50 protein-coding genes, 1 pseudogene and 1 riboswitch (1 of these 52 running past the window's edge) are annotated in these 57671 nt (G+C 45.9%); of the genes and pseudogenes, 29 read left to right on the top strand and 22 right to left on the bottom strand.

Annotated elements, in window-relative coordinates; all coding sequences use genetic code 11:
* The 5 genes from cobA to cysC form a co-directional block, all read left to right on the top strand.
* On the top strand, positions 1-718 hold the 3' portion of the coding sequence (gene cobA, locus COW15_RS05050) for a uroporphyrinogen-III C-methyltransferase (RefSeq protein ID WP_293630590.1). The gene continues 116 nt to the left of window position 1, outside the view; 718 of the gene's 834 nt are visible here — the last part of the coding sequence; the start codon falls outside the window, past its left edge; the stop codon is at positions 716-718.
* A 65-nt stretch (positions 719-783) separates the two neighbouring features.
* Positions 784-1692, top strand: a complete 909-nt coding sequence (cysD, locus tag COW15_RS05045; protein WP_293630588.1) for a sulfate adenylyltransferase subunit CysD — start codon at positions 784-786, stop codon at positions 1690-1692.
* An 83-nt stretch (positions 1693-1775) separates the two neighbouring features.
* Positions 1776-3218 carry a sulfate adenylyltransferase subunit CysN gene (gene cysN / locus COW15_RS05040; protein ID WP_293630587.1) on the top strand — a complete coding sequence of 481 codons (1443 nt, stop codon included), beginning with the start codon at positions 1776-1778 and terminating at the stop codon, positions 3216-3218.
* A 3-nt stretch (positions 3219-3221) separates the two neighbouring features.
* Complete coding sequence (locus tag COW15_RS05035; RefSeq protein WP_293630586.1) at positions 3222-4946, top strand: SLC13 family permease; 1725 nt, start codon at positions 3222-3224, stop codon at positions 4944-4946.
* Positions 4947-5009: 63 nt separating this feature from the next.
* Positions 5010-5627 carry an adenylyl-sulfate kinase gene (cysC, locus tag COW15_RS05030; RefSeq protein WP_293630585.1) on the top strand — a complete coding sequence of 206 codons (618 nt, stop codon included), beginning with the start codon at positions 5010-5012 and terminating at the stop codon, positions 5625-5627.
* Between the two features lie 80 nt (positions 5628-5707).
* Here cysC and COW15_RS05025 read toward each other — a convergent pair whose 3' ends face one another.
* Together COW15_RS05025 and COW15_RS05020 are read right to left on the bottom strand one after the other, a co-directional pair.
* Entirely contained in the window at positions 5708-6547 is an 840-nt protein-coding gene (locus COW15_RS05025; protein WP_293630584.1) for a TIGR03899 family protein, read from the bottom strand.
* Between the two features lie 103 nt (positions 6548-6650).
* A complete protein-coding gene (locus tag COW15_RS05020) occupies positions 6651-7859 on the bottom strand; it encodes an MFS transporter (protein WP_293630885.1) in 1209 nt (402 codons plus the stop codon).
* 333 nt (positions 7860-8192) lie between these two features.
* On the opposite strand from COW15_RS05020, the gene hemG reads away from it, so the two are divergent.
* The 3 genes from hemG (at position 8193) to COW15_RS05005 (ending at position 10605) form a co-directional block, all read left to right on the top strand.
* Positions 8193-8717, top strand: a complete 525-nt coding sequence (hemG, locus tag COW15_RS05015) for a menaquinone-dependent protoporphyrinogen IX dehydrogenase (RefSeq protein WP_293630583.1) — start codon at positions 8193-8195, stop codon at positions 8715-8717.
* A gap of 18 nt (positions 8718-8735) precedes the next feature.
* Complete coding sequence (locus tag COW15_RS05010) at positions 8736-9263, top strand: cytochrome b/b6 domain-containing protein (RefSeq protein ID WP_293630884.1); 528 nt, start codon at positions 8736-8738, stop codon at positions 9261-9263.
* A gap of 334 nt (positions 9264-9597) precedes the next feature.
* Entirely contained in the window at positions 9598-10605 is a 1008-nt protein-coding gene (locus COW15_RS05005) for a DUF4382 domain-containing protein (protein WP_293630582.1), read from the top strand.
* Between the two features lie 91 nt (positions 10606-10696).
* Here the strand turns inward: COW15_RS05005 and COW15_RS05000 are convergent, their stop codons facing one another.
* The 3 genes from COW15_RS05000 to nfsB all read right to left on the bottom strand — a co-directional run bounded on the left by COW15_RS05000 (position 10697) and on the right by nfsB (position 13432).
* A complete protein-coding gene (locus COW15_RS05000; RefSeq protein ID WP_293630581.1) occupies positions 10697-11446 on the bottom strand; it encodes a DsbA family protein in 750 nt (249 codons plus the stop codon).
* Between the two features lie 371 nt (positions 11447-11817).
* A complete protein-coding gene (locus COW15_RS04995) occupies positions 11818-12462 on the bottom strand; it encodes a DNA-J related domain-containing protein (protein WP_293630580.1) in 645 nt (214 codons plus the stop codon).
* Positions 12463-12778: 316 nt separating this feature from the next.
* The gene (nfsB, locus tag COW15_RS04990; protein ID WP_293630579.1) at positions 12779-13432 is read right to left on the bottom strand and encodes an oxygen-insensitive NAD(P)H nitroreductase; all 654 of its coding nucleotides are present in this window, start codon (positions 13430-13432) and stop codon (positions 12779-12781) included.
* A 780-nt stretch (positions 13433-14212) separates the two neighbouring features.
* Between nfsB and COW15_RS04985 the strand changes: the two genes are divergently transcribed.
* Together COW15_RS04985 and COW15_RS04980 are read left to right on the top strand one after the other, a co-directional pair.
* Positions 14213-15316, top strand: a complete 1104-nt coding sequence (locus COW15_RS04985) for a hypothetical protein (protein ID WP_293630578.1) — start codon at positions 14213-14215, stop codon at positions 15314-15316.
* A gap of 73 nt (positions 15317-15389) precedes the next feature.
* Positions 15390-16058: an AbiV family abortive infection protein gene (locus COW15_RS04980; RefSeq protein ID WP_293630577.1), complete on the top strand. Its 669-nt coding sequence runs from the start codon at positions 15390-15392 to the stop codon at positions 16056-16058.
* Positions 16059-17084: 1026 nt separating this feature from the next.
* On the opposite strand, the gene COW15_RS04975 is transcribed toward COW15_RS04980, so the two are convergent.
* Genes COW15_RS04975 through COW15_RS04965 form a run of 3 tightly spaced genes read right to left on the bottom strand, consistent with a single transcriptional unit; the run spans position 17085 to position 19225 of the window.
* Positions 17085-17810, bottom strand: a complete 726-nt coding sequence (locus tag COW15_RS04975) for an amino acid ABC transporter ATP-binding protein (RefSeq protein ID WP_131525581.1) — start codon at positions 17808-17810, stop codon at positions 17085-17087.
* On the bottom strand, positions 17803-18483 hold the full coding sequence (locus COW15_RS04970) for an amino acid ABC transporter permease (protein WP_006082866.1): 681 nt from the start codon (positions 18481-18483) through the stop codon (positions 17803-17805). Before COW15_RS04970 ends, COW15_RS04975 begins: the two co-directional genes overlap by 8 nt.
* Before the next feature lie 7 nt (positions 18484-18490).
* A complete protein-coding gene (locus COW15_RS04965) occupies positions 18491-19225 on the bottom strand; it encodes a basic amino acid ABC transporter substrate-binding protein (protein ID WP_293630574.1) in 735 nt (244 codons plus the stop codon).
* A 420-nt stretch (positions 19226-19645) separates the two neighbouring features.
* On the opposite strand from COW15_RS04965, the gene COW15_RS04960 reads away from it, so the two are divergent.
* A complete protein-coding gene (locus tag COW15_RS04960; protein WP_293630572.1) occupies positions 19646-20470 on the top strand; it encodes a hypothetical protein in 825 nt (274 codons plus the stop codon).
* A gap of 75 nt (positions 20471-20545) precedes the next feature.
* Here the strand turns inward: COW15_RS04960 and COW15_RS04955 are convergent, their stop codons facing one another.
* Entirely contained in the window at positions 20546-21436 is an 891-nt protein-coding gene (locus tag COW15_RS04955) for a LysR family transcriptional regulator (protein WP_293630570.1), read from the bottom strand.
* A 123-nt stretch (positions 21437-21559) separates the two neighbouring features.
* On the opposite strand from COW15_RS04955, the gene COW15_RS04950 reads away from it, so the two are divergent.
* The 4 genes from COW15_RS04950 to COW15_RS04935 all read left to right on the top strand — a co-directional run bounded on the left by COW15_RS04950 (position 21560) and on the right by COW15_RS04935 (position 25486).
* Complete coding sequence (locus COW15_RS04950; protein WP_293630568.1) at positions 21560-21994, top strand: CidA/LrgA family protein; 435 nt, start codon at positions 21560-21562, stop codon at positions 21992-21994.
* Between the two features lies 1 nt (position 21995).
* Positions 21996-22730, top strand: a complete 735-nt coding sequence (locus tag COW15_RS04945) for an LrgB family protein (protein ID WP_293630567.1) — start codon at positions 21996-21998, stop codon at positions 22728-22730.
* Positions 22731-22894: 164 nt separating this feature from the next.
* Positions 22895-23371, top strand: coding sequence for a GNAT family N-acetyltransferase (locus COW15_RS04940; RefSeq protein ID WP_293630566.1), 477 nt, complete (start codon positions 22895-22897; stop codon positions 23369-23371).
* Positions 23372-23803: 432 nt separating this feature from the next.
* Positions 23804-25486: a glucan biosynthesis protein D gene (locus tag COW15_RS04935; protein WP_293630564.1), complete on the top strand. Its 1683-nt coding sequence runs from the start codon at positions 23804-23806 to the stop codon at positions 25484-25486.
* Positions 25487-25548: 62 nt separating this feature from the next.
* Here the strand turns inward: COW15_RS04935 and COW15_RS04930 are convergent, their stop codons facing one another.
* A complete protein-coding gene (locus COW15_RS04930; protein ID WP_293630562.1) occupies positions 25549-26271 on the bottom strand; it encodes a type 1 glutamine amidotransferase in 723 nt (240 codons plus the stop codon).
* An 84-nt stretch (positions 26272-26355) separates the two neighbouring features.
* On the opposite strand from COW15_RS04930, the gene COW15_RS04925 reads away from it, so the two are divergent.
* Together COW15_RS04925 and COW15_RS04920 are read left to right on the top strand one after the other, a co-directional pair.
* Entirely contained in the window at positions 26356-27171 is an 816-nt protein-coding gene (locus COW15_RS04925; protein ID WP_363699894.1) for a helix-turn-helix transcriptional regulator, read from the top strand.
* Between the two features lie 213 nt (positions 27172-27384).
* Positions 27385-27672 carry an inorganic phosphate transporter gene (locus tag COW15_RS04920; RefSeq protein WP_293630883.1) on the top strand — a complete coding sequence of 96 codons (288 nt, stop codon included), beginning with the start codon at positions 27385-27387 and terminating at the stop codon, positions 27670-27672.
* A 130-nt stretch (positions 27673-27802) separates the two neighbouring features.
* On the opposite strand, the gene COW15_RS04915 is transcribed toward COW15_RS04920, so the two are convergent.
* Positions 27803-28699, bottom strand: coding sequence for a DUF72 domain-containing protein (locus COW15_RS04915; protein ID WP_293630882.1), 897 nt, complete (start codon positions 28697-28699; stop codon positions 27803-27805).
* 476 nt (positions 28700-29175) lie between these two features.
* On the opposite strand from COW15_RS04915, the gene COW15_RS04910 reads away from it, so the two are divergent.
* Positions 29176-30603, top strand: coding sequence for a GGDEF domain-containing protein (locus COW15_RS04910; protein ID WP_293630559.1), 1428 nt, complete (start codon positions 29176-29178; stop codon positions 30601-30603).
* Positions 30604-30689: 86 nt separating this feature from the next.
* Here COW15_RS04910 and COW15_RS04905 read toward each other — a convergent pair whose 3' ends face one another.
* The 7 genes from COW15_RS04905 to COW15_RS04875 all read right to left on the bottom strand — a co-directional run bounded on the left by COW15_RS04905 (position 30690) and on the right by COW15_RS04875 (position 39600).
* Positions 30690-32582, bottom strand: a complete 1893-nt coding sequence (locus COW15_RS04905; protein ID WP_293630558.1) for a methyl-accepting chemotaxis protein — start codon at positions 32580-32582, stop codon at positions 30690-30692.
* Between the two features lie 296 nt (positions 32583-32878).
* Complete coding sequence (gene pepN, locus COW15_RS04900; RefSeq protein WP_293630557.1) at positions 32879-35512, bottom strand: aminopeptidase N; 2634 nt, start codon at positions 35510-35512, stop codon at positions 32879-32881.
* Between the two features lie 248 nt (positions 35513-35760).
* Positions 35761-36354 carry a penicillin-binding protein activator LpoB gene (lpoB, locus tag COW15_RS04895; RefSeq protein ID WP_198780871.1) on the bottom strand — a complete coding sequence of 198 codons (594 nt, stop codon included), beginning with the start codon at positions 36352-36354 and terminating at the stop codon, positions 35761-35763.
* Positions 36355-36416: 62 nt separating this feature from the next.
* The gene (locus COW15_RS04890; RefSeq protein WP_293630554.1) at positions 36417-37820 is read right to left on the bottom strand and encodes a hypothetical protein; all 1404 of its coding nucleotides are present in this window, start codon (positions 37818-37820) and stop codon (positions 36417-36419) included.
* Entirely contained in the window at positions 37817-38365 is a 549-nt protein-coding gene (def, locus tag COW15_RS04885; protein WP_293630553.1) for a peptide deformylase, read from the bottom strand. Before def ends, COW15_RS04890 begins: the two co-directional genes overlap by 4 nt.
* 62 nt (positions 38366-38427) lie before the next feature.
* Positions 38428-38640, bottom strand: a complete 213-nt coding sequence (locus tag COW15_RS04880; protein ID WP_293630552.1) for a SlyX family protein — start codon at positions 38638-38640, stop codon at positions 38428-38430.
* A gap of 9 nt (positions 38641-38649) precedes the next feature.
* Positions 38650-39600 carry a hypothetical protein gene (locus COW15_RS04875; protein ID WP_293630551.1) on the bottom strand — a complete coding sequence of 317 codons (951 nt, stop codon included), beginning with the start codon at positions 39598-39600 and terminating at the stop codon, positions 38650-38652.
* A 154-nt stretch (positions 39601-39754) separates the two neighbouring features.
* Between COW15_RS04875 and fkpA the strand changes: the two genes are divergently transcribed.
* From fkpA to katB, 6 genes are all read left to right on the top strand, one after another.
* Positions 39755-40525 (top strand): FKBP-type peptidyl-prolyl cis-trans isomerase, encoded by a 771-nt coding sequence (gene fkpA, locus COW15_RS04870; protein ID WP_293630549.1) that lies wholly within the window; start codon positions 39755-39757, stop codon positions 40523-40525.
* Positions 40526-41094: 569 nt separating this feature from the next.
* The gene (gene exeM, locus COW15_RS04865) at positions 41095-43707 is read left to right on the top strand and encodes an extracellular exonuclease ExeM (protein ID WP_293630547.1); all 2613 of its coding nucleotides are present in this window, start codon (positions 41095-41097) and stop codon (positions 43705-43707) included.
* Between the two features lie 106 nt (positions 43708-43813).
* Positions 43814-44266 (top strand): hypothetical protein, encoded by a 453-nt coding sequence (locus tag COW15_RS04860; protein WP_293630545.1) that lies wholly within the window; start codon positions 43814-43816, stop codon positions 44264-44266.
* Positions 44267-44360: 94 nt separating this feature from the next.
* On the top strand, positions 44361-44798 hold the full coding sequence (locus tag COW15_RS04855) for a PaaI family thioesterase (RefSeq protein WP_293630543.1): 438 nt from the start codon (positions 44361-44363) through the stop codon (positions 44796-44798).
* Between the two features lie 83 nt (positions 44799-44881).
* Entirely contained in the window at positions 44882-45124 is a 243-nt protein-coding gene (locus tag COW15_RS04850) for a YgjV family protein (RefSeq protein WP_006080419.1), read from the top strand.
* Positions 45125-45476: 352 nt separating this feature from the next.
* Positions 45477-46952, top strand: coding sequence for a catalase KatB (gene katB, locus COW15_RS04845; RefSeq protein WP_293630535.1), 1476 nt, complete (start codon positions 45477-45479; stop codon positions 46950-46952).
* 142 nt (positions 46953-47094) lie between these two features.
* Here the strand turns inward: katB and COW15_RS04840 are convergent, their stop codons facing one another.
* Positions 47095-47649: a TMEM165/GDT1 family protein gene (locus COW15_RS04840; RefSeq protein WP_293630534.1), complete on the bottom strand. Its 555-nt coding sequence runs from the start codon at positions 47647-47649 to the stop codon at positions 47095-47097.
* A gap of 411 nt (positions 47650-48060) precedes the next feature.
* Positions 48061-48160, top strand: a riboswitch (cyclic di-GMP riboswitch).
* 122 nt (positions 48161-48282) lie between these two features.
* Between COW15_RS04840 and gbpA the strand changes: the two genes are divergently transcribed.
* The 3 genes from gbpA to COW15_RS04825 all read left to right on the top strand — a co-directional run bounded on the left by gbpA (position 48283) and on the right by COW15_RS04825 (position 53885).
* Positions 48283-49728 carry an N-acetylglucosamine-binding protein GbpA gene (gbpA, locus tag COW15_RS04835; RefSeq protein ID WP_293630533.1) on the top strand — a complete coding sequence of 482 codons (1446 nt, stop codon included), beginning with the start codon at positions 48283-48285 and terminating at the stop codon, positions 49726-49728.
* A gap of 557 nt (positions 49729-50285) precedes the next feature.
* Entirely contained in the window at positions 50286-51461 is a 1176-nt protein-coding gene (locus tag COW15_RS04830) for an aromatic amino acid transport family protein (protein WP_293630881.1), read from the top strand.
* 267 nt (positions 51462-51728) lie between these two features.
* Positions 51729-53885, top strand: a complete 2157-nt coding sequence (locus COW15_RS04825) for a S46 family peptidase (protein WP_293630531.1) — start codon at positions 51729-51731, stop codon at positions 53883-53885.
* Positions 53886-54167: 282 nt separating this feature from the next.
* On the opposite strand, the gene COW15_RS04820 is transcribed toward COW15_RS04825, so the two are convergent.
* From COW15_RS04820 to COW15_RS04810, 3 genes and pseudogenes are all read right to left on the bottom strand, one after another.
* The gene (locus COW15_RS04820) at positions 54168-54455 is read right to left on the bottom strand and encodes a type II toxin-antitoxin system RelE/ParE family toxin (protein ID WP_293630530.1); all 288 of its coding nucleotides are present in this window, start codon (positions 54453-54455) and stop codon (positions 54168-54170) included.
* Positions 54452-54733 carry a type II toxin-antitoxin system Phd/YefM family antitoxin gene (locus COW15_RS04815; RefSeq protein ID WP_293630529.1) on the bottom strand — a complete coding sequence of 94 codons (282 nt, stop codon included), beginning with the start codon at positions 54731-54733 and terminating at the stop codon, positions 54452-54454. The genes COW15_RS04820 and COW15_RS04815 overlap by 4 nt, the downstream gene beginning before the upstream one ends.
* Before the next feature lie 526 nt (positions 54734-55259).
* A pseudogene (locus COW15_RS04810) lies at positions 55260-55648 on the bottom strand (transposase); the annotation flags it as partial.
* A gap of 163 nt (positions 55649-55811) precedes the next feature.
* Here COW15_RS04810 and COW15_RS04805 point away from each other — a divergent pair.
* Together COW15_RS04805 and COW15_RS04800 are read left to right on the top strand one after the other, a co-directional pair.
* Positions 55812-57080 (top strand): pepsin-like aspartic protease, encoded by a 1269-nt coding sequence (locus tag COW15_RS04805; protein WP_293630528.1) that lies wholly within the window; start codon positions 55812-55814, stop codon positions 57078-57080.
* A gap of 8 nt (positions 57081-57088) precedes the next feature.
* The gene (locus COW15_RS04800; RefSeq protein WP_293630527.1) at positions 57089-57598 is read left to right on the top strand and encodes a GNAT family N-acetyltransferase; all 510 of its coding nucleotides are present in this window, start codon (positions 57089-57091) and stop codon (positions 57596-57598) included.
* Positions 57599-57671 lie beyond the last annotated feature (73 nt).

The raw sequence follows: 57671 nt of genomic DNA, 5'->3' as shown, positions 1-57671 counted from the left end.
CGATGCCGTATTATACGATGCCTTAGTCAGTCAAGATATCCTCGCTCTCATCCCTAAAGAGGCTGAAAAGATTGCTGTCGGTAAGCGTGCCGGCAAACACAGTGCCGCCCAAGATGATATTAATCAGCTACTCGTCACTAAAGCCTACACCCGTAAGAATGTGGTGCGTCTTAAGGGTGGCGATCCTTTCATTTTCGGTCGCGGTGGTGAAGAGTTGCAAACCTTAGTCGAAGCGGGGGTTGAGTTTGAAGTCGTTCCCGGCATCACCGCCGCCAGTGGCACATCGGCCTATGCGGGCATTCCCCTAACCCATAGAGATCATGCCCAAGGTGTCACTTTTATCACTGGCCATTGTCAGTTAGAAAGCCGGCCTATGGACTGGCAAGGTTATGCTAATCCCAACAATACCTTAGTCGTGTATATGGGGATTCTGAACGTCGGCATTATTCGCCAAGGTTTAGTCGATGCGGGTCGAAGCCCGCAAACGCCCGTGGCGATTATTTCAAAGGCCACAACGAATGAACAGCGTCGTTTTATCGGCCGTTTAGGTGAGCTTGAACAACTTGCCGCCGATCCCGAATTACAAATGCCAGCCTTGATGATCATAGGTGAAGTGGTCGCGCTTTCTGAGACGCTCAATTGGTTCACACCAGAATCCATCGACAACGCACAATGCCAGCATGAACTGACTCAGACTGCAAAAGTATCGACAAATTAACAAACTATCAGATTAAGTAATCATGCTGTGTCAATGCAGCGAATTTAAGGTAAACGGAGAATAGTATGGCCGGGCGTGAATTAAGCCACTTACAACAACTGGAAGCCGAGAGCATCCAGATCATTCGTGAAGTTGCAGCCGAATTCGACAATCCTGTGATGTTGTATTCCATCGGGAAAGATTCTTCCGTTATGTTGCACTTAGCGCGTAAAGCCTTTTATCCGGGCAAGATCCCATTTCCGTTGCTGCATGTCGACACGGGTTGGAAATTCAAAGAGATGATCGCGTTCCGAGATGCGCAGGCAAAGAAATTTGGCTTCGAGTTACTGACGCACATTAACCCAGAAGGTTTAGCCCAGGGGATTAATCCCTTCGACCATGGCAGTGCGAAACACACTGATATCATGAAGACCCAAGGTTTAAAGCAAGCACTTAACCAATACGGTTTCGATGCGGCTTTTGGTGGTGCTCGCCGCGATGAAGAAAAATCCCGGGCGAAAGAGCGGGTGTATTCCTTCCGCGATCGTCACCACAGATGGGATCCTAAAAACCAACGTCCAGAATTGTGGCGCACCTATAACGGCGCGGTAAATAAGGGAGAAAGCATTCGCGTGTTCCCCTTATCCAACTGGACAGAATTAGATATTTGGCAGTATATCTATCAAGAAAACATTGAGTTAGTGCCTTTGTACTTTGCCGCTAAACGTCAAGTAGTTGAGCGTGGTGGTCAGTTGATCTTAGCCGATGACGAGCGGATGCAATTAGCCGAAGGCGAGCAGATTAAAGAAGAAGTGGTACGTTTTAGGACCTTAGGTTGTTACCCACTCACGGCGGCCATGCATTCCGAGGCCGATAGCCTAGAGAAGATTATCGAAGAAATGCTGTTAACCCGTTCAAGTGAACGTCAGGGCCGATTGATCGACTCAGATCAAAGTGCATCGATGGAGCAGAAGAAGCGCCAAGGCTACTTCTAACCTCGGCAAGGTTAACCCTATTTCGCGAAGGTGGCGCAAGTAAAATGCGACCTTCAGCCAAGCAGATCAAGAGTGAGATAACGATGGATAAAGCAGTCAACAAAACCAATAGTATGGCGGCAGAAATTAGCCTCCATGGGGTGAAAGAATATCTAGTCCAGCAGCAACATAAAGGTCTGCTGCGCTTTTTAACCTGTGGCAGTGTGGACGATGGCAAAAGTACCTTAATCGGCCGGCTGTTACACGACAGCGCCCAGATCTATGAAGATCAATTGGCGAGCCTAAAAAGCGACAGCGCTAAGATGGGCACCACAGGTGAAGCCATTGACTTAGCCTTGCTGGTGGATGGCCTGCAAGCCGAGCGTGAGCAGGGCATCACTATCGATGTGGCTTACCGTTACTTTTCAAGTGATAAGCGTAAGTTCATCATAGCCGATACCCCAGGGCATGAGCAGTACACTCGCAATATGGCAACGGGTGCATCGACCTGTGATTTAGCGGTGATCTTAGTCGATGCCCGCTACGGCGTGCAGACTCAGACTAAGCGCCATGCGTTTATCGCCTCATTGCTGGGGATCCGTCACTTTGTGGTTGCCGTCAACAAGATGGATTTACTGGGGTTTGACGAGCAAGTATTCAACCGAATTCGTGCCGATTTTACGGATTTCGTGAAAGATTTCGGTAACCTCGATATCCACTTTGTGCCCTTATCGGCGCTTAATGGTGACAACGTGGTTGAGCGCAGCACCCAAAGCGACTGGTATCAAGGCGGTACTCTGCTTGAGCTGTTAGAAACCATTGATACGCAACGTGAACTTAGTTCATTGCCCGTGCGTTTCCCGGTGCAATACGTGTCGCGTCCTAATTTAGATTTCCGCGGTTTTGCGGGCACTTTAGCCTCTGGCATCATCAAGGTCGGCGACGAATTGGTGGCCTTACCCTCGGGCAAACGCAGTAAGGTTGACCGTATTGTCACCTTCGATGGTGATCTAGAGGAAGCTGTTGCGGGCCAAGCTGTGACTATCACGCTGGAAGATGAAATTGATATTTCCCGTGGCGATTTACTGGCAAGACCGGATTCTGCACCCGCCGTCGCTAATCTGATCAGCGCCGACATAGTGTGGATGGATGAAAAGCCATTACAACTCGGTCAGTTATACGATATCAAAGTCGCGGGTAAGAAGACCCAAGCCTCTGTGACTGCTATCGATTATGTGGTTGATGTTAATACCTTAGCGCGCAGCGCAACGGATACGCTTGGGCTAAACGCCATTGCCCGCGTGACCTTAGAACTGACCGAAGACATAGTGTTCGATGCCTATTCGCTAGTGCGCGATACGGGCGGGATGATCTTAATCGATCGCCTGAGTAATGCGACGGTTGCCGCAGTGATGGTGGTATCGGGCCAGCATGTTAACAAACAAACCGCATCGCAATTTAGTGCCTTTGAAGTCGAGTTTAATGCCCTAGTGCGTAAACACTTCCCCCATTGGCAAGCGATAGATATCTCTAAGCTTGGAGCCTAATTTGTGAGTGACTTGTGGCTGTTAGCGATAATTTTGTTTGGCTTAGTGGCTGGTTTAATTAGCGGCCGTATTAATCCTGCGGTATTGTTTTTATTTGCATTTTTGCTCTGTTATTTGCTTGGCATGGTTGCGCTCGATACCGCATTAACAAGCTTTACTAATATTGGCTTAGTCACGCTTGTCCTCTTGGTATTGGCCGCGACAGCGTTAGAAAAAACCTCCCTGCTGGGAAAGTTGAGTCAAGTCATAGGCAATAGTTCTTTGTCTATGACAATGACAAAGCTTGGGTTGTCGACCGCCTTGCTGTCGTCCTTTACCAATAACACGGCTGTGGTGGCATCGCTTATCGGTGTGGTGCGCCGCAATCAGGCACATGCGCCCGCTAAGTTGTTATTACCATTGAATTATGCGGCAATTTTAGGCGGTACATTGACCCTGATTGGCACCTCGACCAACCTGATTGTGAACTCCTTTGTGGAAAACGCCGGCCTACCCGCCTTAGGTTTCTTCGAGTTCACGCCGGTCGCGGTGGTGATCGTCGTCGCTGGCATCTTGTTGCTGATCCTACTGGCGAATATTCTGCCCGACAGGCGGGAAGAATCGGATGAAGAGACACTGCCATATTTGCTCGAAGCCCATGTGGCAAAGGGCTCGTCCTTAGTGGGTCGCAGTGTGGTGGATAACAAACTCAGGGCGTTGAAGAAGTTATATCTGGTTGAATTAGAACGCAGTGGTATTTGTATTTGTCCTGTGCCGCCCCAGTTAGTGCTGCAAGCGGACGATGTGCTGCGTTTTAGTGGTGCGGTGGAATCGGTTGAATTATTGCATCAATTCGACGGTTTAGATTGGTTTGGTAAGCACCAAGCCAAGGGGCAAAACTTAGTTGAAGCCGTGCTCGCACCCTCATCCAGTTTAGTCGGCAGTTCGTTGAAAGAGTCGCGTTTTCGTGAGCAGTTCGATGCGGCTGTGATGGCGATCCGTCGCGGCAATCATCCGCTGAAAGGCGGACTCGGTGACATTATTCTGCAACCCGGCGATGTGTTGTTATTAACGCCCGGCGATGGATTCAGCAATAGCGTAAAATTGAGTTCAGAATTTGCGGCGATCAGCGGCTTAGATTTGAATGTGCGCTTAGACAGCCGCCGTGGCCGCTGGGTATTGCTCGGCTTTGCGGTCACGATCGTTTTGAGTGTCACCGATGTATTGCCCTTGGCTAAGGGTTTAGTGCTCTTGCTGCTGAGTTATTTTGCCATCGGCGCCGTTACTTTACTTGAGCTTAAACGCCGTTTTCCCTTGGAATTAGTGGTGATCGTGGGCAGTGCGTTAGGGCTCGCCAACTTGATGATGAGCACCGGCCTTGCGGACAGTTTAGCCCAAGGATTGCTCTCGGTTATCAATGGCTATGGGGTGTTTGGCGCCTTTGTCGGCGTGTATTTGATGACCTTGTTGTTGACTGAATTGGTCACCAACAACGCCGCCGCGGCCCTGGCTTTTCCTATCGCCTATGCGATTGCGCTTAATTACGGAGTCGATGCCAGACCCTTTATTATGGCCGTGGTCTTTGGCGCCAGTGCGAGCTTTATTTCACCCTACGGCTATCAGACTAATTTGATGGTGTTTAATGCGGGTAATTATCGCTTCAGTGACTTCGTCCGCCTAGGATTGCCGTTATCTGTGCTGTATTCCCTGATAGTGATATTTATGGTGCCGATCATCTTTCCATTTTAGTGATTAGCTTGAGTTTATAGCCCTTGTGTTTGCCGTTTAGTGCATGGGGATTGAGGAGTTTTTATGACAAATATCGTGTGGCATCAACATCCTGTAGATCAAGCCGCCAGAGCCGAGCAGAAAGGCCAAAATCCAGTATTACTCTGGTTTACCGGACTGTCTGGTGCGGGCAAGTCGACACTGGCGGGTGCATTAGAGCGGGCGTTATTTGAGGCGGGATTCCACACTTATTTGCTCGATGGCGATAATGTGCGCTATGGCCTGTGTAAAGACTTAGGTTTTACCGTTGAGGACCGTGACGAGAACCTGCGCCGTGTCGGTGAAGTGGCCAAGTTGATGGTGGATGCGGGGCTGGTGGTGTTATCGGCCTTTATTTCCCCGACCCGTGAGGAGCGCGATAGCATTCGTGCCCGCTTTCCGGCGGGGCAGTTTATTGAAGTGCATGTGGCTACGCCATTAAGTGTGTGTGAGCAACGCGATCCTAAGGGGTTGTACGTTAAAGCACGCAGTGGCGAGATCAGCAATTTCACCGGGATTTCATCACCCTATGAGGCGCCATTAGCGGCAGAGTTAACCATAGATACCAGTAAAGGTGATCTGGTGATCCAAGTGCGCGCCTTAATCGATTATCTAACGGCAATCAATGTGATCAATGCCGATAGGGCCAAAGCGTTAGCCTAATTAGTCGTTAAGAGGAGCCTTAGGGCTCCTTTGTTATTTCTGATATTAATAAGCCAATTCTTACTCGCGGCAGATGATAATTATTCTATTTTAAAATCTTTAGCGAACAGGAGTTGTAGGGCCTTGAGGTATTCTTGATCCGCCTTAGGCTGCACGAGTTGGGCAAGTTCATCGCCTATCGGTGTGAAGCGATAATAGCTAAAAAGCAGATTGCCGCTTTTAGGCGTGAGCTTCATGTGTATGCCTGGCATGGCAAATTGAATGGGGGTTTTATTGTTGAGTAAACCGGTTTCGAACTCGCTGCTGTGGAGTATCCCCGCATCGACTAAGGTCAGAATGCTGGAATAGGGCAGGCCAAACTGGGATAAGCCTAAATTGACCGAAGTTGTTTTACGGAAATACTGGCCAATCCCACCCGATAAGCGATAGCCGCTAATGAGTTTTAGCCGTTGTTCATTATTCACCTTGGCCGCCATGCCGAGCGCTTTTTCAAGGATTTGTGCTTCCCTGTGGGTCAGTTGTTTGAGTAGTGCTAAGGTGCGCAGGCTGAAATTCCCTGGATTAACAATCTCGCTCGATAATATCCGTGCCCACAAGTCTTGCATCCTGCGGTTATGGATTTGCTCCGCCATCAGAAAGAATTGATGACTCCAGTCGGGATCGAGGTCGACACCCGTTACATCCGATGGGGTGTAGCTCAACGCAAGGGCAAAGATAGTTTCCACATTGGCCTGGTATTGGCTCGACAGTTTGCGTGCCCTATGTTGGGCTCGTTCGGCGATGGAAGCATTCGCAGGGCGATAATCTTGTTCGCTGGCTAAGCCTAATTGACGGCCGAGCAGTAGGGCTTTTTTACGAGCAGATACCTCGGATGCTGACTCGCCCTCTTCTGCCAACATTAAAATATCTGAATCTTTCATCGCGTTAATAATCCTTAAACCTCTAATTTGGTTTGAGCATTGAGCTAAGTCTTTAATTTGAGCCTCTCGCTTAGCTTATTCCCTATCTAGTTATTTTGCTGCTTTATTCGACAGCTTTGGCGATGGTTTTCGCATTTTTGCTAGGCCAAGACCATAGGGTCTCTTTACCCGGTTCAGGATGGCGCGGCACATTAAGCGCAAGAATTAACGAGCATACGGCAAAACCTGCACCTATATAAAAGACGAGGGCTGGGTCAGTTAACCATAACAGCCCTAGGAGTACTGGAATGATGACCGCGGCGATATGATTAATGGTGAAACTGACCGACATAGTGGCGGCAATATCTTTGCTATCGGCGATTTTTTGAAAATAGGTTTTCATCGCAATCGCCATGGCAAACAACAAATGATCGATAACATACAGCGCTGCAGCCATATGGGGTTGCTCGACTAAGGCGTAACTGATGAAGACTATGATGAGTCCGACATATTCCACTGTAAGCGCATTACGCTCGCCAATCCGGCCAATAAACCGCCCAATCGCAGGTGCAAACAGTAGGTTGACGACATAGTTAATTAAGAACAGCGCGGTAATTTCACTCACGCTGTAACCAAACTTTTCGACCATCATAAAGCCCGCAAATACCATAAAGATTTGCCGTCTCGCCCCCGAGAAAAAGGTCAGCAGGTAATAGAGCCAATAGCGCTTACGCAGAATGATTTTTTTATGTTGTACTTCCGTAGTTTCAAACTTGGGGTAATACCAAGCCATGGTCAGCACCATAACGAGGCCTAATGCGCCAATAATCAGATACATGTGTTGATAGTCTAGTTTCAACCAGGTCATTACCAGCCAAATACTCGCGTAGCCCACTAAGGCCGCCGCCGAGCGCCACGCCAGCGCTTTTCCCATAAAGCCTGCGGTATCTTTTTTATCGACCCACTGCAGTGTGAGCGATTGGTTGATGGTTTCAAAATAGTGAAACCCGACAGACATCAACACCGTCGTCAGATACAGGCCTATGACCTGAGGAAAGAAACCTGTCACCGCCACACCAATACATAGCAGCGCCAGAGAAAGCAGGGCGAAGGCCTGCTCGCGGATCAGTAGCAGCACAAAGATGGCGGTAAAGGCGAGAAAGCCGGGTATTTCCCTCAGGCTTTGTAGCATGCCAATTTCAGCACCAGTAAATTGAGCTTTTTCAATCACAAAGTTATTGAGTAGGGCCTGCCAGACTGCGAACACTAATGACATTACGAAGGTCATCCAAAGCAAGAGTGCTTTAGGATCTTTGGTTTGAGGGTTTTGCATAGGCTTAGGGGACTCAGGCGATAAGTGTTCAAATGCTAATGCTTTTTTCATTCATTAGCCATAACAGGCCATACTGATATATGCCGAATATGTAACAGTTTGAGTCTCGACATCCTTAATATCTATTTTTGTGAGCAAGCTATAACTCCGGCATATCCCTTGGCGAGTTGGCGCTAAGCCCGTGATCTATTTCATGTAAATGACTGGGTAAATCACCTAGTATGCAATAGAGTAATGGGCAGCTTGCCTATTACGAGATAAATCTAAGCCGCCTCCTCCTATTATCTTTCGGGCCGCTTTTTCTTATTGTTGTTGAGATAAATCGAGACTAAAGTGAAAAAAATTCTGATCATTTTCTCCAGTGTCCACGGCCAGACCCGTAAAATTACTAATCAGCTAGCGCAGCAGCTTAGAGATTTAGGCAATTCGGTTGTGATTGCGGACATCAAAGCTGTGCCTGCGATGGAGTCCTTCGATAAAATTATCATAGGTGCCAGTATTCGCCATGGTAAGCATTGTTCTGGTTTATATGAGTTTATTCAGAAACATCAGTCACTATTAACGCAAAAAGTGGGGGGCTTTTTCTCAGTGAGTTTAGTTGCCCGTAAACCGGAGAAAAATACGCCGGAAACAAACCCTTATATGCAGGCTTTTTTAAGTAAAACTACTTGGCGGCCACAGCTGTTACAGGTGTTTGGTGGTAACTTAAACTATCAAGGCTATAACGCGCTAGATAGAAATATTATCCGCTTTATTATGTGGTTAACTAAAGGCCCAACGGACCCTGTGACCAATGTTGAATACACGGATTGGCAGGAAGTGGCCGAGTTTGCTGAGCAAATTCATCAAGCAGAATAAGGAGATTAAATGCCGCGTCTGGTCGCTAAGCTCAATAAAGTATTGGCTATTTTGCTTGCACATCTGCATGTCTGGATTGTGAGCTGCTGTACTTTCTTAGTGTGCACTAGCCCATGGATTTTTATTGGCAGAAGCCTGAGAAGTCACGCCAGTATTTGGGATTACCTCCATGTTTACCTCGGGCTTTTTTGCGCCGTCCTCGGTATGTTATTTCTGGTTCGCAATACCTTGCAGGGTAAGTGGCACTTGTATTTTGGCTGGCTGATGGGTGACTGGGCACAGCTTAAGCAAGATATTGTCGGGATAACACGAGGTAAGCTTCCCGTGGCGGGGGGCAAAGGGTTATTCAGCACAGTGGAAGGGATCGGCATGTTATTGCTCGTCGCAACTGGGTTGACGGGTGGAGCGTGGTTTGTCTACCAAGATACCGCTATGGCAATGGAATGGCGTGCTTATCACCAGATATTTGCCCAAGCTTTTATCATTTTTTTGATTATACATATAGTGCTGGCCGCAACCCATATCATTGATTTTATTCGTCAATAGATCCTCGTATCCTGTATTTTTACTATTTCACTTGTTACACCGTTATTGAGTTCCGCTGACAACGGGGACACCCTATTGGGATCCTTTATGTCGGTTTGTAGCCTAGCATTTATGTCTTGCCTGTCGCCGAGCGTGGTTAAGCGTTCAGCCTATGTTCATCGACAAGATATACATTTGCTCTTAGACTTAATTCTACATGCATCCCTAAGCTTGACTCTTACTGTATCTCTTCAAGATGTTCTACTAAAGATCTGTATCTTTTGACTGGCAGGAATGAGTCTAAACCTATTGAAGCATTGAGAGTTATTTTTGAAATCCTAAATGGAGGTATCCTATGAACATTCAAAAAAGTGCTCTTGCTGTTGTTTTAACTGCTCTACTGTTTGGTTGTGGCGGCTCAGACTCTGATGATCCCGTCCCCCAGATGGGAACCTTTAGTCTAGGTGTTTCCGACAATCCCGCCGATGCCAAATCAGTCACTATTGCATTTAAGCAAGTGGTTTTAAAAAATGAGACAGGTAGCCATTCATTCAATGTTATGCCCAATGGTGAACTCAAATTTGTTGATTTGCTGGAGTTTCAAGGCAGCGCAGTCGAAACCTTAGTCAGTGGCCAATCCATTCCCGTTGGTGAATACCAAATGTGCCTCTATATGAAAAATAGCACAGTGGCGAATGCAGATAGTTCATTTGTGCAGACTATGGATGATGTGATGCACGGGTTAGTGACCAACAGTAATGGTTCCTGTGGTGGCGTGGGGGCGGAAGATAGCGATACGGGAAGACTGTTTTTTAATCAAAAATTCACTATCGCAGCCGGTGTGAATAGCTTTGTGGCAGAGTTCGATTTACATAAAGGAATGCAAGATCCCCATGGAAATAAGGCGTATTGGACTTTAAAACCTACCTCAGTGCAAATGCATAACCAAGCTGATGTAGGCTCAATTAAAGGTGTTGTCGGTGCCACTGTAATGGAAGGATGTGAAGTGGCTGCTGGTGGTTCAGAATTTGCCCCTGCGGTTTATTTATACCCCGCGAATACTGGGTTAGAGCAGATGAAGGATTTTCGTGCCGAGGCCGATACTGCCACTGAAATCGCTCCTATTGCCGCAGCAAGGGTTAATGACATTAACGATGAGAACGGGCAAGTTGTTGGGCATGGCTACGAGTTTGGTTTCGTTGTGACTGGGGATTACAGCCTAGGCTACACTTGTTTGGCACAAAATGATGATCCCGATGTGAGCAATAATGCGGACGATGTGGACGCGCCATTTTTCATTCACGCCGACGAGCAGGGCATTACCGTTACAGCAAAAGCTGTCACTGAGCGTAATTTCCCCTAGGCAAGCTAGCTTTGTGGGTTTTACCCCAGAGTGAATTGAGCTTAATAATAAAAAACCAGCAGTGCTGCTGGTTTTTTTATGGCATCAATATTTAAAGACGCTGTTGACGACCTAGACCCATCACAGCAGCAAAGATGAGGAACAACCAGCCTAAGCTGCCACCTGAACTTGCCGGGGCTTTGGCATCTTTTTCGACGGCAAGATAATTCACTAAGCCAACTAATTCATCTAAAGTTTTGATATTGCTTAAGTTAACAGCGTATTTATCATTCACAATAAAAGCGGGAACGCTCTCAACTCGAAACTGTTCCTGCTGTGCACGCCACAGGGCGAGTTTTTCATCTGTGCCTTTGCTATCGGCAAGTTCATCATACTTGGCAGCATCTATGCCGAATTGGGCGAAGACTTGTTTAATATCGTCGCGGCTGTTGATTTGCGGCTCATGTTGGTGACCTGGTGCGCTGTGATCATGGCCATTTGCGCCAGCTTCACCTTGGATAGCGGTGAACATGGCATGGGTAATTGCCCCTTTATTCTCAACGTTTTGAATGACCGCGAGCGAGCGCATCACCTCAGTGCCGATTGCGCTATTCATAAAATCGACATGCTTGCTATCAAAGCTAATCTGCTTATTTAAATTAGCTTTAATATCAGGTAGATAATTTGTCTCCATATTGAAGCAGTTATGGCAGTAAAAGGAGTAAAACTCAGTGAGTTTGGGCTCGCTGCTCGGGGCCTTATCGGACACTTGGGTGTAATGGGTGCCTTCGACAAAGTTGGCGGCAAACGCGCTTAATGGTGTGACAATTAAGGCTACAGCCAAGGCTAATGGTTTGATCATATGTTCCTCAAAGTCGGTTAGATTGAATTTAGATCATCTGTTAACGGCTCGGCAAAGTAGGCGCTAGACAAACAGAGGATGTTTCTTCTTGGAGTGACGCTTGCCAAAATGCCAGTGTTCACACAGGGTTCCAGAGTAAATTGAAAGGCTTAATTATCGCTGAATTGCCGAGGAAATATTGGAGTAAATCTGTGATCCTTGAAGGTATTCTCCGTGAGATTCACAGGACTGCAAAGGGGATCACATTTCTTTATGGGGTTATTTCGCACCTAACGGCACCGGATGGTAGCGCAGTTGAAGCATGAGCAAGCCTCTGTGCAAGGGCGAGCATCGCTAGCGATATCCTATATAGAGCATGCTTAGGGGGAGTGTTAAGCAATATCTCTTAAGGATTGCCAAGCCTCGCAGACTTCTCGGAAACGCGCGGCATTACCATCTGGCCGATCGGGATGCCATTTTAAGGCTAAACGGCGCCATTGTTTACGAATATCCCGCGCGCTAGCACTTTCATCCAGCTCGAATACCCTTAAGGCATGGCCCTTATGCATTAGATTGACATTTAAGCCAATATAGCTCGTATAGCTGCTCCAGAAGGCTTCCAATAACTCGCGGACGACATTTTCACTGACATCGTAATTATTCCAGTCAAGGTAATAATCACGAAGGTGAGAGTCTTGCATAATCAACTGGTTAACATTGGATGGGACTAAACGAAATATTTGGATCTCCATGGCTTTGACTTGCAGCCATTGTTTAGGTAGCAGCATTTCTTGTAATTCAAACAGGGCATTCATCAGCAGGAAATTGCGCTTAAAAAGATCGTTACCCGGATTGTCATCGAGGGGGTGAATAAGCCCTTTGCTTTGTAACTCTGTCGCAAGATGATGGATTTTCCAACTGTGATTTGAGGCTTGCAATACCGACAGAAGGGGCCAAATCAGAGGGTTGTCACCCTTAGTATTTGCAACTCGAATCGATTGAGGTTCCTCAGTGAGTGAGGGTTTGGCAAATAACATACTGACTGTCCCATCCTATTTGTTTGCAAAGCTTAAGTGGTAAAAAATAGACGTTATCTTATCGAATCAATTGTTGCGGCTAGCCGTGGGTTTTAAAGCCCTACATTCGCCCATAAAACAGTGACGAAAATAGACTATGCCATAGAGCAAAAGTGTAGGCAAAGATGGATTTTAGAGCAATCGTTCCGCGAGTCACTCCATCTTTTTGTTGGTTTTAGGGGGGATTCGGAGCGAGTGACGCGGCATTTTTCTACAAAAAACAAAATGCCCCGATTTAAACATTGTTAAATCAAGGGCATTTTATTTATGGGCCGATTTAGATGTCGGTGAAGATCACTTCTTGTGCTAAACGGGACTTAGGTAACTTAGCATTAAAGTCTTCTTCCGAGCGATAACCGAGGGCGACGACCACAGAAGCACATAGGCCTTTTTCCCGCAGACCTAAAACTTGATTCAGTTTTGTGGCGTCGAAACCTTCAATCGGGCAGGCATCAATATCTAACACGCTCGCGCCAAGCATTAAGGTACCGAGTGCTAAGTAGACCTGCTTCTCCATCCAATGTTGGGCATCTTTCAGCTCATATTTATGCATATTGACGAAGAAAGAGCGGCCATTATGTTGGCCTTGCTTGGCTTCTTCATTGGCAAAGCGGCCATCCTTTGCTTCTTGTTCCAGCACTTGCAGTAAGTGTGCTTCATCGAGTTGAGTACGAGTACAAAGGACGACCACATGGGAGGCATTGAGGATTTTTGGGGTATTAAATGCGAAGTTCTCGGTCGCCTGTGCCACCAAAGCTTTGCCTTCGGCGGTACTGGCTAGCACAAAGTGCCAAGGCTGAGAGTTAGTCGATGACGGACTGTACTGCAATAAGGTTTTGATTTCTGCTATTTTATCCGCAGGAATCGTCTTAGTGGGATCAAACGCCTTAGTGGTGTAACGCTTTTTAGCGAGAAAACTTAAATCACTCATGTAACGGCTCCATATCATCGAGGAATACAAATTTAGTACAGCATTTTAAGCGGGTTTACGTAAAAAACAATGTGATCAAGACAGGTATTAGTTTCAAAAAATTTTTGAAACTGTATGCCGATGCAACGCTGAAAAGGAGTAAAACGCCAAGCCGCTTAATTGAGATTTTGGATAGGGAATCGGTGTATTTACCCTTGAAGCTCGACTTCAATTGTAGGGAAATTATAGATAAATATCAGGGACAGATGCTGGCAGCAAAGATTAGGGCAAAGCTTTAGCTGCCTTAGTTGAATGGCTATTAACCCTCCAAAGCCGAGGTAAAGGAATCTTTAGTAATCCTGAATTTATTGTCACTGTTTTGCCCCAAAGTTTGCTAGAACACTTTTACTCAATTGCAAATTGACGAATGAGTTGCCCTACAAAATCTCATCTATAAACCCTGCTTTTAGTGTTTTATCTGATTATTTGACTGTTCAAAACTGGATAGGCATACAGTCGTATTAAAATCGAATGGGTTTTGAGTGTTTCCAAGCTTATTCGTTTGCGTGTTTTTCCTGCCTTAAATTAACAAATTCTATTAAAATCATTGATATATATTTTTACCAAATTAGTTAATAGGTTTGGAAAACGCGCATGCGCGTTTTTTAGGGTGGCGTATTTGATAGAAAGCTGATAATTTCTTTGCAATACAGATAGTTAATAAAGTGCGTTTTTACTGGTCTAATGAGATAAACAGCGCAGCGCATAAATACTAAGACGTTAGCTTAAGGAGGAGTCGTGATGGAAAACTGGCCAATCTGTGGACGTGAAGTTCACTTGCATGGAGGTCTATTAGCGATCAATGAACCCCAATCAAATATGGTTAGACTTTGGCCAAATACTTTATGTGGTAAATGCTATGGAATAAAAATTCCGACTTATGGGAAAATATATACTGAGATTAAAAGTCTCGGGATTGAAATTGTCGGCATCGAATTTATCACACATGAAACTGAGGCAACAGGAGAGTCACCTACTCAATGGAGAGCCTACTCTGCTCAACAGAAAATTTGGTCAAACTGGGATGCAACACAGTTGTGGTCACAGATCGGTAATGTTTCATATAAGCACAAAGATGGGGTGTGCTACGACTTATCCAATAGAATTTCTTACCAGCTTACATCATTAAACTTAAGGCTAAAAGATTTGTCGCTGTCGTATCGTGACCAGTTGAATGCTTTAAATATTAAGTCAAAACCCAAACATGGCCAGCGTTTTCAAGATGGTTTCACTGACATTGTATATCAGAAATTTCATTCATTCCTGTTTGATGCTTGCATCTTGCGCGATTACTTATCGGAGTTTGTTTACTATTTTTCTAGGGGAGGGGCACTAAGGGAAGGTCAAAATGTTACAACAGCTGGGGGATTATATAGATTACTTAAGAATGATACTGAGCTAAGCTCTTTTGAGAAGCATCTTAAAGAGTGTATGGATGATGGTGGCTGGTTGAAAGAGTTAGGTGCTTATCGAGATTTGGTTATGCACTCAGCACCTATCAACATTGCAAACCATCGGCTCTATTGTATTCAAGAGATTATTCTACTACCTGATTCCAAACAAGCTCAATCAGTAAGATTTCCAATTCCTAGCAATCCAGATGGTCTTTATAAACAACGTAGCAAGAGAGATGATTTTGTTAAATATGTTAATGCACTAGAATTGATAGCAAAGGCTGCTTTAGATGATTATGGGGAATACGATTGTTTAAAATATGCCCAAAATATTTCTACTAAGCTTTCTAACCTCGCTTTAGAAAGTGTACCACTTGCACCTTATCAGCCGATGATTCAACAGTTTATTAGAACTGATAAAGGTATAATATCTGGCTTTCAACATGTATAAGCTAACAAACAAAGGTAGCCGACGCGTACCGCGCAGCTGCTTTGAGCGTTATAACCCTAATTGAGAGGTGTGGATGTCAAAAGGACTTGGGCAGTGGAAAAATAATTTAAAACCTTCTCAAATAGCAGATGGTATGAATGCTGCCAATAAAAATGCAATTCGCTTGTTAGAAGATGCTGAATCACTATTTGCTTTGGATCGCTTTCCATCTGCTTTGTCACTGGCAATTTTATCAATCGAAGAATCAGGAAAAGTAAGCATATTGCGAGAACTTGCATTGGCAAAAAATGGCGATCAGGTTAAAGAAGCTTGGAAAGCATATCGTTCACATACTAAGAAAAATGTAATGTGGATTTTCCCATCGCTTGTGGCGGATGGTGCAAAAAAATTGGAGGATTTTAAGGACGTTTTCAATAACGAGTCTGAACATCCTCAGCTGCTGGATAACTTGAAGCAAATAGGCTTTTATACTGACTGTTTGGGAAAGGCTCATTGGTCTATACCCGTAAAAGTAATAGATAAAGAAAATGCGACTCAAATGATTACAATCGCCAAAACACAATGTAAGGAAGGAAATTTTACAGCGCGTGAAATAGAGTTATGGATTAAACATTTAAAGCCTGTTTGGCGGGGTTCAATGGATGTCATGAAAACCGCACTGAATAATTGGTTTGAAGATATGAAAAAAGAACAACTCATCACTGAACACGAGCTTTCATTTAAAGCATTTGTTGGTGAGTAAGAGGGCTATAACAAACAACTTATGTGGGACTGCTACAGCTTGGCTCAGTTTCGCTTCGCTACACATTTTAGCCAATCTGTATCAGCCCCATAGTTGGGCGTTATCTCCATAGAAATTTTAATCCGAAACTGAAGAGTTAGAGCAAAGGGTCTATGACGCTTTTGTCCAAAAACGAGTCACATATCTGCTTTAAAACAAACAGGCGACACCGATGTTAAACAGGTGAGCCATGGTGATTAGCGAGACGACCGTCCGCCCCATGGACGGGGCGGTCGAGCATCCAGGGAGGGACTTGCTGCGTGTCGGTGAGCGAACATCATGGCAAGCCTACGTGAGTGGATATCAGCCAACGAATATGCGTGGTCAGTGTAAATTAATCTGGTTACCATAACTTTGCTAATGCTATTACTCACCTTTAGTGCATTAAATCTACGCATTTTTGTCTCAAAGCGTACTACCTATGTCTTTAAAATCTACAGATTACGCTCATGTAAAAAAGGTGAGCCATGGTGATTGGCGAGACGACCGTCCGCCCCATGGCCGCTTTTTGGCATCCATGCCATCGCGGCATTTGTGAATCCTTTCACATCAGACGGGGCGGTCGAGCATCCAGGGAGGGACTGGAACAGCGTCCCTGTTTAACTGCCAGTTCGCCGTCCATGGCTCTCGTTCATAAGTGTAGAAACCCTAGGTTTCTATTCACCGTGTCGGTGAGCGAATGCCATGGCACGCCTATAAGTCGGTGCCTGCATACAGAAAGTTCCCAACAGCTTAAGTTATAAGTCACTCAGTCGAACTATATTTTGCACTTTTTCCAACGCACTTTTGTCCAAAAGCTTGCTACGTATTTCTTTAAAACTTACAGGCTACACCGATGTTAAACAGGTGAGCCTTGGTGATTTGCGAGACGACTGGCCGCCCCATGACCGCTTTTGGGCATCCATGCCATCGCGGCATTTGTGAATCCTTTCACATCAGATGGGGCAGACCTGCCTCCAATGATGGATTTAACTGAATCCGCATTAGCTAGCGCAGTACCTTGCTTAAAAACGCTTGGGTACGGGCTTCTTTGGGGTGGCTAAATAGTTCATCGGGTGGGCTAGATTCGACCACATAACCGCCGTCCATAAAGATCACGCGATCGGATACATCCCGTGCGAAGCCCATTTCGTGGGTGACAATCACCATGGTCATGCCCTTGAGCGCTAAGTCTTTCATCACGTCTAGCACATCACCGACCATTTCAGGATCGAGCGCCGATGTTGGCTCATCGAACAGCATCAAGTCTGGTTCCATCGCTAATGCGCGGGCAATGGCGACCCTTTGCTTTTGGCCGCCCGATAGACTAGCGGGGTAGGCATTGGCTTTGTCACTTAAACCAACCTGCGCCAGTAGGTCGAGGGCTTTGGTCTCGGCCTGAGCGGGCGTCATCAGTTTTAGACTAATGGGCGCTAAGGTGATGTTTTGAATGACGGTTTTATGGGGGAACAGGTTAAAATTTTGAAACACCATGCCCACTTTCTGCCGCAGTTTATCTACGCAGGCGTTTGGCGCTGTGATCAATTGACCTTCGATCTCGATATCGCCTTGGCTTGGCTGCTCTAACAGATTGATACAGCGCAAAAAGGTACTCTTGCCACTGCCACTTGGACCGATCACGCTCACCACTTCGCCCTGATGAATATGCTCGCTAATACCCTTGAGCACTTGGTTATCGCCGAAGTTTTTATGTAGGTTGGTTATTTTAATCACTTTGTTTCAACCTCTTTTCAAATTTCGACAGCACAAATGTGAAGCTGTAGGTCAGGAATAGGTAAATAAGGGCGCAGGTAAATAAGGGCACACTGTCCTCGAAGGTACGGCTACGGATGATTTCACCGGCGCGCATTAAATCGACACCACCGATAAAGCCAATGACGGCGGTTTCCTTGAGGAGCACGATAAATTCATTACCGAGTGCGGGCAGAATATTCTTAATCGCTTGGGGCAGAATAATCGACTTCATGGTCATGGCTTGGGACAAGCCAAGCGAACGGGCCGCTTCGGTTTGACCTTTATCGACGGCTTGAATGCCTGCGCGGATTATCTCAGAAATATACGCGCCGCTATTGAGACCAAAGGCGATGATGGCGGCGGTGATTTTATCGACATCTAAGGCTGAAAGCACGATGAAGTAAAGGATCACTAATTGCACAACTACTGGGGTGCCACGGATCACGCCGACATAAAGATTGGCGGGGAAGCGGATATACCACTTAGACGACATCTTCATAAAGGTGGTGCCAATGCCTAACACTGCGCCTAATAACATGGCGAAGAAAGTGACGATTAATGTCACTTTCAAACCATTTAATATCAGCAGTATGCCTATCATGCCGTCTTCGCCAATTGGGCTGAACAGCGAGCTGTTAATTGCGTCTATCATGCTGATATCACTTTATATGGGCAGAAACGAGCGTCTGATATTGGCCGTCAGCTTTCATCTTAGTCAGTGTTTTATTGATGCTCGCCAGCAGTTCAGGCTGCTCTTTCGACACGGCGAAACCATAAAACTCAGCAGGAAAATCCAGTTTAATCATCTTTAATTCAGGATTTTTAGCCAGATAGTTAGCGGCAGGTTCGCTGTCGAATAACACTAAATCCACCTTGGCATTTTTAAGCTCCATAATGGCTTCGAAACCCGTATTAAAGGCGGTGATATTTTGGGTGTATTTCTTCGACATAATGTCAGCGGTTGTGCCTAACTGCACCGCAAAGTGTTTGCCCTTAATATCTTCAAGTGTATGAATACTATCGTTATCTTTGTTAACCAGTACCACTTGAGTCGCTTCGTAATAAGGCTCTGAGAAGTTTACGTTGGCCTGACGTTCGGCGGTAATTGTCATACCTGAGGCGATAAAATCAATCTTGCCTGAGTTGAGTGCGACGATCAGTGAATCGAACTTCATGTTTTCGACTTTGAGCATCTTGCCCGCATCTTTAGCGATTTGCTTGGCCAGATCGATATCAAAGCCTTTGATTTCATCGCCACTTTGGCCGCCAACATATTCAAAAGGAGGGAAGGCGGCATTAGTGCCAACGACTAACACGTCATCGCTTTTTCCGCATCCAGCTAACAACAAGGTGGCAGTTAAGGTCAGGCCGCCTAATAACATGGATTTTTTCATTTAAGACTCTCTTGTCGATTTGATTGTGCTGACGGCGACTATAGGCAGATGAACAGATGGTGTCAATATTTATGCTTTAAAATTGATTATAAATGCATTTTTATGTTTGGGTTTTCGTCGTGGCTTTAAAACCACCTAATGCGATAGCTTCATTTGCTATTGAATTGTTTTTAAATGGTTAGCCTGTTGTGTGTCGATAGGTTTTGACTGTAAATTTCACGCTTATGGCGCAATAATTTAAATCAGTTTCTATTCATTCATTGAGTAAAAAGGTATTTTGCGAGCCATTGACTATAAATACTTGGCCAAATTGATTATTTTATTCTCATCTTAATCATCTCTTTTAGGGGCTATGGTTATTTTAGGTATAAATTAGGCTAAGCTTTAGGCTGGATTGCATGGCAATTATTGGAGCAAAATGTGAGATATCTTAGTTTAGTGTCGCTTGTTTTTTTATTAAATTTATCCACGTCTGTGAGTGCTGAAGAGCAAACTCAATGGCATTACAGCTTAGGTATCCACGATTTTGTGGTGGATGAGGAGAACTCACACACCTTGGGTGCAAACATGAGTTTATTGATTGCACATCGAACCGCATCGAATATTCAGCTTTTGGCTTCGCTCGATGTTTTCCTCGATGTGGATGTGGATGATTTAGATCCTGACCATATTCCTATTTGGTTCAAGTCTGATTATGCGGCGATAGGTGAACTCTATCGTTTCAACCCCGAGTTTTTCTTTGGTTGGCAGGTGGATTTACAGGGCAAACGTAATACGGTTAGCTCGGTAGAAAAGCAACTTAAGTTATTTCCCGCATTAACTGCTAATTACCAAGATCAGCGGATGCAGGCTCAGTTAAAGGCGGGCGCGGGATATTACTTCATGGAGATTGATGATGATGTACCAAGAACCCGTGGTTATGATAGGGGCGATTTTGGTAATGATGGGCTAGCTTACACTGCGATGGGCAGTTTTGGCGTGGATATCACACCTCAATTACATATGAGCGCTGCGGCGCAAACTTGGCATGATGGTGATGCATGGCTTGAGGATCAATATCGATTTGACCTGACCTACCAAACGAATTTCTGGGCTGAGCATAGCCAGTGGGTGTTGAGCGTCGAACATACTCAATACAATCTTGACCACTATGCCAAGGTCGATGTGAATTCACCCGAATATCTGCCCATTTTACCCTGGGATAACGATACTCTAGTGCGTTTGAGTTTAATTGTGCCTTGGTAACCCTGATTGCCTCTAGAGGCTGGAGGCGTTTAAGGCACATTTGCGCGAGCCCGAGAACTAAGCCAAAAATTGAAACTATTTATCGGCTAAGTGTTTCTCAACCAAGGTAATCATGGCCCTGGCCGCGAAGGATAATATTTGATCTCTGCGCCAGAAGAGTGACAACTCCCAACGCAGTTCGTCACTCGCTAATGGAATATTAACCACCCCTGAGACGCTATAACGCCGCGCAATAGAGCGTGGCAGTATCATTACCCCCGTGCCCGCTGCCACTAAGGCGATACCAAAATCGGCTTGACTGACACGGGTGATATTCTGGGGAGTAAATCCCGCAAGCTGGCAGGCCGTGAGCACTAATTGGTAGAGGGTGTACTCGGTTTCGAACATGACCTGAGGCTGCTCCTTCAGATCGATAATCGACAGTATTGCTCTGGAAGCTAAAGTATTTTCCCTTGGTAGTACGACAACCATAGGATCGTTAAATATCCGAATGCCATCGTAACCCTGGTCGAAGTTGATAATCCCTGTGGCGAGTTCAATCTCACCTTTTTGGATCGCCGAGGTTTGTTCTACACCGCCACGGACGAGCAAGTGCATGTCAATTTGCGGATATTGCTGGCGATACTTGGCAATAATCGGAGCAAAAATCTCGGCGCTACCCAGCGGAGCTAACCCGAGCTTGAGTTCACCTGCGGTTAAACTGCGCTGGGCACTGAGTTCGGCCAGCATACGTTGCCGTCCGGTCAGTAATTCCTTGCCATGGCGATAAACGACTTCTCCCGCTTGGGTAAGTTTCACTTGAGTGCCGCGTTTGCCCCGCTCGAGTAGCACTAAATCGAGTTCTTCCTCTAATTGGCGTAGGGCTTTTGAGAGTGTGGGCTGAGTGAGGTGAAGTTTTTCGCTGGCCTTACCAAAACCGCCTGCATCAACGATTTCGATAAAATAGCGCAGCACCTTAAGATCCATGTTTACTCACCTTAAATACATTCTTAAAATTTATGGATTACATTCTTAATATTCATTTTTTTTATTAAATAGGCAAGCTTAAAATAACCCCATAGCAACTTTTAGTGTAAATCGAGGATCCACATGTCCTTCCTACAAGCCACAACACGTCGATGCCGTTATGGGGCTTTATTATTAACCCAAATTGGCCTGTTTTGTTTATTGTCCTTTGCCTGCCACTGGTTTGCTTCTTGGGCACATTTACCCGTGCCAGGCAGTGTATTAGGTTTAGGTATCCTACTGATTTTACTAGCGACTAAGTTGATCCCTGAGAATGCTGTGCAGCTCGGTGCCGCCTGGCTAATCGGTGAGTTATTACTGTTTTTTATTCCGCCTGTGATAACCGTTATCAAATATGAAGGACTGTTTGAGCAATATGGGGTCAATATCCTGTTTACCTTAGTCATGGGCAGCGTGTGTGTGATGGTCGGCACAGGATTTGTAGTAGATAGGGTGTTTCGCTTCGAGCGTCAGCTCAACATTAAAAAGCATGCGCGTCACCATGCTAAGGCCATTTAGGATGTTTAACCTAGATCTCAGCGCTGTGGGTTTATTCTCGTTATTGTTTTCTCAAGCAGGGCTAGCACTGCTTAGCCTATTGCTGACCCTATGCAGTTATTTTGCCGCCAAACGTTTATATCAACGCCATAGAGTCTGGTGGCTAGCACCGATAGTATTCGCCCCTGTGGTGATCACTCTATTGGTATTTAATTTAGAAATTCCCTTACCGACCTATTTTGAATATACCCATTGGTTAATGGCCATGTTGGCTCCGGCGACCATCGCCTTTGCGCTGCCGATTTACCGCGAACGCCAGTTGATCCGTCAGTATCCACTTACTCTCACTTTGGGTGTAGTTGCAGGGCTATTTTTGGGGATGATCTCGAGTTGGTTGTTAGTGAAGTTTGTGCCCCTGCCTATAGAGCTTTCGAAGAGTCTGTTCGTGCGCTCAGTATCGACGCCCTTTGCTATGGAGGCCACAGGTGCCTTTGGTGGCGTGCCAGAACTCACCGCCATGATGGTACTTATCACTGGGATTATCGGTATGTTAGTGTGTGAACCTTTATTTAAACTGATGCACATTCGAACCTCCTTAGGCAAAGGTGTTGCGCTGGGTGCCTCTGCCCACGGTGCGGGTGCTGCCAAGGCCAGTGAGTTAGGTCAGCAGGAAGGCGTGATTGCGAGCTTAACTATGATTTTTATTGGTATTGCTATGGTGCTGGGCGCACCGGTTTTTGCAGTGATTTTTAGCTAGCTTGAGTTAGCCATCTTAACGTTAGTTTGATTTTATTACCTTGAAATGATTTTGTTTTGCCTCTTAGGGCGCTAACCTCTGCTTGGGTTATGCGCCCATTTTTTTATCTAGCCATTTATTCGCTAGTAGCACTGTAACGCAATTTAATCGAGTAGAGACCTATGATGGACAAGAAGGCAAGCAAGTTGAATGTGAGTTTACGACCGATAACCCAAAGCGATCTCGAGGTGATCTTTACTCATCAAATAGATCCCGTTGCTTGCCAATTAGCGCAATTTCCACCACGGGATCGGGAGTCATTTTACCGTCATTGGCAGCAAAATATTCTCGGGCAGGAGGCCGTGCTTGCAAGGGGAATAGAAGTCGATGGTCAGCTTGTTGGCAATATTGGCCATTGGCATGCGGATGGGCAGGCACTCATTGGCTACTGGATTGACCGTGCATTCTGGGGGCGCGGTGTTGCAACCCTGACCTTGTACGCATTTTTGCCTTTAGTCGAATCAAGACCACTTTTTGCCCATGTAGCTCAGCATAATTTGGCTTCTCAGCGGGTGTTGCTGCGCCATGGATTTGCAAAGACGGGCGTGTTAATTCAAGAAGAGGGGGATACTGCTCCACTAATTGAATTTAGGTTGAAATAAAGCTTATAAAATGAAAGGCAGCCAAACACGGGCAGGACTGGTGGTTATCAAGCGGATTGAACCTGATTTTAAAGCTAATTCTTACCCTTATTACTCTCTTGCCATTCGCTGGGATGAATTAACTCGTGTGAGCTTAATATACAAGCCATAAACAGCCTATATACAATCCATTAGCTATTGTTAGTGAGCCCATCGCAAATAGCCGTTTTGGGCCGAGAATGTTAATACTATTTTCATAAACTGGCGTCAGTATTGAATATTGTCATCGAGCCATATTCCATTGTATCGAAATTATGTTAGATTCTGGCGAACTGATGGAGATAGAGGTATGTTTATCACTGTCATCAACAGTTCTCCACAGGGCAGTTACTGCAATTAAAGCTAAAATTTGCAGAGAAGTGTCAGGAAGTTACACCAATTCAGAGTCTGCTTATGCAACCCAATTTATTTCCCGAACAAAGAAATGTTAACCGTGGAACTAGGCTGATACCCTCGTCGGTTGAAGCCAAATCTTACCGCGGTCGCCTACAACGTATGGTTGGCAGTGTGTTGCTGACCTGCAGCGTATTACTGAGTCTCTCTGCCTGTGCGGCTAGCAAGGCTAACACGCCGCAAGAGGGTGAAGCATTTAGCTACGCTTGGTTAAAAGGCTATGCCCATACGCTGGCGTCAGAGTCCTATGTCAGCCATAAAGGCGAATTGCCAAAGAGCTTACAGGGCATGAGCTGGGATGATTACCAGCAATTCCATTATAAGAAAAAGGCCGCCATGTGGCGTGAGGATGATTCGGAGTTTCGCGCCGAGCTGTTTCACTTAGGCCTTTATTTTGATACACCAGTTCACATCTATGAGCTTGATGGGGGAAAGGCGGAGCTTATCGAATATTCCCCCTCGATGTTTGATTATGGCAAATCTAAAGTGAAGGGCAGTCAGATGCCAAAGGACCTAGGTTTTGCTGGCTTTAGAATGCAGTTTAATACTGACTGGCAACGCGACGTAGTCGCCTTTTTAGGGGCGAGCTATTTCCGTGCGGTAGGCCAAGAAATGCAATATGGTCTTTCTGCCCGTGGTTTAGCGATAGATACAGCATTACCGAAACCTGAAGAGTTTCCAATGTTTACCCACTTCTGGTTAGAGAAGCCACAACCTGGTTCTAACATTGCGACTGTGTATGCTTTGCTTGATTCACCGAGTGTGACAGGGGCTTATCGTTTCGATATCGAGCCGGGTGAGCGTTTAAAAATGAAGGTCGATGTGGCGATTTATCCACGTAAAGCCATCGAGCGTTTAGGGGTTGCACCGCTAACGAGTATGTATATGGTCGGTGAAAATGATCGCCGCACCGGTTACGACTGGCGTCAAGAGATCCATGATACCGATGGCTTAGCCATGCACACGGGCAATGGTGAATGGATTTGGCGTCCGCTAGCTAACCCAAGTAACTTACGTTTTAATGCCTATAGCGATGAAAATCCAAAGGGGTTTGGTTTACTGCAGCGGGATCGTAACTTCGATCATTATCAGGATGACGGTGTTTTCTATGAAAAACGTCCGAGCCTGTGGATCGAACCAACGGGGAACTGGGGTAAAGGTTCGGTACAGTTAGTGGAAATTCCAACCCTAGATGAAACCTTCGATAACATAGTGGCCTTCTGGAATCCTGCTGAGCCCATCCTGCCCGGTCAAGAATTGCTCTATAGCTACAACATGTACTGGGGCGGAATTCCACCCGTTCAGTCGCCACGCGCCCGTGTAGTGGATACGTTCACTGGCCTAGGTGGTGTGGTTGGCCAAAAACGTAAGTACTATAGCAAGCGTTTTGTGATTGATTTTGCTGGTGGTTCTTTACCTATGTTAGGCAAAGATACCCAAGTGAAGGCGGTGATCAGCACCTCCCAAGGCCGTGTGGAAATTGAGTCTGCCCGTCCTCTCGCATCGATCAATGGTTATCGTGCCATGTTTGATATTGTGCCTCCAGAAGACAGCCTAGAGCCGATAAACCTGCGAGTGTACTTGGAGGTTGAGGGACAGCCACTTACTGAAACTTGGATGTACCAGTGGACTCCGCCACCAATGGATGACCGCGAATTGCACAATGCGGGTCATCTGCAATAAGCGATTCGTGAGCCATTAACCAAAAACGCCAGCTAATTTAAGCTGGCGTTTTTGTTTTGGCTTTATTTTTGTACGGCTTGATAGGCTAAGACTAGATTATCTAGAAAATGCCCCAGCAACTGATTCATTCGAGTCGTTGATTGTCCCAAAATGAACTCTGGGTTTTGAATATATGGCATTTTCTGTGTGCTAGAAAAAGCCTGTTCTTGGGTAATTAGTGGCGTTAATTGGCTACTGATAAATTCAAGATGGCATTGAAATCCAAAGACTATATGTGTGTAACGTACAATTTGCCGTGGGCAAGCTTCACTTGTGGCGAGCACTTCGCAATCGGGAGTGAGGCCTGGCATATCGTTATGCCAGTGACCGACCACTTCAGTTGTCGAAAATGACTTAAGGTTAACATCACTTTTTCCTGCCGCCGTTAGCTCTATGGGAAAGTAACCAATCTCGGTATGTGGGCTCTTTTGATAACAGGCACCTAATGCCTCGCCGATTAACTGTGCCCCAAGACAAACCCCCACAACGGCTTTATTTTTTTGGATAGCTTGTCTGATAAACCTTTGTTCTGCTTGGCTATCAAAATATGAACAATCACTTTGGCATGTTGCGGGAGACTGGGGGCCGCCGAGGATAATTAATAGATCAAAACCATCACTATTGTCGGGTAAAGCTTCACCTAGATAGATTCTGCTAAAGCTCATACTGTAGTTTTTGCTTGCGGCCCAATCGCTAAAATAGCCTGGACCTTCATAGCTTTCATGGATAATGCAATGAATGCGCATCGAGTTTTCCTGTGTCTTTTATGGGATAACACTATGCTACAATCCTTTTTATTTGGCTGAATAACGTTATATGGACAAGTAATGATGCTAAGTCGCCAACTCGATTCGATTAATGCCATAATTGAGCAAGCGCCTAATATGCCTTCCTTTATAAAAACGATTGAGATGCAGAAGGGTTATGTGGATGTTTTACACCAGCACTGTTGGCATCAGCTTATTTTTCCGCTCCAAGGCCTGTTACAGACAGAGGCAAATGGGGCACTGTTTTTGGTCCCCCATACCACAGCGCTTTTTGTGCCTGCAGGTGTCATGCATGAGTCTGTTGCTATTACAGATACCTGCTTTATTGGCGTCTATTTGAATCCTATCTATGGTCGAGATTATGGCGCCACGATTAAACCCGTCGCTATGAGTACTTTTCTAAGGGAGTTAGTGTTAACGCTCAGAAAACAATGTGCTTTTAATACCCCAATGAATATTGAGCCAATGGTTCAAGCGCCAATACTGCGTTTGCTTGAGGTGTTATACGATCAAATTAAAAGTGCGGAAGGACAGACGTTTAAGTTACTGATACCGCAAGATAGGCGCCTAAAACAGATTTTTGAGCATTTAACCCAAACGCCAGCTTTAGATTTCTCTTTAGCGAAATGGGGTGAGATGGTTGGGGCATCGGAACGAACATTGTCGAGGTTATTTGTGAGGGAGTTTGGTTCTTCATTTGTATTATGGCGTCAACATTTGCGGCTGATCTATTCGCTGTCGTTATTGGCCACTGACCTATCAATACAGAATGTGGCCCACCAAATCGGTTATCAAAATGATTCATCCTATATCAAAGCCTTCAAGGAGCGTTTTGGGATGACGCCACAGCGATTTCGATTAGGCGATCATGGGGTATAGCTCAGTTACGACTTATGATAACGATCACTCTATTTAAATGGATTTTTTACACGTAAAATCAATGTGTTACATGCTTTTTAAGGTTATTCATATAGTTAAATAAAATGAAGCCTGTGTTAATTGTAAGCATGCTACTGAGTTATTGAGGGCTAATTCACTTTTTGACAATCTAAATAATTTTTCACTGTAAAAGAGGTTAAATATAGGCGTAATCTGTGGGCGTTATTGCTATTGGTATTTGCGACAGTGCTGGGCTGCGGTACGTTAGTGGGCTGGCGGCGGATTGTGCATACCGTTGGGGGAAAAATTGGTTCATCGAGTATGACTTATGGCCAAGGTATTGCCGCACAGGTCACAGCGGCCGTATCGATTGGGATTGCTAGTGTGACGGGCATGCCAGTATCGACGACTCATATTCTATCTTCAGCCGTTGCGGGCACTATGGTGGCTAATCGTTCAGGGCTTCAGATCCAAACACTCAAGCAAATCATGCTCACATAGCCAAGCTCCCGATGAGGTTGCTGCTTTTGTTGCGCAGCTCGCCAAACTTGGTGGGGCTCGGATTAATATTGAGGATGGCAGTGCAGGTGTTGCTGATATGGTGGCAAAAATTAAAGCTATTCGCGCCGTTTTACCAAGAAAGTCCCATCTGTGTACTTGTCTCCTCTGGTTTCTTTTCAAGCAGACTTGGCTCAGGGAGATCAATGTGCGCTGCAATCTGCTCCCGCAGCTTTTGATATAGGCGAATGGCAAGTTCTGGCGCGGTTTGATTATCGGGAGTATGGATAAAAAGATAGGGCTCGCGGCCTTCGATGAGCCAGAGCGGCAGTTGCTTCAGCCAATTGGCAAAGAAGGCATCATTATTCTTAGGTAGTCCCGCGGTTTCCGTTTGAGTGGGCCCAGGCTCTGTCACATCGGTTTGTCCAATAAAACGCACTACGGGTGTATTCGCTGTGGCAATAGGATGTACAGGTAGCCGTGGTTTTTTCTTATGGGCATCGATGATCGCTTCATTACTGGGTGGTAGAGCAAATAATGGACGGCTATCCATAATGATACGATTGATCGCTTTATCTATGAGTAGTCGATTTAGTGCTCGTTCAGCATCACCCTTAGCAAAAAAAGCGGGGTGTCTCACTTCGACGCCGTAGTTGAGTCCCTGGGGGACTTGGTCCAAAAACTGTTTAAGTACAGGTAATTGTTCCGGCCCGAAGTGAGCGGGTAACTGTATTTTCCAAACGCCCGTTTTCTCTATGAGTGGCGTCATTACCCGAAAAAAATCATTGAGTTCTTGTCCGCAAAGTAAAAGCTGCTTTTGGTGGGTAATGGTCTGTGGCAGCTTAAAGGTAAAACGAAAACTATCTGGGGTAGCGCTGTGCCAATTCAATACGGTTTGTTGGCTCGGTGTCGCGTAGAAACTGGTGTTACCTTCAACAGTATTAAAAATGTCGGCATAGCGGGCAAGTCGATCGGCCTGTTTGGTTTCACGGCCATAAATACTGCCTTGCCAATGTGGATGCGACCACATGGCTAGCCCAAGACGTAGACTTCCGTGACGGCGTGAAGGCGGTACGAGTGGATTCAAATAGACATTCCTTTCACAATACTGTGGGTTTATTCCAGTATGATTTGCTCAACTAGAAATTGACCGCTATTGTGCCTATGTCACTATAGAGGCGTCAAATCTGCAGAGGCGTCACATCTGTTGTAATTGCCTGTGTTGGGTCGATTGTATACTCAATTATCATGGATAAATTAATGGCCTCGAAACGCCTATTCATGGGTGTTGATGATGGATCGACGCTAAAAATTATCCTACTCTAATAGTGTGTTATTGTAGGCTTAGCATGCCCAATGGTTCGAAACGAACCCATCTTTACGGTATGATGTTTTGTTAGTGGTTGCGTAGAGAGTGATTGAGTTTAAGTACAGTGCTAAGGTTGATTTTTATATGTTGGCCTGTTTGCATTGCTTTTTGGCAATGGATCTTGAGTGGAGAACCGCGTGAACAATGATGGTTACACATCCCTAAGTCATTTTATCGATCTTCTTTTGGATGCGATTTGTGTCGTCGATAAAACGGGACGGTTTGAGTTTGTTAGCGCGGGCGCCGAGCGTATTTTTGGTTATACCCCAGAAGAAATGATTGGCATGCAGATGTTAGATCTCGTGTTGCCTGAAGATCGGGAGCGCACCTTAGCGACGGCGCAGGAGATCATGGCGGGGCGTTTTAAGGTGGATTTTGAGAACCGATACGTCCGTAAAGATGGCTCAGTTGTGGATATTCTCTGGTCTGCACGCTGGTCTGAGGCCTACCAACAACGCGTCGCCGTTGCCCGTGATATCACTAAGAGTAAGAATGCTGAGCGTAGGCAGTCGGCCCTGTACGAGATCTCAGAGGCTGTACATGTCGCAGAGGATTTACTCGCACTCTATAGTCGCCTTCATCAAATTATGGCGAAACTCTTACCTGCGGCTAATTTTGCCATTGCACTCTATGATCAAGATTTAAATGAATTAAGCTTCCCTTACCGTGTCTTTTCCGAAGAGAATGCGGATGTCGACATCGCAAGTTTTAGCGTTTTCACTGAACAAGTGATCCACAGTGCCGAGTCTTTACTGTTATGTCCTCTCACGTTAAGTGGGAAGGCCAGCGCCGCAGAGTGTGAGCCTGATAGTTGCAATATGAGTTGGCTTGGCGTACCGCTTAAGTTACAAAAAGGAGTGATTGGCGCACTGGTGATGCATAGCGATCCAAGGTCAGCCTCCTATGCCCAACAAGATCGTGAGCTAGTCGAATTTGTTTCGACTCAAATTGCGTTTGCCATTGAACGTCGGCAGATGTTGGCTCGTTTAGAGCATATTGCTCTGTACGATCAGTTAACCCATTTACCAAACCGCGAGCTGTTTTACGACAGATTTCAGAAGGCATTGACTCGGGCCCACCGAGAATCAAGCTACTTCTCCTTGCTTTACTTAGATTTAGATAAGTTTAAATGGGTGAACGATACCTATGGACACAACGTGGGCGATCTATTATTGCAGATTACCGCCCAGCGTATTCTCAGTTGTGTGAGGGAATCGGATACTGTGGCGCGTTTTGGTGGCGATGAATTTGTTATCTTGCTCGAACGAGTGGATTCGGCTCAAAATACGCTATTAGTCGCGCAGAAAGTATTGCAAATGCTAAATCAACCATTTGAGCTCGCCGATCAGCAGATCCATATTTTGCCAAGCATAGGTATTGCCTTATATCCAGAGCACGGCTTGGATGAGAAACAATTACTTTCCTGTGCCGATGCCGCTATGTATAAGGCGAAAAAGAGTGGTGGAAACCGTATTGAGATGGGCTACCAAGGTTTAAGAACGGTGCAGGTTCAATCTTTACCCCACCTCGAAGTGCAATTAATGGATGCTAAAAAAATGATGTAACTTCAGCATCAATAAAATGCCCGATAATGTTAGGTTATCGGGCATTTTTATTTATAGCTGATCATCAATTGATGGTTAACCTAGCATTACAGCTTAAAGCGGTTGACCTCCTGTTGCAGTGACGCCGCTAAATGGGCGAGTTCCTGAGCCTGTACCATAGACGTTTGGGCTTCGATAGAGAGATTTTCAGAAACCTCACGGATGGACTCGGTGTTACGGTTGATTTCGCTGGTGACTGAAGTTTGCTCCTCCGCTGCGGTAGCAATTTGGCTTGCCATATCCGAAATATCATTAATAGCTTTGCTGATTTGCAATAGACTCTCACTGGCAGAATGGGCATCGGCGACACTGGTTTCAGCCATTGCGTGACTCTGAGTCATAGACTTAACCGCTTTGCCTGCCGTTTGTTGTAGGGTCTCGATCATGGCTTGAATTTCTTGGGTCGATGAATGGGTGCGTTGCGACAATACGCGCACTTCGTCGGCAACGACCGCAAAGCCTCGACCCTGTTCGCCGGCGCGAGCGGCTTCGATAGCTGCGTTTAAGGCCAGTAGATTGGTCTGCTCGGCAATGCCGCTGATGGTCAGCAGAATACTGTTGATCTTCTGCGAGTGTTCGTTGAGTTCACCGATAATACGGCCAGCGGTTTCCACTTCATTGGCTAAATTACGAATGGATTGCTGGCTTTGCATAACTTGCTTTTGTCCGTGATTTGAAAGGCCTACTGCATTTTGTGCCGTCTGCGCCGTGTGCTCGGCATTGCTGGCAATTTCTTCAGTCGCACTGGCCATTTCGGTGACTGCTGTGGCAACCATAGTCACTTCATCCTGTTGTACTTCAATACGTTGGCTGTTATCGGTTGCCGAAGCGCTGCTGCCTTTCGCTTGGTATTCGAGTTGGCCTGCGATTTTGTGCATGCGTGAAATCATACCGTGGAGACGTTCGACAAAGCGGTTAAAACCCGAGGCCAACATGCCTATTTCATCGTGGTGATTGGCGGTATGAATACGTACCGTTAAATCACCATCCCCCTCGGCAATATCATTGAGTGCTTGGGCAACGCGCTCCAGATCTCTAAATTGGATTTTGAAAATGGCAACCAAAATCAAACCAAAAAGGAACAACAGCGCGGCACCAACGGCGGACATCCACCATGCCAAATTAGTCGCTTGGGACATGATTTCCTGTTTATCCATAACGAAAATGAGCGCCCAGTCAGTTGAGGGAACGGCAGCGACATAGATTAATTTCGTCGTACCATCGAGGTCTCGCTCCTCCATGGTATTAGCGTTAGCGTGTTGGGATAGCCAGCTAGTGGTGAAGTCGCCGTCAATACTATTGAGTTGCTGGTTATTGAGCTGGCTATTGGGGTGGCTGATGATAAGGCCTGCTCTATCAACCATTAAAGTATAACCTTTGCCCGGTACCTGAAGGCGCTGCACCGCATCGGTTAGCTGATCTATGGTTAAATTTGCCGCAGCCACTCCCAAGAGTTGCCCTGATACCATCACTGGCTCTGCTATGGTAACGACTTGTTTCTTTAAGGTCGCACTGACGTAAGGCGCCGTCATTATCATCGCATTGGCGGCCTTAGCATCCATATACCAAGGGCGCACCCTAGGGTCATAGTTCGCTGTATTGAGTGAGGGATCTTGACGGTACATATTGCCTTGCTCATCACCGAAATACGTCAGAGCAAAACCCATAGTATTGTGGGCCTGGAGCAAATACGGCGTCACTTGTACTGTAGGTTCTGCCTCTATGGTCTTTTTGAGGCTAGTGATAGCGTTTTTTCGGTCTTGCATCCATAGGCCAATACCTTGAGCAAAGGTATTGGCAAGCTGATCAATTTCATGTTGGGTATTTTCTAATGCATTATTTCTGATGAAATAGCTGGAGATGCTGACCAAAACCGCAACGGTAATAAGTACGGCCATGAGACTGCTTAATAATAAGCGGGTTTTGAGAGTGGATCGCATTATCTATTCCTTTATATTCCGTTAGCGCACTAAAGTTACTTTAGTATAGCGGCTGTAGGCTATAAAACAGGGCGAGGCCATCATTATTTTAATTAATTTAGGGGTTTACCTCATTATTTACCGTTTGCATAACGGTTTGATATTCATAAATAATGGGACAAAATATTATGAGGTTCTATTTAAATGGTTCACAAATGCTGTGGCTAAATAAAGGCGTGATTTTGTAGTCTGTTGCTTTCCTACGGACATAAAAATGGGCTCCTGTGAGCCCCTTAACGTAATTTTTCACATTAAGATCAATGGGTCATTTTATTCTTGATCAACACGCAACGCTGCTCCGCTTGGCGGGTTTCGAGCAGGGCACGGCGTCCAAGATTAGATAGCCCAGTCTGACTATCTAGCACTTTATCCAATGCGGCAATACTCGTGTAGTTACAGTCGGTTGGGATTAAGTTTTTGCTATAGCTACGCATAAACACTGGCCCCTTTTTATCCATATCCACTAAGCTGGCTAAGCGCTCTTCTGCGGTTGCGGCATTCAATAGTTTTTGCTCGGCGGGGTATAAATGCTCCATCACAATTCGCTGCTTCGCAAATGGCAGGGTGTCTGAATGAACTTTACTCAACCAGCGACGTTTAGCCGCGGCTTCGGGGCGGATAACCTGAGCCGCGAGGGCCGCTTTTTCACCCGAATCCGAGTTATCCTTTGCCGCTTCTTTGGTTAAACGTTGCTGCGCATTCGGAAAATCATAACGATTGAGTTGGGTAATGATGCTCCAGCGTAGATCTTGATCTAGCGTTAGCCCCTTGATTTTTGAGGTGCCATCTAAAAGCTGCGCGAGGTGGCGCAGACTGTCACGATCGCTTGCTAGCTGTATATAGGCGTTAAACCAACGGCGCTGGAAGTCACTATCATCTTTACTTTCCATGGTCTTTCTTAGGCTCATCTGTGCTAGCCCTTTAACCGCATTCTCGGCATAGTTTTGCTGGATAGGGGCGATTTGTGCTAAGTATTCCTTTGAGCGCAGCAGGCTTGAGATAATTTGGCCGACGATAGTGTAATCCGTCTCCGCAGGAGCGTTGACAAACACTGTGCTCAGGTATTGATCTAAGCTCAAGTTACCTTCGCGCACGCTATCCCACAGACTTTGCCACAGCATTGAACGCAGCAAAGGATCCGACACATTACTGAGTTGTTGCTTGGCCGTCGTAAAGGACTTGTCATCTAACTCTACTTTTACAAAACCCCAGTCATCAAAGTTTGGATACACTAAATCCGGGCAACGCTCACCAACCAATTGTTTGACTTCGGTGCGTTCACCCTTATAAGTCACTGGCACTGTGATGTCATTTCTTAAATCGAAACGGCCCTGGGTGAATAGGGCTATCTGCACCTTTTGTTCGCGCAGTGTCGGCAGATCTGTACTTGCGGGGAGCTGCAATAGGCTAAACTCGCTGATGCGATTACCTTCACAGCGATATTCTGCTTTAATGGTGTTAACCCCTGCGCTGTAGAGCCATTCCTGAGTCCATACCTTTAAGTCACGCCCAGCGGCTTGGCCCAAGCTATTGATAAAATCGTCTAGTTCGGCATTTTGATAGCTGTACTGTTTTAAGTAATTGCTGACACCGCGGCGGAACACCATATCGCCTAGCAAGTGGCGCAGTTGTTTCAGTGTCGAGGCTCCCTTTTGATAGGTAATAGCATCGATATTATCGAAGGCATTTTGCGTCGTTGTGACGGGGACTTCAATCGGGTGAGTGGTGACTAAACTGTCCTGTTCATAGGCTCTTTGCTTGCCTTGGGCATAAAAACTGCGCCAGGCATTGGTAAATTCGGTGGCTTCTTGGGTTGCAAGGGTTCCCATAAAAGAAGCAAAGCTTTCATTGAGCCACAGGCCGTTCCACCATTTCATAGTGACGAGATCGCCAAACCATTGGTGCGCCATTTCATGCATGATAACGCCTGCGAGGCTTTGTTTTTGCTCCGCCGTCATGGCCGCTTTATGGAGGAAATGATCCTCAGCAAAGGTCACTGCGCCCGCATTTTCCATCGCGCCATAGAGAAAGTCAGGCACCAGAATTTGATCGTACTTTTTAAAGGGATAAGGGATGCCAAAATAGTTATCAAAGAAGGTTAAACCTTGCTTTGTATAGGTAAACCAATCCTGGGGTGTTACTTGGCTGGCGACGGACTCCCGCGCGAATAAGCGCATTGGATAGCGGCCGGAATTATCCTGCCACATATGGTAAGGCCCCGCATGCATAGAGAAGTTATAGGGACTCAACTTAGGCGTTTGTGGAAACTCCCAGCGATTAAAAGCCCCCACAGCGGTGATATTGGTTTCACGCATCGCACTGATCACTTGCCAGTCCTTTGGGGCCGTTACCGTAATTTGGTAGTTGGCCTTAATATCAGGTTGGTCAAATACGGCAAACATCTGCTGCGCGGCGGCGGGTTCGAAGTGGGAATAGAGGTACACTTTGCCATCGACGGGATCTTGGAAACGGTGCAAGCCCTCACCATTGGTGCTGTGGGCACGGGTAAACAGCACTTCGACCGTGTTTTCCCCCGAGGTCAGTAAACGGGTATTTAAGCTGATATAGGCGCCATTATAGTTAGGGTAAACGGCGGTACCATTGATCATAAAGCGCTTTATCTGTGCTTTATTTAAATCTAAGCTCAGTTGTTTTGGTACTTCACTTAAGTTGAAGGTCACCTTAGTGCTCGCCGTGAACTCGGCTTCGCCCGTCAGTTGAAAATCCAGTGCATAGTGGACGTCGGAAACGAATTGGGAGCGCAGACTCGCCTGATATTGGCTGATATAAGGGCTCGCATCCCGCGGCCCAGTATTGAGCGTACTTTGGGTTGCACATGATATTAATGCGGAGCAGGTTAGGGCGATCAGGCTAGCTTTAAACAAGTTCACAACTTAAATCCTTCAACGATTTGTTATCTTTTCTGCGCGGATATTGGCATTCATCTAGCCGTTGGCTGACCGTGCTGGCCTCACCCCAAGGTTAGAACTGCGCCCAATTGTGGCATCATTGCAGTGTATTTTGGGGCAGTACACTACCTTATTTACCTGGGATAACCAATGTTAAAAATGTAAAAAAAAGCCAGCAATGATGCTGGCTTCTACGGGGCGATGGGGCGTACTGGTGCCCAGTGCCGTAATTACATACCTAAGAAAGACTTAGACTTAGTCTTACGGATTTCTTTTTCATCTGACCACTCAATCAAACCGGTTTCTAAATCCATTAGACGCATGGTCATCTTGTAGTAAACGTCTTTAGTGCTACCGTCTTGTTTTACTATGCTAGACAGGTTGCCATAGAGCATATATTGGGCGCCAATTTGACGACCAAACTTGATGGCGGTTGATGGATCAATCATGCCAGTATTATTTTGATAATCCAGCTGCTTACGCACCGAATCAACCTTGGTCATATCGATAAAACGGAACTTGCCAGAACGTAACAGCTTATTGCTGATAGAGTCTGTCACTGACTCTGTATCAATATGCTCTGAGGTTTTGTTTTTAATGCTATCGACAAATAAAATTGGACGATTATTTGCAGTCATTGCGACGATTGGGGGGAACGTCATCATGCTATCCACCATCTTAGCGGCGATGGCCTGCAGATCCGTTGAGCCAAAGTTTTCGTTGACGGTTTCAACTTCGGTGGCATCACCATACTCGACTTTAGATTGACATGCAGCCAGACCCAGTACGGCAGCCAGCACAAAAATTAGTTTAAATTGTTTCATAGTCAGTTCCATTTTGTGATTGTATAAACTTAATGACACTCGTTTTATCCAAACATTCACCGCTAGATGATTATTGAATAAATTCGAGTGTAATTACCAGTATCAATTGCCCAGACTAAGGTGGTTTTGCCTGCTGCAACGTCAATTTTGGCTGGCGGAGCTTTATCTAACTGTAGGGTATATTCCCCCGGATTGAGATAACGTCTGCCGATCTGCGCCTGTTTAGGAAGCGTTAGCCAACTGCGGCGATCCGCCTGCTCAGTGACTACGTTAAAAATCTGCATGGCAATACTGCCTATATCGGCGGCATTGTTGCCGGGCTTACCGCTTTTTTCGACCTGATAGGCCATTTCTGATTTGGCATATACCCTAGCGACTTGGCGCACTAAAGTACCGGGCAAGTCTTCTTTTAATGCCGTGATGGCTAAGGCATCGATATTGGCAATAGGTTCGGTTTTGAGCTCTGTACCTAAACCTTGAACTTGGGCTGGCTGCACAAAAGCATTATTTGGGCCATAGGTCGCCAAAGACACGGTTTGCCAGTTACCGTGTATGGTAAAGGGCACTGTCAGCGCTTGCTTCTCGGGGACAAAACCACGCTCGACCATCAAGATCACTTGGCCTTCACCGGATTTGGGCAGTTTGGCATCGCCCCAGCGCCGCTTAAATTCATCGTATTGAGGCATGCCTAGCTGTTTCGCAAGGCGGACTAAATCCTGTTGTAAATAGGTGTTATCAGGGGTAATTTGCGCCGCTTTGCGGTAATCAATAAAGGCATCGTTTGGCTCGCCGAGCACTTCATGCAGTACGCCCGTAGTGTAATAGCTGTAGGCATTTAAGAAAGAGCTGGTCACAGTGCCGGCGGCCTGCCCGAGTTTATTGACCTCAGCATCGACAGTGCCATTTGCCATGGCTTGTACTGATTTTTGCGACTTTTGATAGCGTTCCTGTTCGCTGCCTTGCAACTCGTTACTGCGGCGCACTTCGACGAGCGCCCCTTGATAATCTCCACTGAATAAGTAATTAAGTGCTTGATATTGATGTAACATAATGCGCTCATACCCAGGCCCACGGTAGGGAATCGCATTATCGTTTAGCACTAAACTACTGGCGGTGGCGCCCACATCACTTGCGCTAATTTTGGCTTTATCGTCAAAGGCAATATAGGCGGCTACGGCCTGCTGATAGTATTGCTTGCTGCTGGCAAAGTCGCCGGCTATTTGGGCAACTCTCCCCGCTTCTTGGGCATAGAGTAGGCCATCGTTGCCATTGATATTGCTGGCAAGTTTGTCGATATCAGCCAAGGGGGTTGCAGTGTTTAGCCCTTGTTTAATTGGGGCAATTTGCGAGGGATAATTGATAAAAACACTGTTATAGGCACAGCCGCTGGCGCCTAATGCGAAGCCGATAATTAAGGTGCTGCTAATGGCCGATCTTATCAAAGAATTGCTGAAGGTCGTTTTCATGCTTGAGGATCACCTTCTTGATGGATACGCTGTTTTTGCTCCGGCATTTGTGAACGCTCTAATAGGGTAATGCCCTGTAAATGATCGAATTCATGTTGGAAGATCCGTGCAATAAATCCTGATAATTCAGTTTGCTGCCATTCACCCTGTAAATTCTGATAACGCACTTCGATAGTCTGATGTCGAAGAATATTAAATCTTTGCCCTGGCACTGACAGGCAACCTTCTTCACCTGCGCTAAGGTTAGCCGATACGCTTAATATTTGTGGATTGACGACCACAAGGGGAGCCATAAATGGGGCATCAGGATAACGCTCGTTAGGGCGCGAGGCCATAATAAATAAGGCTAAAGGGCTATACACTTGGGGAGCCGCGATGCCAACACCTTTGGCGGCCTCCATGCTGACAGACATTTGCTCTGCAAGGTGCGCAAGCTCGGCATCGAAATGATGCACAGCAATTGCAGTCTGCCCTAAGATAGCTTCACCCACTAACGCTATGGGTAGTAAAGGCGGGGTTTGTTTTGGCATCAAATGTTTAAACATCGCATTCCCTGGATATTTTGCGGTACCGTCTTCAATCAAACTCTTATTTTAAAGCGTCAGTATTAGTAATGTGGTGGCGGTGTTTCTTCTGCTTGGGTTGCCATATTACTGGGCTCTATTGCCTGTAACTTTCCGACTAATAATTGGATCTGGTGCTGCTGATGAGCCATGAGCCGATTCAGTTTTATCACTTCTTGGTTTAGCTCTTCGACCGTGAGTTCCTGAAAAGCTAGTTTCATTTGTAGCTCTTCAATCTGTGCTTGTACGCCTTGCATGACTAACCTCTATTGCTGCCAAGTCTCCACTAAGCCTTGGCTACTGATACTAACGACTTTATTGGTATCTCGAATTGCCACAGAGTATACAACGGCTCCTCGGTTTTGGCTGTTTTTAGTGAGTGCTACCTGCCATTTACCGATTTGTTTCCCGGTATCTCGTTGCCAGAGTATTACCTCTCTGGCGGGGGTGCCGGTTAATAGTTGGCTGTCTTGCTTAATAAAGCGTACCGCAGAGAAGTTCATTTGGCGACGTTTAATCTCTAATTGATTTAGCAACTTACCGCTAGTGTTGTCCCAGATTTTTGCTTCATTCGTGCTACCATTGGTAAAACTTAGGCTACCGCTATCATTGAGTGCAACCTTAGTGATGCGACTACTTAAGGTCCAAGTGTGCAGGGGTTGTCCGGTTTGTGCCTGCCAGAGAATGGCCTGCATATCGTTCGATCCTGTCAAGGCGATACGACCATCGGCTGAAAGGGCGACGCTATTCACCCGCTCTTTATGGCCTAGAAATTTGATTAACGCTGTTTTGGCCGCATTTAACGACATGACAGTACCATCATTAAGCCCGATTAAGAGGGCGCCAGTATCGGCAACCGCGACGCTCTCACCCGATGAGGGTAATGACCACCAACCTAGGGATTTACCGTCGGTTATTGTCCATAGCGCAACTGAATCCCGGCTTAATGAAGCGGCAAAGAGCCCGTTGGGGGAAATGGCTGTGCTGGTGACACCAGTATTGATATCGCCATGTATCCATTGGTATTTAAGTGTGTGGGTGCTTAAATCCCAATACTGGACGCCCTCACTTTGAGTCGCAACTAAGGCGAATTGGGCATTACTCGAGAGGCTGGCGCTATAACTAGGCCCTGTGGTGAGGACGTTAATATCATCGGCTTTGGGCTGGCAAGCCGTCAGAAAAATGGTACAAATTACCAGCAGTAGATTTTTCTTCATGAACTTGCTCCTAAAGTTGGTGTCTCTAGTCTCGAGAGAGTGAGATTAATCACTGTTAACCCATAAAGAATCTAGTTGGTATAACTGAGATAACTAGTATAAAGTTGTCGCGCTTAGGTTATTGTAACCGCTTGAGGATGCTGAGGAAGCTTTAATGAAATCGATTTATAAATTATCGTTAGTTGCATTGGCTGTTATTGGCCTATCTGCTTGTAATCAAGAAGAAAAAGCAACAAACACAAGCACAAATGTTGAATTAACGACAGAAGCTCAAAAAGAAGCATATAGTGTAGGCGCTTCAATCGGTCGTTATATGTCTGGCCATATCAAAGAGCAAGAAGAATTAGGCCTGCCAGTTGACCGCACTCTGATCGTTACAGGCTTTACTAACGGTTTGAATGATCAACTGAAATTAACTGAAGAAGAAATGCAAACCATTCTTCAAAGTTTAGACAAGAAGTTAAACGACAAACGTCAAGAACAAGCTAAGGCCATTGCCGCGAAAAATATCGAGGACGGTAAAAAGTTCCTCGAAGACAACAAGGCTAAACCAGGCGTAGTGACCACTGAATCGGGCCTGCAATATGAAGTGTTAACCCCAGGTTCTGGTGAAAAACCTGCCGCAGAAGACACGGTAGAGGTGGATTACGTCGGGACTTTAATCGACGGTACTGAGTTCGACAGTTCATACAAACGTGGTCAAACGGCTAAGTTCCCACTGAATCGCGTTATTCCAGGCTGGACCGAAGGCGTGCAATTAATGCCAGTGGGCGCTAAGTACAAGTTTGTTATTCCTGCAAACTTAGCCTACGGTGACCGTGATACAGGCACTATTCCACCTAACTCGACATTGATTTTCGAAGTTGAGTTGAAGTCAGTTGAGAAAGCGTCTGCAGCGCCAGCCGCTGAGCCTGCTCAAAAGTAAGTGATTAACTGCCGCATATAATAAGATGCAGCAATTGAAATACCGCTCCTAGTTGAGCGGTATTTTTTTTGCCTCGGAAAAGACTTGTTGTTTTAATCTGTATTGCAAAGGCAGCCTTAGCAAGGATTGGATAATGCGTATATGTTTAAATCTTAGATTCTATCATTGCTGAATGAGTTGTTTGTTTCAAAATAATGAATGCATAGTTAAGTTTTAAATAAATTAATTGAGCTTGATAGAGGTTGTTTTTTATATTTTATTTGGTACTTCGTTCTGAATAATATCATCAAAATATCATATTTAAATATTGTTGATTATTTGGCCATTAATGGGGAGTAATCCTGTTCGCATGTATTAGTCTTACTGGTTGTTTTTATTTGGTTAATACTTTCGTTCTATATGCTTGTTCTGCATGCTAAACAATTAAGTGTATATAATTATATACTCATCAATGTGTTACATGGTCAATGTGAGATCTTGCCCTCTTTTTTTACGCTTGCAACTCTGAAATAATCCGCCCGCACGTTAATAGAAGTTAGCGGCAATATTATAATAATGGGGTTGATGATATGGATAATGTTAATAAGTTAACGGCTATTTCTTTAGCGGTTGCAGCGGCTTTACCTATGATGGCAAGCGCTGATGTGATGATTACTGAATATGTTGAAGGTAGCTCAAATAATAAAGCGATTGAAATTTATAACGGCGGCGATACGGTAATTGATCTCGCTGGTTATAAACTGGTTCGTTATAAAGATGGTGCAACCGATGCATTAGATATGCAGGTCTTAGATGGCCAAACTATTGCACCTAAATCCACTAAGGTTATTTTAAATTCAAGTGGTGCTATTACGCCGGCTCAAGGTGTCGATAGTTTTTCTGGCACTTTAAGTTTTAACGGTGGTGATGCGGTTGCTTTAGTTAAAGATGGTGCCGTTGTCGATATTATTGGTGATGTGCCTACTCCAGCGGGTTGGGGGCTCGATGTTACCCTCAAGCGTAAACTCGACTCATTAGTGGCTAACACTGTCTTCAATTCTGCCCAGTGGGAACAACTGCCTAAAGATACTTTTTCTGGTTTAGGTTCGTTAGACACACCTGCTGAGCCTGAAGTCCCTGTTTTTAGCTGCAGCGGCGCGAAAATAGTGCCGATTTATCAAGTACAAGGCGCGGGTGAGTCGAGTCCTTTTGTTCCTGCTGGTGCATTTGAATCTGAAAGCGAAGTGACGGTTCGCGGTGTGGTCACTGCCCGTGGTGAAAGTCTATTTAAAGGTTTCTATCTACAAGAAGTTAAAGGGGATAGCTCACCCTATACCTCTGATGGTGTGTTTGTGTTCTTAGGTGAAGCTGCGCCAGAAGCGATTCAACCTGGGGTTGAAGTCTGCGTACAAGGCAAGGTGAAGGAATACTTCGGCCTAACCCAAATCGATATTAAAACCGACAAGAAATTTGAAGTCGGTACTAAGGGAGAAGTCCCAGTTGCCGCGCCTTTCTATGTCGCCGATGGTGAAACCTTAGCCCAAGCGCTAGAGCGCTATGAAGGCATGAATGTGGCTTTAGATGCGGGCAGCGATCTTAAGATCAGCCGTACCTTCAGCTATGACTACGCTGGCCGTCGTAATAACATGCTGGTGTCTTACAAAGAACCGCTAATGAAGTCGACACAGCTGTATCCCGCGCTTTCTGCCGAAGCGACGGCATTAGTCAAATTTAACCAAGCTAACCAACTCTTTATCGAATCCGATTACAAGCCAGCCGATGGTGTTATTCCATACTTCCCTGACTTTAACGTCGAAACCGGTTATATCCGTGTTGGCGATCAACTGACTAACCTGCAAGGTGTGATTGGTTATAGTTACGGCGCTTATCGTTTAGTGGCGACTAACTCGATTACTGCCGGTGATTTTATTCGTGGTGATGATAGAACCGAAGCCCCAAGCGTAGCGACTAAGGGCGATCTGCGCGTGGCGAGCTTTAACGTGCTGAACTTCTTCAACGATGTCGTTGGCGGCGATACTAACCCTTCAGGCAGTAACCGTGGTGCACTGACCGAAGAAGAAATGCTGTTACAACGCACCAAAATTGTCAGTGCCATTACTGCTATGAACGCCGATATCGTCGGCTTAATGGAAATTGCCAACAACGGTTTTGGTGAGAAGAGTGCGATTAAAAACTTAGTCGATGCACTGAACGAGAAGCAAACGCCTGAAAATGCCTATAGCTTTGTTGAGATCGCCGATGCTGACAAGTATGACGGCAAATACTTTGGTTCCGATGCTATCACTGTCGGCATGCTATACCGTGGCGGCAAAGTGACCTTAGCAGGTGCTGCGCAAGCTATCGATACACCAGAGCAACATGCGAGTGCTGGCAGTGTGACTCGGACTAAAGATGACAAGACTGAAACTAACCCAGGTAACGATGCTTACCAACGTCACAGTCTCGCGCAAACCTTTAAGATCCACGATGAATCCCTGACGGTAGTAGTTAACCATCTGAAATCTAAGGGCTCAGGCTGTTTAGAAGATTGGGCTAACTTCGAAGAGTCGGTCGATCCTGCCGATCAACAGGGCAAGTGTAATGCTTTCCGTGTATCAGCAGCCAAAGTCTTGGGTGAAACATTAAAAGACGTGAAGGGTGATTTATTGGTCATAGGTGATATGAATGCCTATGGTATGGAAGATCCTATCCGTGTATTGACGGATTTCGATGCGAGCAAGTCAGATCGCGATATCATGACTGCTTCTTGGACGACGCTTGATGGCAAAGTGTTTGAACGCCAAGGTAGCAAGATTGAGAAGGGCTATGGCCTGATCAACTTGAACACTAAGGCCCACGGTGCAGGCACTTTCTCCTATAGCTATAACGGTGAGTTAGGTAATTTAGACCATGCTTTAGCCAATGCTAGCCTAGCCAAGCGATTAGTGGATATTGAAGATTGGCATATCAACTCGGTGGAATCGAACCTGTTTGAATATGGTAAGAAATTCTCTGGTGATCTGGCTAAATCTGAAAATGCGTTCTCTGCCTCAGATCACGATCCTGTGATTGTCGCCTTAAGCTACCCAGCACCAGTTGAGCCACCAAAACCTGAACCTAAACCTAAGGACGATGGTGGTTCCTTGGGTTATTTAGGTTTAGCACTGATGTCTTTATTTGGCTTACAACGTCGTCGCCGTTAATTCATCAGTTTGATCATCACAAAGAAAGTTTGTGAACTAAACTGAGAGCAAAGGGATGGTTAACCATCCCTTTTTTATGCTTTGTGATGCTTAACGGGAGGAATATATGGTCGCTACGGCTTCTTATCCCATGGAGGGTGTGAAAGCACCCATGTGGTTTTATTTTGTCGCAACTTTTAGTTTACTGTGGAATATCATGGGATTCTTGGCATTTGTTATCCAAATGACAATTACGCCGGAAGCGATGACACAGATGAGTCCAGATCAAATCAAACTCTATGAGTCTACGCCAAGGTGGGTCGATCTCATCTTTGGCTTTGCAGTGGTTTCTGGGGTGCTAGGTTGTTTGTTGTTAATATTGAGAAAAGCCATATCTTATAAAGTGTTATTGGCGTCGCTGATCGCAGTGTTAGTGCAAATGGGCTATGTATTCGGTATCCAACAAGCCGCCATTATCCTAGGAAATGACAGTCTTATTATGCCGAGTGTCGTGATCCTTTGGGGGATTTTTCTCGTCTGGTTTAGCCATTTTAGCATCACCAAGCAGTGGTTAACCTAAACGGATTTGGGTCTTATTTAGCTTTTGTTAATTTGTTGAACTTCATCCAGTTCTCAGTAAACTGCTCGTAGGTTTTATTAACTAGGATGTTGAAATGAGTATTTGGTTTAGACCTGTGACCTTAGAAGATTGCGCGCGTTTAGATGCCGGAATGGGCGGCAAAGGCACATTAATGCAGACCTTAGGGATAGAGATCTGTGAGATTGGCGACGATTATATGAAGGCGACTATGCCAGCCAGTCCAGCGGTGCATAATCCTCTGGGCATAGTCCATGGCGGCGCGAATGTCGCGCTTGCTGAAACCGTTGCCAGCTATGCGGCAAACTTTGCGGTGGATTTTGAGCAGTATTATTGTGTCGGGCAAGAGATTAACGCCAATCATTTACGGGCTTCCCGCAATGGGGTGTTAACCGCAACGGCTAAGCCAATCCATCTCGGAAAACGTAGCTCTGTATGGGAAGTGTTAATCCATAACAGCGCCGGTGAACTGACCTGTATTTCACGGATGACGGCGGCTGTCGTTAAACGCTAAGTGCAATAGCCCAGCCTATTTCCTGCGGTGTGAATGGCGCATCAATCGTTTTGATTTAAATAATTTATGAATAAGGATTGGATATGGATAACGCGACAATTTGGGAATGGGTTGGTTATTTAGCGTCTGTGGTCGTTGCAATATCACTGATGATGTCAAACATCAAAAAACTGCGCTGGTGGAATCTTATCGGTGCGGCTTTATTTGTGGCCTACGGCGTGGCAATTGGGGCTTACCCTGTAGCCTTAGTTAACTTTTTTATCGTACTGATAGACACTTATTATCTGGTTAAGCTTTACCGCGAAGCCGACTCACCCGCCAGTTAATGGCAACGCATCATCTTTCTCCGCTTTTTTGTACCGCACTCTGCTTTACAGTACTCAGCTTTACAGCACTCAGCTTCATCCCAGCGAGCAGCCATTTGGTTTTTCAGCCGCATCTTAGTGATGTGAGCGGACCATTGGCTGTGAGTCTGTGCAATCGTTTATCTACTTTGCTATTTTTGTTAATCTCATTTATAGATTGCATGAATCTAGTTTAATCGTTTTATTATTTACTGGCGATTCTCTATTCTTGCTCCATCGACAACACGTCGCCAGCCAAGGAGATAAACCATGGCCACCATTTACGATTTAATTGAAACCTGGTTAACCAGCAATCAAGACTAAGGAGCAGGGCATGAGTCAACAACATCAAACAAGTCAGTACTTAACGAGCCAAAACGGCGCCCCAGTGGCCGATGATCAAAACTCACTGTCGGCGGGTGAACGTGGGCCTCTGCTATTACAAGATTGGCATTTAATTGAAAAGTTAGCCCATTTCAACCGTGAGCGTATTCCTGAGCGTATCGTGCATGCCAAAGGTACCGGTGTTTACGGCACATTTACCCTGACTAAAGATTTAAGCGATTACACCATAGCCGACCATTTCAATGGCGTTGGCAAGCAAACTGAAACCTTTATTCGTTTCTCGACCGTCGGTGGTGAAATGGGTTCAGCCGATGCTGAGCGCGATCCACGTGGCTTTGGTTTACGTTTTTATACTGCCCGTGGTAATCACGATATCGTGGGTAACAACACGCCGACTTTCTTTTTGCGTGATGGGATTAAGTTCCCAGACTTTATCCATACGCAAAAGCGTAATCCTAAGACAAACTTAAAAGATCCACAGGCCATGTGGGACTTTTGGTCATTGAACCCTGAAGCCATGCATCAAGTAACCATTTTGATGTCGGATCGCGGTATTCCGGCCAACTACCGTCAAATGCACGGTTATGGTTCACACACTTTCTCGCTGTGGAATGCCAAGGGCGAGCGTTTCTGGGTGAAGTTCCACTTTAAATCCCAGCAAGGTGTGGTCAACTTAACCAACGAACAGGCCGATAAATTAAAAGGGATCGATCCCGATTCATCCCAGCGCGATATGGTGGTGGCGATCACCGATGGTAACTTCCCACGTTGGACTGTTAACGTGCAGATTATGCCTGAGGCGGATGCCAATACTTATCATATCAATCCATTTGATTTAACAAAGGTTTGGCCGCATAGCGACTATCCATTGCTTGAGATTGGCGTGTTAGAACTGAATCGCCTGCCACAAAACTATTTTGCCGAAGTTGAGCAAGTGGCATTGGCACCGAGCAATTTGGTCCCAGGCGTCGGCGCTTCACCCGACAAGATGTTACAAGCGCGTTTATTTGCCTATGCAGATGCCCAGCGTTACCGCATTGGTGCTAACTACAACCAATTGCCGGTGAACTGCCCACATGCCGCTAAGGCAAATCACCATCAACGTGCGGGCGCTATGGCGGGCACACAATGCCCTTACCATGGCAGCCAGACCGGTGGCGACGCTTCTGCTAACTATGGTCCGAACAGCACTGCGGATGCCTTGGTTGAACCGGTCAATTTTGCCGAGCCACCACTGCGTTTAGAAGGCGAGGCGGCGCGTTATAGTCGTTATAATCAAGACGATTATACTCAAGCGGGTAATCTGTATCGCATCTTCTCTGAAGATGAGAAAGCGCGCCTAGTGGCAACGATTTCAGGTTCATTGAGTCAAGCGAGTTTAGATGTGCAGCAGCGTATGCTGGTACATTTCGAACAAGCCGATGCCGATTATGGTCAACGGATCAAAACAGCATTAGGGCTATAAGTTGCGTTTCTAAGAAGTTCAGTTTCTATGAGGTTAAGCTTCTAAGTCGACACTGTTTATCTCAATAAAACCGTCGTAAGTAGAAAGGCCAGTGATGGATATCACTGGCCTTTTTGTTAAGTTAATTCAAGCTTTAAAGCATTTAGAACAGCAGAGTGACAACGCCTAACAGGGCGAACAAAACGGCGCAGCCACGGTGTATCCAGAGCATAGGCAATTTTTCGGCGCTGAAATGGCCTGCGATCACTACGGGTACGTTGGCAAGCAGCATACCTAAGGTTGTGCCTGCCACCACCATAGTCAATGAATCGTATTTTGCGGCTAACACTACCGTTGCGATTTGGGTTTTATCCCCCATCTCGGCGATGAAGAACAGGATAAAGGTGGCGAGGAAGGGGCCCATTTTATAGAAACGGCTCTCCTCGGCATCGACTTTATCTGGGATTAACACCCAAAGGGCAATCGCAAAGAAGGACGCCGCAACTAAATAACGGGCAAGATCTGGGCTGACCCAGTTAATCGCCCATTGGCCAATCCAAGCTGCGGCAAAATGGTTAAATAAGGTCGACAGCAAAATACCTAGAATTATGGCGGTTTTGTTTTTAAATCTTGCGGCAAGAATCAGTGCAAGCAATTGAGTTTTATCACCAATTTCGGCAATAGTAACCGTAAAGGTTGAGGCAAGTAGGGCTTCCAAGTGTGATCCTTTAGGGGTGGTTAAGACATAAGCACAATAAACCGTCCACCCCTAGGTGCAGTCATTGTGCTCAGGTCTTGCTGGGCAAATCGATGATTTGCTGTGAACACCATGGCGTGTGGCCAAGTATGTTGATGTTCACCCTAGATGACGATGGCTCGAAATCCAGTTAGCTACTCCCCCGAAGCGAGGTGGGCATTATACCTAAGCGCCTTTCGGTTTCAAGCACGAGTTTATTGCAGTAGATACGAATGGATGTTTGACAGGTGTCAGAATAATACCGCGCGTCATTCTGTAATTGTATGAATATAAATAGATTATTATTTTGACAGCGTTGTCTTTTGTTGCTAATTTAGCCAAGTCATTTCTACTTGATTACATATTATTAACTCGTAGTGATTCGATGACACCTACCGTATTTGGCAAACTAATTGAAAAGTTAGGACGCAAAGCTTCCGGTCTAAGGTTGTAAATGGATTTTTTAGTGAACTAAGATAGCGGAGTTGCCGCAGAATTCGATTTCTGTGAAAGATAAACGACTGCTGTTTAATGCTGTTGTTTGCCCAAATACCACTTTTATACCTAAGCCCAAGCCAATACTGGCAAAGATGGGTGCAAATGGAGTGCATTAAAGTGGCAAATCCTACTGTTTTTTCCCCTGTTTCTAAATTGAGTTTATTGGCCGCCGCGGTGATGGCGGCCAATGCGTTTGTGAGTATTTCTGCACAGGCACACGGTTATGTTGTGGCACCAGAGTCACGTTCCTATGCCTGTAAAACCGGCAACAATGCCAACTGTGGCGCGGTGCAATGGGAACCGCAAAGCGTTGAAGGACCATCGGGTTTTCCTGAATCGGGTCCCGCGGATGGCAAACTGGCGAGTGCGGGTAATGGTGCTTTCTCGCCTTTAGATGAACAGAGTCCCAGTCGTTGGTCAAAGACGGATATCAAAGCGGGCTGGAATAAGTTCAGTTGGCAGTTTACTGCCAATCATGTCACCCGCAATTGGCGTTATTATTTAACCCGCCAAGATTGGGATCAAAACCAAGCCTTGAGCCGTGCGAGCTTTGACTTAGCGCCATTTTGCGTGGTCGATGGTGGCATGGTGCAGCCACCTAAGTTAGTGACCCATGACTGCTATGTGCCAGAAGGTCGCAGCGGTTATCAAGTGATTCTAGCCGTGTGGGAAGTGGGTGATACCACCAATAGTTTCTACAATGCTATCGATGTGAATTTAGGCTCGGGTCCCGTCGTACCGGGTGAATGGCTCGATGTGGGCGATATTAATCCGTCACTCGATCTCAAGGCGGGCGATAAAGTGATGACCCGAGTGTTCGATGCCAATGGTGAGCAACCGGCTAAGCAAACAGTGATTACCATTAGCGATGCGACTCAAGGTGATAAACAAAATTGGCCTTTCCTATTAGCGAGCGCGATTAATGCCCAGCAGTCTCAGTTAAAAGCGGGACAAAAAAATGCATCAGGTGTGATTGAGCCTGTGTATGGCAAAAACGACATTTTTACTGCGACGACCTCAGGTATTGAACGTGTCGAAGTGGGATTCGATCTGGCGCCCGCACCGGGCAACAGCTTAGAAGTCACTTCACTTGCCGACGATTATCACATTATCGACGGCGCGGCGCAGGTTCGTTTTGACGTCACCAGCAATGCTGAAATGTTAGTGTCTGCGTATTTGTTTAGTCACGATGGCACGGCTGCGGGTTTTGTGAGCCAAACCGTTAACAATACCAGCGCGAGCTTAGTGTTAGATGTGGTTGCGCCTAAAGCAGGGCATTATCACTTGCAGGTTAAAGCTGAGCCTAAACAAGGTGATGTTATTCAGCAGAACTTTGATCTCTTCTTAAAGGATCAAGCACCAGCGCCAGAAGCGGATTTTGTCTTCCCTGAAGGAGTCAAAGGTTACGTTGCGGGCACTACAGTGTTACAGCCTAAAAATGGCAAAGTGTATCAATGTAAGCCATTCCCCTATAGCGGCTATTGCATGCAGTGGTCGGCTTCTGCCACAGGATTTGAGCCAGGTGTTGGCGCTTCTTGGACTATGGCGTGGACCGAGCTGTAAATTAACATGTTGAGTTAATCGATTCTGTAATTGGGCTTAAACACAGCGAATATGTTTAAGCCCATATTCAGCGCGCTCGCGACGGTCAAAATACACGTTTTATCCCGATTCACCCACAATGCGGCATCCCACGTATTCCTGACAAAGGTAGCGATTTTGTTGGCTTGTATGTTTTCGTTTATCACAGCGCTATTAAGTTGTTACCGTACAGTGCGCGACTTATCTTTGTTCACAACTGGCTTGCCCACTGGGTTTGGCTCTGTTAATGTCCCAAACTATCTATTTTACCTATGTTGTTATTGGGATTATCACAATTGAAAGTCATGCCACTTTTATGCAACCGATTTAGTTAGCCTCAATGGCTACTGGGTTGAAATATTCAAAAGCTATTGGGGCCAATTGATCTGCGGGAATGAGATCCGATTGGATGCTTTTTGAAGCTGCTTTAAGTGATGTGTTGCTTATTTCGATTTAAGACGCAAGGCTTTATCGGTTCAAATCTTACTCAAATAAAATAATAATTAATCATTGAACAGGACTATTGTGTGAATTCAAAAATGTTAGGCTCGATCGCCATCGTTGCCGGGACGGCCATTGGCGCAGGTATGTTAGCCTTACCTTTAGCGACTGCGGCTTTGGGGATTATTCCAGCGTTAGTGTTACTCGTCGTTATTTGGGGCGTTTCTGCCTATACCTCGCTATTGATGCTCGAAATTAATTTGCGCTCAGGGGTAGGTGATAATGTGCATGCCATCACGGGTAAGCTTCTGGGTAAAAAAGGTCAAATAATTCAAGGGGCTTCTTTTCTGAGTTTATTGTTTGCCTTGACTGCGGCTTATCTTACTGGCGGTTCTTCGTTATTAGTGCTTAAAGCGAAGAACATGTTCGATATCGTGCTGGATAATCAAGTCGCCGTATTATTGTTTACCCTAGTGCTCGGCGGATTTGCGGCGCTCGGTGTGGCTTGGGTCGATAAAGTGTCCCGCTTCCTGTTTTCGTTAATGATCCTACTGCTGGTGGTGGTAGTACTCTTTTTACTGCCCGAAGTCAGTATTGCCAGCATGGCAACGGGTACGATTGCCGAGTCTCTGACCAGCAGTTGGATGGCGGCGATCCCCGTCGTGTTTACTTCTTTTGGTTTCCACGTGTGTATCGCCACTTTAGTGCGTTATTTGGATGGCGATGCGGTTTCACTGCGTAAGGTGTTGTTAATCGGTTCGACGATTCCTCTCGTTTGTTATGTGCTTTGGTTGTTGGTGACCTTAGGTACCGTTGGTGGGGCCGAGATCAGTGGTTTTAACGGTTCCTTACCGTCACTGGTGACAGCGTTGCAGGACATTGCCCATACGCCTTGGATCAGTAAATGTATCTCGTTATTCGCAGACTTAGCCCTAGTGACTTCATTTCTAGGGGTGACCTTAAGCCTATATGATTTTGTTGCCGAACTGACTCGTGCGAAAAATACCCTTGTTGGTCGCATGCAGACCTGGGCTCTCACCTTTGTACCACCCTTACTATGTGCCCTGTATCTGCCGGAGGGCTTTGTCGCTGTGCTTGGATTCGCGGCTGTGCCTTTGGTGGTGATGATTATATTTCTGCCGATTGCCATGGCGCTGCGTCAACGCCAAGTGCAAGCGGAAGGATATCAAGTCTCTGGCGGCTCGGTTGCGTTAATTACCGCGGGTGTCTTAGGGGTTGTTATTATTGGTGCCCAGCTAGTAGTGGCCTTGTGAAGCGTAATTGCATGGCGATATTTTAGCGAACGAGGCAGGGTAATCTCTGGGAAATGTATTTGCTTTGTAAGCGAATTTTTCTGAGCCTGTTATAGAGTGTACCCCATATGATAAAGTCAGGCCCCGGCCTGACTTTTTGCTTTTTAGGTTTTAAAGCGAGTGATGCTGGGTTGTAGCACTGTTATTTGAGCTTAAAACGACACTATTAAAACAAGAACATGGCCCAGCTTGCACATGGCTTTATTCACATAAAATGGACTTAACACAATGAAAAAATGGTTACTCGCCACCGTAGTTGCAGCCAGCTTTGGCGCTCAGGCAGACGAAGGCATGTGGCAGCCACATCAGTTACCTGCAATGGCCGATGAGCTAAAAGCCAAGGGTTTAGAAATTGATGCGAAATCGATCTCTAAACTCACCGAATTTCCTATGAATGCCGTGATAAGCCTTGGCGGTTGTACTGCATCATTCGTATCGCCAAAAGGCTTAGTTGTCACTAACCATCACTGTGCCTATGGTGCGATTCAATACAACTCAACCCCAGAAAAAAACCTACTGCAAGATGGCTTTTTAGCTAAGACCTTTGCCGATGAGTTACCTGCGGCGCCCGGTTCTCGCGTATATGTGACCGAAGATGTGACCAATGTGACTGAGCGTGTCAATGCTGGGCTTGAAAACAAAACGGGTCGTGAGTTTTACCAAGGCGTTGAGGAGCAAGAAAAAACGCTCGTCGCCGAGTGTGAAAAGGATGAAGGCTACCGTTGCCAAGTGTATAGCTTCCACGGCGGCCTCGAATATTATCTGGTTAAACAACTGGAAATTCGTGACGTACGCTTAGTCTATAACCCAGCCGCGAGCGTGGGTAAATACGGCGGCGACGTCGATAACTGGATGTGGCCACGTCACACAGGCGATTTCTCTTTCTACCGCGCCTATGTGTCTAAAGCGGGCAAACCTGCCGATTTCAGTAGCGATAACGTGCCATACGAACCAAAAAGCTTCTTAAAAGTATCGGCTAAAGGCGTGAGCGATGGCGATTTTGTGATGGTGGCTGGCTACCCAGGTCGCACCAACAGATATCGCACCGCCAATGAAGTACAAAATCAGTTCGAGTGGGCTTATCCAGAAGGTAAGTTATTGCGCGAGCGCTTTATTGAGATCATTAAAGATACCGCGCCAGAGGGCAGTGACGAACGTATTAAGTACGAGAGTCAAATTGCTAGCCTTGCAAACTATGCGAAAAACTTCACTTCGATGATTGAGTTTTATGGCAAATCCACCATGTTGGCTGACCGTAAAGCCCGCGAAGCAGAGCTTGCAGCGTGGATCGCTAAAGACAGCAGCCGTGAAGCGAAATACGGCAAAACCTTAGCGGAATTAGATGCGTTAATTGCCAAAAGTAAAGCGCATCAAGAGCGTGACATGATCTTAAGCTACATAGGTAGCACGACTATGTTGCCAACGGCGCGCAGCTTGTATCGCTTAGCGAACGAGAAACAACTGCCGGATATACAGCGTGAACCTGGCTTCCAAGAGCGTGATATGACTCGCCTCAAAGCGAGCATGGAGCGTATCGACCGTCGTTATGCGCCAAGCGTCGATAAAGCTGTGTTGTTCGATATGCTGAAACGCTACGCCGCACTGCCAGAGGACAAACGCCTACCCGCATTGGATAAAGCCTTTGGTATCGATAAAAAGTTCAGCGAAGCTAAGCTTTCGAAAACCTTAGACAAAATGTACGCCAAAACTGAGTTAGGCAAAAAAGACGTGCGTCTGGCGTGGATGGATAAATCCGTTGCCGATTTTAAAGCCTCTAAAGATCCTTTCATTCAATTCGCCGTGGCTATGTATGACACTGATATGGCTGAAGAAAAGAAAGAAAAAGAACTGGATGGCGAGCTGATGAAAGTGCGTCCGCAGTACATGGATGCCATCATTGCTTACAATCTTGAGCAAGGTAAGCCAGTGTATGCCGATGCGAACTCAAGCCTGCGTGTCACGGTCGGTCATGTGAAAGGCTACTCGCCAAAAGACGGTTTAGTGGCTGTGCCATTCACTCGCCTTGAAGGCATAGTGCAAAAGGACACAGGTGTTGATCCATTCGATGCACCGAAAAAAGAGTTAGAGCTGATTAAGCAGAAGCAATACGGTGATTTCTATGTGAAAGCCATCGATTCTGTACCGGTTAACTTCCTGTCGACCTTAGACACAACCGGCGGCAACTCAGGTTCACCCACCCTAAACGGCCGCGCTGAATTAGTCGGTCTGCTGTTCGATGGTGTGTATGAAAGCATTATCGGCGACTGGGCATATGACGATAACATCAACCGTTCTATCCAAGTGGATAGCCGCTATATGTTGTGGGTAATGAAGTATTTAGATCATGCCGACAATCTATTAGCCGAGATGGAAATCGTTAAGTAATCTATTGCCGCACCAGCAATGGTGTGGCCTGTAGTGGCATAGTGAATTTGGATTAATAGCATTCAAGCGCGATTTAGCGCTCTTTGAATCCAGCCATAACAAGATAATAAAATAGCGATAAACTCACAGGGTTTATCGCTATTTTTGTATTTAGAGGTTGATCATGCAGGGTTTCGAGTGCTTGTTTTGGGTTGTGGGATAGAGTCAGTTTCATGACCTGAAGCTTGAACCTCTGTTTTAAAAGCCAAGCATCTTCAATGATTGCGGGTATATTACACAGTTTTACACATCGTCTTCCGTCAACATTTGACGGCAATTACGCACTGTAAGCACTCGAATTTCATGACTTAAGCTATAAATAATACGATCGTGACCAAAAATGATTTCACGATAGTTCGTGTGGGGCATTTCAGGAACAAAGCGCCCCATTTCAGGCATACTTCCGAGCAATTCCGTTTTGTCGAAAACTTCATTTGCCCATTTTTCAGCAGCCGATGGATTATCCAAAGAAATGAACTCTACTGCATCACCAAGCTTTTGAAGTGCTAGGGGAGACCAAACTACTTTCATTTAATAATGCGCGCTAATACTTGAGCACGCGCATCTTCATTTGCGACACCAAGACCCGAAGCTAATTGAGATTCTGCTGTGCGCATTTCTTCTAGTAGCTCGATTTTCTCTAGCATTGCTTCATACTCTGCAACATCGAGAACAACGGCAACACCTTTACCGCGTTGCGTGATGACCAACGGACGACGAGTCTCATTGATTTGTTTGATGTAAGAGGTTACACCTGCACGAAACTCAGATAACGGCTGAATATCTTGATCGAAACGAATACGACTCATATTGAACTCCATTTGGTACAAAATAACGTACAAACTATAGTCCGGTTAACCGTTGTGAGCAAGGGGGCTGCGTTATAACGTCTAAATATTTATGCGCCCCACAGGAGCGAGACTTTGGATTCACAAAGGGGGAATTTTAAAAATTAACGCCATTTCATATATTTTTTCTTCAATATCAAGTAATCATATATGAAAAATAAGACCGCACAGCTAATACCTACAAAGCAAATCCAGAGCAAATCCGGCCACCCAAGTTAAAACAATAACATAATGTGCTTTCGGCTTGCCTTCATGTTGCATTGACTAAAGTTGCTTTAACGAGAGTTATAAAAAATGGCTGGATTGCTGATGGAGACTAAATCAAGCTAACTAGCTAAAAAATGGCAGATTTTAACCGTGATAAGTCATCCCGTAGAGCCAGGGGAAAGTAGAGGTGATAGTTACTATAGGATTGCTATCAGTTGATTTGGAAGTGCTGACAACCTATCGCAAAGTGTCGTCGTCGCTTTTCTAAGCGTCCCTCTCAGAATCGACCTGTGCAGTTATCCTCTTGATTTGCTTGCCTTGCTATCGGTTCATTCAAACATCTCATGAACCATGAAATATCACATAATCGGCTGCGGTAAATTGCAATGGCGCGCTTGAGCCTGAGCACTTGGTGGGGTTCGACTAACTCTCCTTTGGCAAATTTTTGCGTTAATTCATCGCCTTTAAACAGCTTATGCTACTGCTCAAGCACTTCTCGGTCAGTCCAGTTGTTTGCGGTCTCTATATCGATATGCAAGACCACATGCAGATGATTTGACATCACCGCATAAAAATGCACGTCGAATAATGCGGCTACAGCAATGGTAATAGAAACTGATTTTAAAGAGAGAGTTCAAGACTAATTTGAGTTCTGCGAGGGCGCGGCATAAAAACCTCCTTGTTTAAGGCTTAACCAAAGCATAGTCGGAGGTTAACTACCGAGCCATTAAGATTGGGTGTCTTTGTTTCCTTCTTTGTTTCCTTTCTTGACACCCTAGTGTGATTCTGTGATAACAGGCTCCTAACTTTTCCCCTCTTAATGTTTATTTTTATGTCTAGCCATTTACATCAAAGTCGACTGGCGTTAACCAACGTCTTAGCAGAAGGGGGCTACACTGCCAGTGTTAAATTGGGCAGTCAGGCCACAAAAGTTAATCTCATCATAGATACTGGCAGTTCCACCTTAGTGGTGCACCACAACCGCTACCAGCCCGAACTCGATCAACATCTGCGACCATCGACCTTAGCCCAGGAAGTCTGCTACGGCTTGGGTGGCTGGCTTGGCGCGGTGATTTATACCAAAGTGGCGACGCCATATCTGCAGTTAGACAATACCCCTGTGGCCTTAGTATACCGTGAGGCCGAGCATACATTTTTGAACGCCGATGGCATTTTGGGCTTGGCTTATCATAGGCTTAACCCAAGTTATGATATGGGCCGATATTTAACGGCTCACAGTGTCGAGCCGCCAGTGACCTATCCTTGGCCCTTTCCTGGTTCTCATCATCCGCTTTGCCATCAGGACTTAACCGATTTTAAGGCCTTGCTGTATACCGCAGTAGAGTGCGATGTACCGACCTACTTTAGCTTAATGGAAGAGTCGGGGCGCTGTGCCAATCGGTTTGCGTTTATCTCGCGTCGCTCCAGCATTCACTATGCCAGTGAGCGAGTCGAACACCATGCTTTACATGATGACCCGCTCAATCAAGGCTGGTTGATACTCGGCGGCGGTGAAGAACATACTCAGTGTTATCATGGCGATTTTATCGATGTCAAAGTGGTACACGACCGCTATTACAACGTGAATTTGCTCAGTATCAATATTGCGGGCGGTGATAGCATTCATTTGCCCACAGTCGCAGAGGCGCACCTAAATCGTGGCTCCAGCAATGCCATTATCGATACCGGTGCGTCTATGGTGTCACTGCCGCAAATGGCATTTAGCGCATTGATGAGTCAGCTAAAAGCGCAAGTGCCAAACGCTGCAGAACTGCTAGCGCCATTTGAACAAGGCTATAAGGCGCAGCAGCGCGGAATCGATGCCAGTGCTTTGCGACTAAGCGACTGGCCAGATATCGAATTTCATTTTGAAGGTGAAAATGGTCAGAGTGTAACCCTGCTTTGTCCGCCTACAAGTTACTGGCAAATCAATACTCCTGCTTATGGCAAAGCCTGTTTTAAATTCATGGGGCAATTACCACAATGGCCCGCCCAAAGTATTCTGGGCTTGCCATTACTTAATCCCTATTACGTGGTGTTTCGCCGCGATGAAGGTGAAGCCGGCATAGTGCGCTTTGCCGCCCTAGTCGATGAGGTATAAGTGCAAAAATGATCCCACTACAAACCAGTAAAGTCTGGCTAGTGCCTTTGTCGGAGATGGATAAAGACTTGTTTGTTGAGCTTTACACCTCTGAGCGTTTAATGAGTAAGATAGCGGCACCATTTTCTGTGACACGCGCCCAAAGCGCTTTTCAAAAGACGTTAGCTGCGACTCAGGAGGCTCATCCAAAAATAATGAGTTGGGCTATTAGAGGCAAAATCTGCGATACAGCAATGGGTATCGTTGGGTTTTCGGACATCACTTATCCCGAACAAGCTGATTTAGGGATTATTTTACGTCGTGAGGCACACGGTAAAGGTGTGGTCGTCGACGTGGGCGATGTGCTGTGTGATTACGCGCTTAAACAAGTCGGATTACATCGTATTCGAGCTGAGCATCATATCGATAATAAAATCACACAGCGTATATTACGGCAAATGGGTTTTAACCCGCCTCAGCCACATAAATGCAAGGTTGACACGCTAGAATGTTATTTAACAGAGCCTAAATTGGGTTGAGCTGTTTCAAAGCGAGATAAAAAATGTTAATTTCGGCAAATAATAAAACTAACAAATACTTTACATGTCGGGT

Origin of the sequence: Shewanella sp. CG12_big_fil_rev_8_21_14_0_65_47_15 (assembly GCF_002783505.1) — a bacterium.
Taxonomy (GTDB): domain Bacteria; phylum Pseudomonadota; class Gammaproteobacteria; order Enterobacterales; family Shewanellaceae; genus Shewanella.
The sequence above is the reverse complement of the archived record's forward strand: the minus strand, read 5'-3'. Positions and strand labels throughout refer to the sequence as shown.

Excerpts from the sequence above, each read along its gene's own strand:
- COW15_RS04830 (WP_293630881.1), top strand. The coding sequence starts at position 50,286 with ATGTTAGGCTCGATCGCCATCGTTGCCGGGACGGCCATTGGCGCAGGT.
- COW15_RS04860 (WP_293630545.1), top strand. The coding sequence starts at position 43,814 with ATGGTCGCTACGGCTTCTTATCCCATGGAGGGTGTGAAAGCACCCATG.
- COW15_RS04850 (WP_006080419.1), top strand. The coding sequence starts at position 44,882 with ATGGATAACGCGACAATTTGGGAATGGGTTGGTTATTTAGCGTCTGTG.
- cysC (WP_293630585.1), top strand. The coding sequence starts at position 5,010 with ATGACAAATATCGTGTGGCATCAACATCCTGTAGATCAAGCCGCCAGA.
- COW15_RS04815 (WP_293630529.1), bottom strand. The coding sequence starts at position 54,733 with ATGAGTCGTATTCGTTTCGATCAAGATATTCAGCCGTTATCTGAGTTT.
- COW15_RS04880 (WP_293630552.1), bottom strand. The coding sequence starts at position 38,640 with ATGCAAGGCGTACAAGCACAGATTGAAGAGCTACAAATGAAACTAGCT.
- COW15_RS04940 (WP_293630566.1), top strand. The coding sequence starts at position 22,895 with ATGGACAAGAAGGCAAGCAAGTTGAATGTGAGTTTACGACCGATAACC.
- cysN (WP_293630587.1), top strand. The coding sequence starts at position 1,776 with ATGGATAAAGCAGTCAACAAAACCAATAGTATGGCGGCAGAAATTAGC.
- COW15_RS04925 (WP_363699894.1), top strand. The coding sequence starts at position 26,356 with ATGCTAAGTCGCCAACTCGATTCGATTAATGCCATAATTGAGCAAGCG.
- COW15_RS04995 (WP_293630580.1), bottom strand. The coding sequence starts at position 12,462 with ATGTTATTTGCCAAACCCTCACTCACTGAGGAACCTCAATCGATTCGA.
- fkpA (WP_293630549.1), top strand. The coding sequence starts at position 39,755 with ATGAAATCGATTTATAAATTATCGTTAGTTGCATTGGCTGTTATTGGC.
- COW15_RS04875 (WP_293630551.1), bottom strand. The coding sequence starts at position 39,600 with ATGAAGAAAAATCTACTGCTGGTAATTTGTACCATTTTTCTGACGGCT.
- COW15_RS04905 (WP_293630558.1), bottom strand. The coding sequence starts at position 32,582 with ATGCGATCCACTCTCAAAACCCGCTTATTATTAAGCAGTCTCATGGCC.
- COW15_RS05005 (WP_293630582.1), top strand. The coding sequence starts at position 9,598 with ATGAACATTCAAAAAAGTGCTCTTGCTGTTGTTTTAACTGCTCTACTG.
- COW15_RS04950 (WP_293630568.1), top strand. The coding sequence starts at position 21,560 with ATGTCCTTCCTACAAGCCACAACACGTCGATGCCGTTATGGGGCTTTA.
- COW15_RS04805 (WP_293630528.1), top strand. The coding sequence starts at position 55,812 with ATGTCTAGCCATTTACATCAAAGTCGACTGGCGTTAACCAACGTCTTA.
- nfsB (WP_293630579.1), bottom strand. The coding sequence starts at position 13,432 with ATGAGTGATTTAAGTTTTCTCGCTAAAAAGCGTTACACCACTAAGGCG.
- COW15_RS05020 (WP_293630885.1), bottom strand. The coding sequence starts at position 7,859 with ATGCAAAACCCTCAAACCAAAGATCCTAAAGCACTCTTGCTTTGGATG.
- COW15_RS04820 (WP_293630530.1), bottom strand. The coding sequence starts at position 54,455 with ATGAAAGTAGTTTGGTCTCCCCTAGCACTTCAAAAGCTTGGTGATGCA.
- COW15_RS04985 (WP_293630578.1), top strand. The coding sequence starts at position 14,213 with ATGGAAAACTGGCCAATCTGTGGACGTGAAGTTCACTTGCATGGAGGT.
- COW15_RS04930 (WP_293630562.1), bottom strand. The coding sequence starts at position 26,271 with ATGCGCATTCATTGCATTATCCATGAAAGCTATGAAGGTCCAGGCTAT.
- lpoB (WP_198780871.1), bottom strand. The coding sequence starts at position 36,354 with ATGAAACAATTTAAACTAATTTTTGTGCTGGCTGCCGTACTGGGTCTG.
- cysD (WP_293630588.1), top strand. The coding sequence starts at position 784 with ATGGCCGGGCGTGAATTAAGCCACTTACAACAACTGGAAGCCGAGAGC.
- COW15_RS04855 (WP_293630543.1), top strand. The coding sequence starts at position 44,361 with ATGAGTATTTGGTTTAGACCTGTGACCTTAGAAGATTGCGCGCGTTTA.
- COW15_RS04825 (WP_293630531.1), top strand. The coding sequence starts at position 51,729 with ATGAAAAAATGGTTACTCGCCACCGTAGTTGCAGCCAGCTTTGGCGCT.
- COW15_RS04980 (WP_293630577.1), top strand. The coding sequence starts at position 15,390 with ATGTCAAAAGGACTTGGGCAGTGGAAAAATAATTTAAAACCTTCTCAA.
- COW15_RS04970 (WP_006082866.1), bottom strand. The coding sequence starts at position 18,483 with ATGATAGACGCAATTAACAGCTCGCTGTTCAGCCCAATTGGCGAAGAC.
- exeM (WP_293630547.1), top strand. The coding sequence starts at position 41,095 with ATGGATAATGTTAATAAGTTAACGGCTATTTCTTTAGCGGTTGCAGCG.
- COW15_RS04935 (WP_293630564.1), top strand. The coding sequence starts at position 23,804 with ATGCAACCCAATTTATTTCCCGAACAAAGAAATGTTAACCGTGGAACT.
- COW15_RS05000 (WP_293630581.1), bottom strand. The coding sequence starts at position 11,446 with ATGATCAAACCATTAGCCTTGGCTGTAGCCTTAATTGTCACACCATTA.
- COW15_RS05025 (WP_293630584.1), bottom strand. The coding sequence starts at position 6,547 with ATGAAAGATTCAGATATTTTAATGTTGGCAGAAGAGGGCGAGTCAGCA.
- def (WP_293630553.1), bottom strand. The coding sequence starts at position 38,365 with ATGTTTAAACATTTGATGCCAAAACAAACCCCGCCTTTACTACCCATA.
- COW15_RS04945 (WP_293630567.1), top strand. The coding sequence starts at position 21,996 with ATGTTTAACCTAGATCTCAGCGCTGTGGGTTTATTCTCGTTATTGTTT.
- COW15_RS04955 (WP_293630570.1), bottom strand. The coding sequence starts at position 21,436 with ATGGATCTTAAGGTGCTGCGCTATTTTATCGAAATCGTTGATGCAGGC.
- COW15_RS04915 (WP_293630882.1), bottom strand. The coding sequence starts at position 28,699 with ATGTGGTCGCATCCACATTGGCAAGGCAGTATTTATGGCCGTGAAACC.
- COW15_RS04890 (WP_293630554.1), bottom strand. The coding sequence starts at position 37,820 with ATGAAAACGACCTTCAGCAATTCTTTGATAAGATCGGCCATTAGCAGC.
- COW15_RS04800 (WP_293630527.1), top strand. The coding sequence starts at position 57,089 with ATGATCCCACTACAAACCAGTAAAGTCTGGCTAGTGCCTTTGTCGGAG.
- katB (WP_293630535.1), top strand. The coding sequence starts at position 45,477 with ATGAGTCAACAACATCAAACAAGTCAGTACTTAACGAGCCAAAACGGC.
- COW15_RS04965 (WP_293630574.1), bottom strand. The coding sequence starts at position 19,225 with ATGAAAAAATCCATGTTATTAGGCGGCCTGACCTTAACTGCCACCTTG.